The organism is Rossellomorea sp. FM04394, assembly GCF_041889765.1.
Classification (GTDB): domain Bacteria; phylum Bacillota; class Bacilli; order Bacillales; family Bacillaceae_B; genus Rossellomorea; species Rossellomorea aquimaris_B.
In genome coordinates, this window is sequence record NZ_CP168654.1 from 407,843 (window position 1) to 465,513 (window position 57,671).

A 57,671-nucleotide genomic window follows, 5' to 3' on the forward strand; every position below is an offset into this window, starting at 1 on the left:
CATGGAAAAACTGGAGGGTCCGGTCAATCATCATCCCCTTTAATAACAATCCAAAGAATGCATACAAACCGATCTGCAGTCCGAAGAACCAGGCAGACGAAATGACGATCAGAATATCAGAAGCGAGGACTGCCCGTCCCAGCTCAAGACCAGTGAACTTGTGAATGATCTTGGCAAGAACCCCCGTTCCACCGGCAGAAGCTTCTTGATTAAAGATCATTGCGACTCCAATCGCCCCAATGAGCGTACCAATCACAATTTGAATGAGAACGTCATGACCGATGGGACCATGGAGGGGGTGATACACCTCTAAGGCCCATACCATACCACTTAGTGAGAGGCTTGCAAAGACCGACTTCAGACCGAAGCTTGGACCAATGAGAAGTAAGCCGAGAATAAATAGAATCATATCGAGTGCAAACATAATCACTCCAACAGGTAAGTCCATGAATTGCGATAGAACGATGCCCGCCCCGCTGGTCCCCCCTGTGCCGACCATATTCGGTGATAAGAAAAAATGAATATTCAACGCAATCAATAAAGCGCCCAACGTTATATTTAGTAAGGATTGAACTTGTTTCATCATGGAGCAAGCTCCTTTCAGTAACGGTAGTTTAAAAAACAATCAACCCGATTATAAAGAGTGAATACTGGGATGTAAATGGTAAATCCCTATGAAAGCATTTACTTATAAAAGTTTTTATTATGGATTTTTTCTGACATTTTTTGAGTGGGATTGAGGAGAAAAATAGATTGACTTTTTTATATAACCTCATTAATATTTAAATAGGTTAAATATTAATGAAGTGAAAAGAGGGACGAAGTGGACTTAGAACATATTAAACACTCCTATATAGATCGTTTATTTACAGCTTTTCAAATTTCAAATCGGCATATTCAACAAGATCTGACTACTTCATTAAAAGAAATGAACTTAACAGGTCCCCAGTTTTATATTCTTTATCTTCTTTCCACATCGGAAGGAACAAAATCGACGGAACTGGCGGATAAGCTCGATGTAAAACCTAGTGCGATCACGGTGATGATCGACCGTTTACTTAAAAACAATTTTGTCATCCGGGAAAGAGATGAGAAGGATCGCAGAATTGTGAAGTTAGAACTAACCTCTGAAGGACGCGAGGTTTTTGAAAGAGGAAAAGCTAAAAGAAGAGAAATTTTTTCAAAGTATCTTGCTTATCTAGATGAAGAAGATGTAGATCAACTGGTAACGATTTACGAGAAGCTGGCCGCAGCTGTTGAGAACAATACAGAAGAATAAGGAGAGAACGCATATGTCAGTACAACCAGGGATTAATAAACGCTTAGTGCTTACCGGTTTAATCATCGGGATGTTCTTTAGTGCCCTTGAACAAACCGTAGTAGGAACAGCGATGCCGACTATTATCGCTGAGCTTAACGGTTTTTCTATTTTTGCGTGGGTGACCACGGCTTATTTAATTACTTCCACCACTGTTACACCGATCGTGGGGAAACTATCGGATTTATATGGTAGGCGTTTATTGTATTTAATCGGGGTCATCATTTTCATTATCGGATCAGGCTTGTGTGCAACGGCCACTTCCATGGAGCAGCTCGTTCTATATCGCGGTCTTCAAGGGATTGGCGGAGGGATGATCATGCCCCTGTCCCAAACGATTATTGGTGATATCTTCACAGCTGAACAGCGTGCAAAGTGGCAAGGGGTATTTGGGGCATTATTCGGATTAAGCTCAGTGATCGGCCCATTTATCGGCGGTTTCATTGTAGATACCATCAGCTGGCACTGGATTTTCTTAATTAACGTACCATTTGGTTTATTATCGGCACTCCTATTGTTCATCGGTTTGAAGTATGAAAATGTAGGACGCCCGACAGATAAGGTAAGCATTGATTACTTAGGGATCATCACGCTGATTCCGGCGTTAGTGCTTTTACTGATAGGATTGAATTTTGGAGGAGACAAATTCGAGTGGGCGTCAGGTACAAGCTTTCTGATTTTTGGTGGTTCCATCGTGTTACTGCTTCTGTTTGGTTTCATCGAAAACAAAGCAAAGGAACCAATCCTGGATCTAAGCCTGTTTAAGAATAGAGTGTTTGCGACAACGAATGCGTTAGGTTTCCTGCTTGGTCTTGGAATGTTCGGAGCGATTATGTTTGTACCGATGTTCATGCAGGGGATTCTTGGGGTTACACCAACCCAGGCAGGTTCTACGATGACCCCAATGATGATCGCGATGATTACGGCAAGTATCATCGGAGGTAGATTATTACTGAAACTGAAATACCGCACCGTCCTTACGGCAGGTATGCTCACTACTGTAGTCGGCTTTTTCTTGATGAGTACGATGGGGCCGGATTCTCAAGAATATACAGCATACTTTTTTATGGTGGTCATGGGATTTGGAATGGGACTGGTGATGCCAACACTTATGATTGCTGTCCAAAATGAATTCCCTAAGTCACGATTGGGGGCTGTCACATCATCGGCCACCTTCTTCCGTTCGATCGGTGGAACGATTGGGATTACAGTATTGAACGCCGTAATGAATCAATCACTTCAAGAGAATATGAAGGAAGTGACGGCACAGCAGGATAATCCAGCTGCAAGTCAAATCCTTGCAGGGTTAAGCGATAAAACAGATGCCCTGTTCGGACTGCTTGTCACACCAGGTTTACTGGATGTCCCGAAAGAGGTAGGCAGTATCGTGATTGCTTCCATTGAAACAGCATGGTCTGATGCCTTCACAACTGTATTTTTAACAGGTTTAATCTTTATCTCGATTGGTGTTGGAGTAGCCCTTTCAGTCGGAAATGGAAGAATCAAACGAGATAAAGAGTTGCAGGAAGAAGCGATCAAAGAGGAATCAACGCTTAAACCGGCTACTGAATAATAATATAAGCCTGCTTTGAAAAGTGATTTCAAAGCAGGCTTTTTGTTGTTTTTTCCGGCCTCGGTTGGCATAAGTAAGAATCCTATGCGAGAAAATCGTTATTTTTATAGAAAATGACATAATCTTTTTACTCACTTATCAAATAAAAGCTATATTTTACTTGGTTCATAGAAACCTCCGATAGGATAACGGCGAAATTTTCATTTTAACGGCGAAATTCTAATTTTAACGGCGAAATCTCACTTTTAACGGCGAAATTCCAAATATAACGGCGAAACGGATTCTCACGCCCCTCTATGCCTCGCATCAGAAAGATACCTTTCCCCAAGATCTCTTCTCACTCAGCAGCCTGTAAATTCACTTTGATGAAATTTTCTGAAAATATATTGACAATTTCCAACAGACACGTTATCTTTTGAGTAGATAAATATAACACATAATTATATAAACGAATTAATAACGTTATATAAATATATTTTTATATAGTGACAGGAGGCCGATGCTTTGATTTTGCATGAGATTGAAACTGCCAGTCGATCGCAAATGGAACGCCTTCAACTAGAGAGATTACAACATATTGCTGCTTATGTGTATGAAAGAGTCCCTTTTTATCGTGAGCAATTTGACGTGAGAGGTCTGAAGCCACAGGATATAAAGTCTTTGTCAAACCTTAAAATGTTACCGCTTACAATAAAGAAGGATTTACGTGAACATTACCCTTTTGGCCTGTTCGCGGTCAAGCGTGAAGAAATGGTAAGGGTCCATGCATCTTCCGGAACAAGTGGAAAGCCAACGGTTGTAGGGTATACACAGAATGACATCAACATGTGGGGAGAAATTGTGGCCAGGGCCATTGCCATGTCAGGCGGGAAACCGGGGGACGTCCTGCATAATGCATATGGGTACGGACTATTCACAGGTGGTTTGGGCCTGCATTATGGAAGTGAGAAGCTTGGGATGATCACGGTGCCGGTATCAGGTGGAAACATGTCCAGACAAATTACATTATTAGAAGATTTTCAGCCAACGGTCATATGCGGCACGCCATCTTACGTTCTCAATTTAGCAGAAGCGATGGAGGCCCAGGGGAAGGATCCGGCTTCATTATCTTTGCGCTATGGGATATTCGGCGCTGAGCCTTGGTCTAACGCGATGAGAGAAACGTTGGAGAGAAAGATGGATATTAAAGCGTGCGACATTTATGGCTTAAGTGAAGTCATTGGACCAGGGGTTGCCATGGAATGTCACGAAGCCCAGGATGGTCTACATATTGCAGAGGATCATTTCCTTGTGGAAGTCATAGACCCTGATACGTTAGAGCCTCTACCAGAAGGGGAAATCGGGGAGCTTGTCTTTACGAGTTTAACGAAAGAAGCCTTTCCGATCATCCGCTATAGAACCGGTGATATTGCTTCGATTCAGCACGGAACTTGCTCGTGTGGACGAACAACAGTGAAGATGTCCAGAGTGAAAGGTAGAGTGGATGACATGCTCATCATTAGAGGGGTAAACGTGTTTCCATCTGAAATGGAACACTTCCTGCTTCAAATAAGTGAGCTTGCACCACATTATCAGGTTCACTTAAAGAAAAAAGGGGCACTCGATTTGGTGGAGCTTCAGGTTGAAGTCACAGATGAATGCTTTCAAGGAGTGTCTAACGATTTAAATCATGAACACTTGAATCAGTTGGAAGCAAAAGTGAAAAGCCTCATGAAAGACCGTTGCTACGTTTCCATGGATGTGAAAATCAGGGGACCGAAAGAAATCCCCCGTTCAGAAGGGAAAGCCATCCGGATTGTGGATCTTAGAGGAGAAGCAATGCTTCAGTGAAATTTTTTTGAGGAAAATAGTTATCACACAATATGGTTATCACGTAGGAACTGTGTGATAAAGGAGGGTTATAATGAGTGATTTATTGTCTAATCAACAGATGACGGAAGAAGAGCATATGGCTCATTTTATGAGAAAGATCGAAAACGATGAAAAGATTGAAGCAGATGATTGGATGCCGGATGAATACAGGAATGCTTTGATCAAGCTGATTTCCATGCATGGGATCAGTGAAATCATGGGGGCACTCCCTGAAAAGGAATGGGTTCCGAAAGCACCTACACTAAGAAGGAAGCTTGGAATCATGGCGAAGGTTCAGGACGAGATGGGCCATGGACAGCTTTTGCTTCGTGTAGCGGAAGACTTAATGAAGCCTTACGGGAAAACACGTGAGCATATTATGAGAGATTTGTTTTCAGGGGATTTGAAGTTTCATAACGTCTTTCACATGGAAGCACCTACCTGGGGAGACGCTGGGTTGATCGGCTGGCTTGTTGATGGGGCAGCGATCATCACACAGACGAATATGCTCCATGCCTCATACGGGCCATATGCCCGGGCGCTTAAACGAATTTGTGCGGAAGAAGTGTTCCACGCACAGCATGGTGAAGCTATCATCATGGCTCTGGCAGAAGGAACTCCCGATCAAAGGGCATTAGTTCAGGATGCAGTGGACCGCTGGTGGGAATCGCTTCTTATGTTCTTTGGACCGGGTGATGCGAAAACGACAGGTTCCTCTAAACAGGACATCACTATTAAATACAACATCCGGACGAAAACAAATGAACAGCTGAGACAGGACTTTTTCACGAAATATGTTCCAAGGATGCTGTCGTTAGGACTGACACTTCCCGATGAGACAATGTATTTCGATGAAGAGCAGGATTTATGGATCTATAAGCAGCCCGATTGGGACCGCTTCAAGGAAATCATTCGGAACAAGGGTCCGAAATCAAAGGATCGCCTTCGTTTAAGAGAACTATCCTACGACAATAATGCGTGGGTTCGGGAAGCATTAAGCCCTAGTGACCAAGTAAGCTAGAAGGGAATGAGAAGGATGTCTGACAAGGGGCAGAATTTTTATCAGGAATTTGAAGTATTTAGTAAAAGGTCGGACGGGGCACAGATGCAGCATCAATTCAGCTTGTTAGCCCCGAATCATGAGCTGGCCATGGTGATGGCCCAAGAGAATTTCATGAGAAGAGAGCCGGTCTCGGATATATGGGTTGTGAAGCGGTCGGACGTCCGGATGATGACACCCGAGGAAAGAGAGAGTGTCGGTCGTCTTGATAATAAAGATTACCGGAACGCCAAAGGCTACGGTTATCTCAAGAAAAAGTGGAGACAGTACGAACAGGAAATGCTCGATGAGAAAGAAATCATGTCATGGGGAGAGTTGGTGAAGAAGAAATGATGAAAGTGAAAAGTCCTAATGACATCCCGAACGCAGATTATAAAGAAGCGCTTCTGAGCCTGCTCTATCAACTGGCCGACGATGATTTCATCCTTGCTTACCGTGGGTCTGAATGGCTGGGGCTCGCTCCTCATATTGAAGAGGACGTCGCGTTTTCATCCATTAATCAAGACACGATGGGGCATGCCACCATGTTCTACCAGCTCCTTGAAGAGTTAGGGGAAGGGGATCAGGACCATCTGGCACATGGAAGGAAGGCTTCTGAACGAAGGAATGCCATCTTATTGGAAGAAGTGAATGGACCCGGACACTACTTACAAGAACCCCGCTACGACTGGGCCTTTGCTGTTGTAAGACATTATTTCTACAGCGTCGCCAAAAAGGTGCGAATTGACTCATTAAAGAACTCCTCCTACGAACCACTTGCCGAAATGGCGATCAAAATCAACACAGAATTATATTATCACCTGCTGCACTGGAAAACCTGGTTCATTCAATTAATGAGTGCCGGCGGCGAAGCAAGGGAGCGAATGAATAAGGCGATTGAAAGAGTGCTGGATGAATTCCAGGGAGTTCTGACCTTAGGGCCTAAAGGAAAAGAAATGGCACTTATGGCGCTGATCGAAGGAGAAGAGAATCTATCGAAGCGATGGGAGCTTGCCCTTCAGCCGGTCTTCCAATCGACTCAACTATCCTTCCCTCCGAATGTACGCATGAAAAAAGGGAATGGACGCTTAGGTGAACACACTCCTGAACTTGATACGGCACTTTCCACATTAAGCGAAGTCTATAACACAAATCCCGCAGCTAGCTGGTAAAGGATGAAGGAAAAATGACTACAACCGTTTTAGATGTTCTTCAAACTGTGAAAGATCCTGAAATTGATTCCATCAGCATTGTGGATCTAGGTATGGTCAATCGTATAAACCATCACGAAGATTCTCTCATGATTGAACTTCTCCCAACCTTTGTAGGCTGTCCTGCCTTGGACATTATTAAAGGGAATGTGGAGAAGGCGTGTCGGGAGCAGCTGGGAATTCAATCCGTACAGGTTCATTTCGTGTATTCTCCTCCCTGGACATCCGACAGGTTAACCGAAAATGGCCGGGAAAGACTGAAGGAATTCGGCATCGCACCCCCGCCGGAACAGTTCACAGGGGAAGAAGATTGGGAGATTCACTGCCCGTATTGCGATTCCCCCTATACTTCAATGGAGAATCTGTTCGGTCCAACCGCCTGCAGAAGCATCCTCTACTGCAAGCAATGCCGCAACCCGTTTGAGGCCATGAAGCCGATATCCACCATGATGTGAAAAATCTATTAAACTATTGAAAATCAAAGGAGAGATTCCACTATGGTAAAACTGATCGCATTGTATAAACACCCTGAAAACAAAGAGAAATTTGATGAGCATTACTTCAATACCCACGCTCCGATCACAGCAAAAATTCCAGGACTTAAGAAGATGGATGTTACGAAAATCGTTGGCTCACCTATGGGTGGAGAAGGCAAATACTACTTAATGTGCGAAATGTATTATGACAATCATGAAGCGCTGAAAGCAGCCATGAAATCCGATGAAGGCAAAGCCTCCGGAAAGGACCTTATGGGCTTCGCCGCAGAGTTAGTCACTCTCATGATCGGTGAAGAAGTGAATGAATAAAGAGTACGAATATATCGTAGTGAGCGAAAGGGACGGACTTGGTTTCATTGAATTGAATAGACCCAAAGTTCTGAACGCCATCAATCGTCCTATGGTATCGGAGTTAGTTCATGCATTCGAGGCATTCGACCGGAACGACAGTGTGAAAGCAATTGTCTTATCCGGCAGGGGGAGAGCGTTTGCTGCAGGAGCAGACATCGACGAAATGGCGGAAGACGGGGCCATTGATTTAGAGCTCTTGAATCAATTCACCGAATGGGACCGCCTTGCCTTGATCAAGAAACCGATCATCGGGGCGGTCCAGGGATTTGCATTAGGAGGCGGGTTTGAGTTAGCCCTTTGCTGCGACATTCTATTCGCTTCTGAGGATGCAAGCTTCGGGTTTCCTGAGGTGAATCTTGGGGTCATGCCTGGAGCGGGTGGAACCCAGAGGCTCACCAAGCTGATAGGGAAATCAAGAGCGATGGAATGGTTGTTGTCGGGAGACATGTTTACAGCCACGCAGGCTCTTGAATGGGGAGTCATCAACCGCGCCATTCCGAAAGAGCTATTAATAGAAGAAACCGAGAAATTCGCCAAGAAATTAGCTGCAAAGCCACCGCTTTCTCTTCGTTTGATCAAAGAATCAGTTCATAAAGCCGTTGATTCCTCGATTTATGAAGGGATGCAATATGAGCGGAAGAACTTCTATCTCCTCTTTGCCTCTGAAGATCAGAAAGAAGGCATGAAGGCTTTTGTGGAAAAACGGAAACCGAATTTCAAAGGGAAATAAGGAGGCTGCCGCATGTTTGAAACGATTAAGTACGAAGTGAAGAATAATGTAGCCTGGATTACCTTGAATCGCCCGGATAAACTGAATGCTTTCATTCGTCAACTCAATCTGGAAATCCAAAAGGCCGTGAAGGACTCCTCTCGAAATGAAGAAGTGAGAGCCATCGTTATCACAGGTGAAGGTCGGGCTTTTTGCTCGGGGCAGGATTTGAGTGAAGTAGATGAATCCATGGATCATGGAGAGGTGCTTCGAAATAATTACGGACCTATGGTGAAAGAAATCGAGCAGTGTGAAAAGCCGGTGATTGCAGCCGTCAATGGAGTGGCTGCAGGAGCGGGATTCAGCCTGGCCCTTGCCTGTGATTTCAGGCTCGTATCAGAGAAAGCGAGCTTTGTGCAGGCATTTGTTCATGTTGGATTGATCCCGGATTCAGGTAATCTCTATTACTTATCGAAGATTGTTGGCTATGCCAAAGCACTGGAACTGGCTGTTTTTGGAGAAAAATTAAAAGCAGAAGAGGCTGAAAAGCTTGGCCTGGTCACAAAAATCATCTCTCTCGACCAGTGGCAAGAAGAAACAGCTGCATTTGCCGAAAGAATCGCCTCCATGCCAACGAAGGCAATCGGTTTGATGAAGCGTTTATTAAAGGGAAGCGCAGATCTATCCTTCAACGAATACTTAGAAAAAGAAGCCTGTGCCCAGCGGATCGCAGGAATGACACAAGATCATCGCGAAGGTGTAACGGCTTTTATGGAAAAAAGAAGGCCAGCCTTTCACGGAAAATAATTCAATCAAAAAGGAGATGGAGTTATGTCTACAGTAAAAGAGCAAAGCTTTGAAGTCCTTGAAATGAAAAGAGAACATTATTCATTGGTGATTAACGGTCAACGTATGGAAAGTGGTTCAGGTGAAACCTTTACGACGTACAATCCAGCGACAGGTGAAGCGATTGCCACTGTCTCACTGGCATCTGTAGAAGATGCTGAAAAAGCGGTTGAAGCAGCACGAAATGCTTTTGATTACGGCAAGTGGAAGAAGTTCCCGATCAATAAACGATCCCGCGTGCTTAATAAAATTGCAGGCATTATGAGATCACGCTTTAATGAGCTTGTCACTCTTGAAATCATGGATAGCGGGAAATCACTATCAGCTGCACAAGGTCAAGTGATGCAAGCGATCGAAGACTTTGAATTCTATGCAGGAGCGATTGTGGGCCATCGTGGCACGGTCAATAATGTACCAGGTCAATTCATGAATGTTGCGGAGAAAGAGCCGGTCGGTGTATGTGCTCAGATCATTCCGTGGAATTATCCATTGATGATGGCAGCGTGGAAAATTGCGCCGGCGATTGCGGTAGGCTGCTCGGTTGTCGTAAAACCTGCAACTCTTACACCGCTGACAGCCATCGTACTTGGTGAAATCTGTATTGAAGCCGGAGTTCCTGAAGGTGTTGTAAACGTCATTCCTGGTGCAGGTTCTTCTGTCGGCAATTACTTAGTCGAGCATGAAAAGGTTGATAAGGTTGCCTTCACAGGTTCAACACCTATCGGTAAAAACATTATGGAAAAAGCGTCCCAAACGTTAAAGAGAGTGACTCTCGAATTAGGAGGGAAATCACCTAATATCGTTTTTGAAGACGCAGATGTTGATGCAGCAGTGGATGGATCCCTGTTCGGAATCTTCTATAACACAGGTCAATCCTGTGAAGCGCGCTCAAGATTATACGTACACGAAGATATTTACGATGAGTTCATGGAAAAGTTCGTTGAAAAGACGAAGAAGCTGAAACTGGCTGACCCACATGATAAAGGCACTCACATCGGGGCGATCATCAACCAGGATCAGCTTGATACGATCGATGGATATGTTCAGTCTGCCAAAGAAGAGGGAGCAACGATCCTGGTCGGGGGAAACCCTGCGAAGGTAGAAGGGTTCGAAAAAGGCTACTGGTATGAGCCAACCATCATTACGGATGTAAATCACGACATGAAGGTAGTAAGAGAAGAAATCTTCGGCCCTGTTGTGGTGGTAATGAAATTCAAGGATGAAAAAGAAGCGATAAAAATGGCCAACGATAGCGAATATGGTCTCGGTTCAGCTGTTTGGACTCAAAACCATGGGCGTGCGACAAGAGTATCGAAAGCGATCCAAGCCGGAATCGTGATGGTGAATTGCCCGTTCTCTGCATTCCCGGGTACTCCATTCGGAGGCTACAAGCAGTCGGGATTCGGACGTGAGCTTTGCGTTGAAACGCTTGATCTTTACACAGAAACAAAGAGTATCATTTCTTACTTCGGAAATCGACCGTTAAACCCATTTGGTGTGTAAGAAGACATAAACAAGCAGGGGGGGGTGTCCTATCAGGGTCAACCCCTTATTGCAAGAAAGGGGAAGACAGACATGACACAGCATATCGTAGTTGTAGGTTCCGGCGTAATGGGAAGAGGGATCGCCTATGTAAGTGCAGTAGGAGGCTTCCGGACCACACTGGTGGATATAAATCAAAAACAGTTGGATCACGCCAGGAATGAGGTTCAACATATTTTTCAAAAAGGAATCGAAAGAAACAAGCTCACTCAACAGCAGTACGTAGAAGCAAAAGAGCTTATGAGCTATTCAACGAATCTTTCGATTGCCGTACGGGATGCCGATGTGGTCATCGAAGCCGTTCCGGAAAAGACAGATATCAAGCGTGGCGTATTCGAAGTACTTGATGCCCATGCCCCGGAGTATTGTTATCTGGCGACGAATACCTCCACCATGAGCCCGACTGAAATCGGCTCCTTTACGAAACGGCCAGACAAAGTGATTGCCATGCACTTTTTCAATCCTGTACATAAAATGCCTCTCGTGGAAATCGTAAAGGGATTGGAAACAAGTGATGAAACGACAGAAGTCATTCAGCAGGTTGCCCGCCTGATGGGGAAGGAAACGGTGGTCATCAATGAGTTCCCCGGTTTTGTCACAAGCCGAATCTCTGCCCTTGTCGGCAATGAAGCCTTTTACATGCTGCAGGAAGGACTGGGGTCACCTGAGGAAATTGATAAGGCGATCAAGCTTGGACTCAATTATCCAATGGGTCCGTTTGAACTCGGCGATTTAGTCGGGTTGGATACAAGATTAAATAACCTTAAATACCTTCATGAAAAGCTTGGTGAAAAATATCGTCCTGCTCCTCTTTTAGAAAAATATGTGAAGGCCGGGCGCCTTGGCCGAAAAACGGGTAAAGGCGTTTATGATTATTCTGAGGCAATGGAAAAGGAGCATCAATCATGAGAGAGGTTGTCATTGTCGATGCCGTCCGGACTCCGATTGGAAAATACAAAGGCTCCTTAAAAGAGGTGCGTCCCGATGACTTAGGAGCTCATGTCATAAAAGCCCTGGTGGAACGAAATCCTCTAGTCCCGGTTCATACCATTGAAGAGGTAGTTCTTGGAAATGCTAACGGTGCCGGGGAAGATAACCGGAATGTAGCCCGGATGTCGACACTTCTCGCTGGCCTCCCAGTTGAAGTCGGTGCAACCACCATCAATCGCTTGTGCGGATCAGGACTGGATGCCGTGAACTATGCAGCGAGAGCCATATTGGCGAATGAAGGGGATGTTTTCATTGCAGGCGGGACTGAAAGTATGACGCGTGCTCCTTACGTCATGGCAAAGCCTTCAAAGGATTTCCCAAGAGGCAATATGGAGATGTTCGATACGACAATCGGATGGCGCTTCGTTAATTCCCGTCTGGAAGAAAAGTACGGAACTCATTCAATGCCGGAAACAGCCGAGAATGTGGCGAAGCAGTTCGGCATTTCAAGGGAAGAGCAGGACCACTTTGCTTACTGGAGCCAAATGAAAGCGAAGCGTGCCATGGATGAAGAACGGTTCAAAGAGGAAATCGTGCCCCTCGAGTTACGTGACCGTAAAGGGAACCTATCTACGTTCCATCTCGATGAGCACCCAAGGCCCGATACCAATAGTGAGAAACTGCAGAAGCTTAAGCCGTTATTCCAAGGAGGAACGGTGACGGCCGGGAATGCATCAGGAGTCAATGATGGTGCATCTGCCCTATTATTAATGAGCAGGGAGAAGGCAGAAGAATTAGGCGTTACACCGCTGGCACGCTACATGACATCGGCCACTTCAGGACTTGAACCTTCAGTGATGGGGCTGGGACCGATCTATGCCACACAGAAGGTACTGAAGAGGTCAGGGCTTGCCCTTGACCAAATCGGCTTAGTGGAGCTGAATGAAGCATTCGCTGCACAATCCATTGCCTGCATCCGTGAGCTTGGATTGAATGAAGAGATCGTCAATGTCAATGGGGGAGCCATCGCATTCGGACATCCATTGGGAGCCAGTGGAGCACGTATCCTCACCACCCTTTTATATGAAATGAAAAAGAGAAAGGTACGTTACGGCTTGTCCACCATGTGCATCGGTGTAGGCCAGGGAATTGCGACTTTAGTAGAGAACATCGAAACTTAATAGCTCGAGTCCTGTATGTGCAGGGCTCTTTTTGTGATTAGAATGGCCACTTTTTAGAAAAGATAGAAGTGAGGTGAGTAAGATGGAATTTGAAATCATGACAAAAGAAAGCGAGATTCCTTGTCTGGTAGTTGCGGATGAGGACAACGGAAGGTATTTGATAAGAAATGCCGATACCAGCGGGGAAGTGTTCAATAGTCAGGAAGAGCTCGTGAGATGGATCGAGGCGAATTGGTCGAAGGAGCAGGTTGTCAATACGTATGATTATGTTAAAATGCTTGAGATGTTGAGGGTATATCATTGAGGGTCAGGCTCTGTAGATGAGCCTTTTTTTTGTGAGAAATTCCCTGTAGAAGTTGAAAAATCAAGAATATTCATTTATTTTAATCGATTGTTTATGATAATATATAAACTAAACGTAAATTAAACGTCATAAACAAACGGAATATATCTAAAGGAGAGGCACCGATGAATACACGATCAATGATCTTTACACTATATGGGGATTATATACGGCACTATGGCAATAAGATATGGATTGGCAGTTTGATTCGCTTGCTCAATGAATTTGGTCACAACGATCAAGCTGTTCGTGCAGCGATTTCAAGAATGAATAAGCAGGGGTGGGTCCAGGCGGAAAAACAGGGAAACAAAAGCTACTATTCCCTGACTGAACGCGGTGTGACCCGCATGGAAGAAGCGGCAAATAGGATTTTTAAGCTAAAGCCCGAGCAATGGGATGGTAAATGGAGAATCCTTATGTACTCGATTCCTGAAGAGATTAGGAGTATTCGGGATGAGTTGAGAAAAGAGCTGGTATGGAGCGGATTCGGAACCCTCTCGACAAGCACGTGGATTTCTCCAAACAATCTCGAAAAACAGGTACAGTCCCTAATTGGAAAGTACGACATTAAAGAGTACGTCGATTTCTTCATTGCTGAATATGAAGGGCCCAATGAGAATAAACGACTGATCGGGAAAAGTTGGGACCTGAACGAAATCAACGACCGCTATCAGGAATTCATTTCTCACTATAGTCAACAATACATGATCGACAAAAGTAAGATAGGAAAAGGGCAAATGAGCGATGCAGAATGCTTCGTCGAACGAACCAAACTTGTGCATGAATACCGCAAATTCCTGTTCGTCGATCCCGGCTTACCGGAAGAGCTTCTGCCTGGGAAATGGCTGGGGTCACACGCTGCCACACTGTTCGGTGAATACTACAAAGAACTTGCAGAACCAGCATCACGCTTCTTTGAAAGTGTCTTCGAAGACGGCAACGAACTTAAAAACAAAGACCAAAGCTACAACGTCATGACCCATCCATTATTACTGGATTAAAAAAAACCACTTGCCCGTTCCATCCGGCAAGTGGTTTTTTTTGAGGGACGGACCTCGAGAATCTTGAGTGGGTACTTGTCTAACAATTCTAAAAAGTATAACATTAATTTAACGAAGGAGGATTTTTATGAATAACCTAACCGAACTATTACATATAAAATATCCAATTATTCAAGGTGGAATGGGGAATATCAGCAATGCCCCGTTGACCGCGGCCATCTCGGAAGCCGGGGCGCTCGGTACGATCGGTGTAGGTACCATGGGTGTGGAGGAAGTGGAAGCAATCATTGTTGAAACGAAAAAAAGAACCAGTAAACCATTCGCTCTAAATATCCCAATTTCCATCACCCCTCACTTGAAGGAAATGATTCGCTTAGTGGTGACACACGGGATACCGGTCGTTTCCTTATCAGCAGGAAATCCAACCCCACTGATTCCCTATTTCCACGAGCACAACGTAAAAGTGATCTGTGTCGTCGCTTCTAAGAAGCAGGGAAAGAAAGCGGAAGATGCCGGGGCAGATGTCATCGTTGCAGAAGGCTATGAGGCTGCCGGGATCAACTCCAATCTTGAAACGACAACGCTTGCCCTTATTCCACAACTCGTCGATGCAGTGGACATTCCTGTCGTCGCGGCAGGAGGAATCGGTGATGGAAGGGGCCTCGCTTCCATGCTCGCTCTGGGTGCCAGTGGTGTGCAAATGGGAACGCGGTTCATTGCTACAAAAGAAGCACCTTTTCATGAGAACTATAAATCTACATTAGTGGAAGCAAATGATGATAGCACGATCATCGTCGGGCGTTCTGTCGGAAGAGTGAGAAGGGTCATGAAAACGCCTTATGCTGCACAACTGATTCAAAAAGAACAAGAGGGGGTCGCCCTTGAAGAGTTCAGTCAAATGACCTCGGAGGATTATCACCGTGTCGGGGCACTGGAAGGGAAGCTGGATCAGGGATTCATCAACGGAGGGCAGGTGTCCGGCCTTGTGTCGGATGTTCCGGCTGTGAAGGAAATGGTAGAGAGAATGATGAATGATGCCCAGGGGATTTTCAGGAAGCTTTCGGGCAGCGGTGTGGAATCTTAATGGATTATTGTGGAAAGACGCTTTTCCTTGAACGGGGAAGTGTCTTTTTTATGATGTTGTTCACAATTTGGCACAAATGTAGTCAAAAGTAGCACAACAAATCGTTAAAGTGACAAGTTTAGTAGATTCCGGCACAACAGCAAGAAAAGAAGAATGAGAAGTAGAAAAACTATAGTACGAAACTATTGAATATCCAGGATCATTGGAGTGATTCAGCTCCTCATCCACACAACCACAGAAAATTTTTCTCCAAATCCCTCTAGAAATCACCGCCAATACCGACTATACTAGTAATAATTTTTAAATTTTCCGAATATTATTGACTATTTTGTGACAGGAGTGATAATATAACGTTGTATTTACGCTGATGATCATTTTTATCATACTTGGGTTTGCTAGTCTAATAGACTACTGATCATAAATTAGGAAGAGAAAAAGGGGGATTTCTGTGAAGAAGAAGAGTTTATTACTTGTTGTCATCTCAATGATGCTGGGAATGCTGGTTTTAGCGGGTTGTGGTAGTGATACAAGCTCAGGTGGAGGCGATGGTGAGAAACAATATGTTATCGGGGTAACCCAAATTGTGGAACATCCGTCTTTAGATGCAGCCTTTGATGGTTTTAAAAAGGCTTTAGCTGAAAATGGCCTTGAAGAAGGTAAGAATGTAAAGTTTGATGTTCAAATTGCTCAAGGGGATCCTACGAATTCACAAACGATCGCCAAGAACTTCGTTGGTGATGGCGTCGACCTCATCTTTGCAAACTCAACCCCAAGTGCTCAGCACGCATTAAATGCTACAAAGGAAATTCCAATCGTGTTCACGTCAGTGACTGATCCCGTTGGTGCTGAATTAGTGAAGTCCTTCGAGGAGCCTGGTGAGAATATCACAGGAACCACAGATACTCATCCTGAAGCAATCTCTAAGACGATTTCATTTATTACGGATGAAATGAAAGCGAAAAATATTGGTGTTATTTATAACTCTGGTGAACAAAACTCTGTTGTACAGGCAGAAGAAGTGAAAAAGCTTGCTGAAGAAAAGGGAGCAAAAGTCGTTGAAGCTTCAGTATCTACGTCAGCAGATGTAAAGCAAGCGGCAGAATCACTGGTAGGTCGTGTGGATGCGATTTACGTTCCAACTGATAATACAGTTGTATCTGCATTGGAATCAGTCATCAGTGTCTCCAATGATAAAGATATTCCTTTATTTGTGGGTGAACTGGATTCAATGAAAAAAGGTGCGATTGCAGCTAGTGGATTCAGCTACGAAGATCTTGGTTACGAAACGGGCCTGATGGCTGCAAAAATTTTAAAAGGTGAAAAGAAACCTTCTGAAATCAATGTTGAGTATCCAAAGAACTTCAAGTTAATGATCAATAAGCAGGCCGCTGAAGAGCAAGGTGTAGAAGTCCAGGATGCATGGTCTGATTTAGGAGAATTTTACGAAGAGAAATAAGAGAGGATGATGATTCGTGCCAACAGCAATATTCGCATCCTTTGAATCTGGAATCATTTACGCTATTATGGCCCTCGGAGTCTACCTGTCCTTTCGGATATTGGATTTTCCTGATTTAACCGTCGATGGCAGCTTCGTTACAGGAGCCGCTGTCGCAGCAACCATGATTGTCAGTGGCGTAAATCCAGTCATCGCAACCATTACAGCGATTGTCATCGGATTTGTTGCAGGATGTATAACAGGATTGCTTCACACATTTGGAAAAATCAATGCCTTATTATCAGGGATTTTAATGATGATCGCCCTTTATTCCATCAACCTCAGGATAATGGGGCGTTCGAATGTACCTTTACTTAGTCAGGATACTGCTTTTACAGGAGTGGAAGGGTTTTGGTCACCGCTGGGGATCGATGCCGCTCTCAATAAAATGTGGATGGCTGTGGGACTTGGGGAGCCTGTCCCGGGAACCTGGAGCATTTTATTTATCATGACGATCATTACCCTTGTGATCAAATTTTTGACGGATGGATTTTTGAAAACAGAAATCGGGTTGGCTTTAAGGGCGACAGGGGATAATCAGCGGATGATTCGCAGTTTCTCCGCTAATACCAATCTGATGATCATTCTTGGTTTAGGGATTTCGAATGGGATGGTCGCTCTATCCGGTGCCTTGATTGCCCAGTACAGCCGATTTGCAGATGTGGGAATGGGGATCGGGATGATCATCATCGGACTGGCTTCGGTTATCATCGGTGAGGCATTATTCGGAACCAAGACGATTGCCCGTACGACCTTAGCCGTTATCGGTGGGGCAATCATCTACCGTTTGGTCGTTTCCATGGCCCTTCGCGTCGATTTCCTGGAAACAGGGGATATGAAGCTGATCACGGCGACAATCGTAATTCTTGCACTTGTGATGCCTAAAGTGATGGATCGCTACAAGGATAAGAAACGAAAAGCTCAACGAATGGCAGAACGAATAAACAAGGCTCCAATCACAGATGGAAAGGGTGAGAGCGGTGTTACAATTAAATAGAATTCACAAAGTATTTAATGAGGGGACACCCGACGAAAAAATCGCCCTTGATGACATCCAGCTGACTCTGAAACCAGGGGATTTCGTCACTGTGATCGGAAGTAACGGAGCCGGTAAATCGACATTGATGAACATCGTTTCAGGTGTGCTTCTGCCCGATATCGGTAATGTTCTCATTGATGATCATGACGTCTCAAAGGTTTCCGAGTATAAACGATCAAAGCTCATCGGTCGCGTGTTCCAGGATCCAATGGCAGGAACGGCACCTTCCATGACGATAGAAGAAAATCTGGCCATGGCGTATTCACGAAATCGTACACGTACCTTTAAAATGGGGGTAACCAAAAAACGGAGAGTGTTTTTTAAAGAAGTACTGGAAACTCTTCACTTAGGGTTAGAAAACCGATTGAACGCAAAGGTAGGATTATTATCGGGCGGGGAACGGCAAGCGCTCTCTCTATTGATGGCGACATTTACCGAGCCTTCGATCCTCCTGCTGGATGAGCATACGGCAGCATTGGATCCAGCCCGTGCAGATCTCATAACGAACCTGACAAAAGAGATTGTCGAGAAGTATAAGCTCACGACATTAATGGTGACACATAACATGCAGCAGGCACTGGATCTTGGGAACCGCTTGATCATGATGGATAAAGGCCAAATCATCTTAGAGGTAAATGAAGAAGAGAAGAAGCATCTCACGGTCGAGGGACTTCTCCACGAATTTCAACGGATCCGTGGAAGCAAACTGGCCAGTGACCGGGCACTTCTTTCATAAGATAACAACCTTCTACAAAAAGCAACGGGACTTTGTTCCGTTGCTTTTTTGTGTTAAGAATATTTTAATTGTCTATCTGGAAAAGGAAGTCGTCAAAGCTCCGGCGTCTAGCCCCTCGAGGTCATAAGTCAAACTTACCAAGAAGGCAAAAAACGCCTTCCCGGTAAGTTCGCCTTATGCTTGTCGCCTCTGATCAAGCCGCCTCCGCTTTTGATGTCGTCCAGCTCCGGCGTCTAGAGGCTCGAGGTCATAAGTCAAACTTACCAAGAAGGCAAAAAACGCCTTTCTGGCCTGTTCGCCTTATGCTTGTCGCCTCTGGGCAAGCCGCCTCCGCTTTTGAGTGAGGGACGGACCTTCAGCATGGCTGAAGGTCCGTCCCTCTGCATAACTTATATTAATATAATATTTTAAATATTTTAACAATTTATTGACTATTTATAAAACAAAATGTTATTATATCGTTGAATTAACGTTATATAAAAATATATAATTTGTTGGTTTAAAGGGGGAAAGCAATGAAGTCTGGATTAGCAGAAGGACATACGGCAGTCGTCACAACAGAAGTAACCCCCAGCATGTACGCCCAGTTCGAAGGAAACGTGGTTCACCCCGTGTATTCAACGGTTTCAATGGTGTATCACATGGAATGGGCTTCGAGAAAAATCATTCTACCCTATTTGGAAGATCACGAAGAAGGGATGGGGGCAAAGGTGAACGTCGAGCATATGGCTCCGGCGAAAACCGGTTCTTTTCTTGAAATTAAAGCGAACGTTATTAAATATGAACGAAATATCATCGTAACCGAAGTGACGGTCAGAGATAGAGAGAATGACAGACTCATTGGAAAAGGTGAAGTAAAACAAGTCGTCCTGCCTAAAGAAAAAATAAAAGAAAGAATAAAAGAAAACTAGTTTTGAGTACTTCTTGAATAAGAATGTAAAAGGAGGAAGCTTTAGTGTCCAACATAACGACAAAAGTGAAAGCGGTTACAAATAGAGAGCCGGCGGGGGGAATAGAAATGGATATGTTTCAAAAAATACAAAATCATGAGCAGGTTGTATTCTGCAACGATGAAGAAACAGGACTCAAAGCCATCATCGCCATACATAATACCACTCTCGGACCTGCACTGGGCGGATGTCGAATGAGACCTTATGCATCAGTGGATGAAGCACTGGAAGATGTTTTACGTTTATCAAAAGGGATGACCTACAAATGTGCCGCGGCCGATGTGGACTTTGGAGGAGGAAAAGCGGTAATTATCGGTGATCCCGAAAAAGACAAACATCCGGAGCTGTTCCGTGCTTTCGGTCAATTCGTTGAATCCCTTAACGGACGATTCTATACAGGGACAGACATGGGGACCACGCCTGATGACTTTGTTTATGCCTTGAAAGAAACGAACTGTATCGTGGGCGTCAATGAAGAGTATGGAGGCAGCGGGGATTCATCCGTCCCGACTGCCATGGGAGTCATCTATGGTTTGCAGGCAACCAACCAAAATGTGTGGGGCTCAAAGGAGCTTCATGGAAAGAGCTACGCCATTCAAGGGTTGGGGAAAGTGGGATATAAGGTAGCCGAGCGCTTACTGGAAGAGGGAGCGGACCTCTATGTAACGGATATTAGCCAGAAATCCATCGATCAGTTGGTTTCCAAGGCGAAAAGTATGGGAGCGGCGATCAAGGTCGTAGCCGGGGATGAGATCTACTCTGTTGATGCGGATGTATTCATACCGTGTGCCATCGGCGGGATCATCAACGATCATACAGTAGATCAACTAAAAGTAAAAGCGGTTGTAGGATCTGCCAACAACCAATTATTAGACATGACCCATGGAATGAAGCTGCATGAAAAAGGAATTCTTTACGCACCTGATTACATCGTCAATGCAGGCGGATTGATTCAAGTGGCTGACGAATTATACGAACCGAACAAAGAACGCGTACTCCAAAAAACAAGTGCCATCTATAACAGCCTTCAGAATATTTATCTGCAATCAGAAAACCAGCACATGACTACAGTCGAAGCAGCCAATCGTTTCTGTGAAGACCGCATTCATTCACGCACAAGAAGAAACAGCTTCTTCTCCCACGCGAAACGTCCAAAATGGTCGGTCAGGACATGAAATAGTAAATCAATTGTTTACCGTAACAACAAAAAAGCACCACAAGAGGTGATGAAATGATCGAGGAATTTCAATTGGTCCAGGTGATGGATCAAAAAGGACAAATGGTTCAAGACGGGTATGAAAAGGACATTTCAGAAGACTTGGTCCGTACATTTTATCGGCATTTAATCAGGATCCGTACCTTTGATAAGAAGGCGGTGAGCCTGCAGCGACAAGGTCGGATCGGGACCTATGCTCCTTATGAAGGACAGGAGGCATCCCAGGTGGGGAGCGCACTTGCCCTAAAGGATAAGGACTGGTTATTCCCGTCCTATCGCGATCATGGCGCAACCATGACATTCGGACATTCCCTGCTTCATATTCTCCTATTCTGGAAAGGTCGGAATGAAGGGTGTGTGCCACCGGAAGGAAAGAATATTTTCACTCCTGGTATTCCGATAGCGACTCAGCTTCCACATGCGGTGGGTGCGGCTTTCGCGGAGAAGAGAAAAGGAACACGGAATGCAGCGATTGTATATTTTGGTGATGGTGCCACTTCAGAGGGTGACTTTCATGAAGGATTGAACCTGGCAAGCGTCTGGGAGGCCCCGGTTGTATTTTTTAATCAAAACAATCACTACGCCATCTCTGTTCCCATGCACAAGCAAATGAAAACGAAAACCATTGCCCAGAAGGCAATCGCGTATGATATTCCAAGCGTACGCATCGACGGCAATGATATTTTTGCTGTTTATTTTGAAACGTTAAAAGCATTGGAGCGAGCAAGGAACGGGGACGGACCTACCTTGATCGAGTCCGTGACCTGGAGATACGGTGCCCACACGACCGCCGATGATCCGACCAAGTACCGTGATCAGCAGGAGAGTGAGGTCCGTCGCAAGGAGAACGATCCTGTCGATCGCTTAACGAGATTCATGAAGCAAAGAGGCTGGTTCGATGAGGAGTGGATGAATTCAGTTCAAAAGGAATGTACGAAGGAAGTAGACCTCGCTGTCGAGGAGTTGGAAGCCTACCCGGCCGCAGATCCGAGTCTGATCTTCGATTATGTGTTTGCCACTCCGACGTGGACAATCCAGGAACAAAAAGAAAAGCTCCTTGAGCTATGGAGAGGTGAGTAGAATGAGCACCTTAACAAAAATGAAGACATTGACGATGGTTCAAGCCATCACAGACGCCATGAGGGTGATGCTTGAAGAAAACGAGGATGTCCTGTTAATGGGCGAAGACATCGGAACGAATGGTGGGGTATTTCGGGCAACGGACGGTCTTCAACAGGAATTTGGGGAAGACAGGGTTCTCGATACACCATTAAGTGAAGCGGGGTTTATTGGAGCGGCTATTGGAATGGGGTTAAACGGTTTTCGACCTGTAGCTGAGGTCCAGTTTTTAGGATTCATCTATCCAGCATACGAACAGATCATGACCCATGCTTCCCGTTTGCGTTCCCGTACTCTTGGTCATTTTACCTGCCCGTTGGTGATACGTGCTCCTTATGGGGCTGGAGTCAGAGCACCTGAAATTCACTCCGATAGTACAGAAGCGCTTTTTACACATATGCCGGGAATTAAAGTTGTTTGTCCAGCAACACCGTATGATGCGAAGGGACTGTTGATTGCTGCCATTGAAGATCCAGATCCCATTCTTTTCTTGGAGCCTATGAGATGCTACCGATCTTCCCGTGAAGAAGTGCCGGAGGAAAAGTATACGGTGGAAATCGGGAAAGGAAAAGTAGTCAAAGAGGGTGAAGATGTCACGATCATCGCTTGGGGAGCCATGGTGAAGGTTGCCGAGGATGCTGCTAAGGAAGCGGCAGGTAAAGACATTTCCTGCGAAGTCCTTGATTTAAGGACACTCTATCCCCTGGATAAGGACCTCATTTCAAGTTCTGTCCAGAAAACGGGAAGAACCGTGATTGTACATGAAGCCCATGCCACTGGTGGAGTCGGAAATGATGTGCTGGCGATTATCAATGATACATCCTTTTTATATCAAAAAGCTCCGACTGAGCGGGTGACTGGATTCGATACGCCTGTTCCTTATTTCGGTTTTGAAGATTTCTATCTGCCTGACAGCAAACGTGTAGTAGCGGCAGTGGAAAAAGTAGCACGCTATTAGATAAGGAGGGAGTCCATGGAAGTTAAGCTTCATGATATTGGGGAAGGCATGACCGAAGCCAATATCAATCACTTTCTTGTAAAAGTGGGAGATGTCGTAAAAGCCGATCAACCATTAGTAGAGGTTCAAACAGATAAAATGACTGCGGAAATTCCGGCACCTTTTTCAGGTGTGATCAAGGAGTTTACGGTAAGTGAAGGGGAAACGATTCCAGTGGGATCCACGGTTCTGTTGATGGATCAAGAACACGTGAAGCAGTCTTTAGGCAAGCGTTCCATTTCACAAACAACGCAAGTGATGAAGAAAAGAAGGATCCTTGCATCCCCGTATACGAGGAAAATAGCAAGGGAGAATGGTATCAACCTAGAAGAAGTGGTTGGTTCCGGAGCGGGAGGAAGAATCCTTGATGAAGATATTTTCCTCTATTTGAAAGGAGAAAGTCAGACATCTCCACAGCGAGTAGAAGAATCTAAACCCGTTTCTCCTGTAGCTTTAAAAGAACCCGACACGATGACGATTCCTTTCCGGGGAAGACGCAAACAAATTGCTTCTAAAATGTCACAGTCACTCAGAACGATCCCGCACTGTACCCATTTTGAAGAAATCGATGTTACGAACCTGCTATCCTGGAAAGATAACATGAAAGCGGGGCGCGGGTCCATTTCCATGGGAGCTTATTTTATCAAAGCCATTTCTATCTGTTTAAAGGAGTTCCCTATCTTCAACGCCCGTCTCAATGAACAGGAGGAATGTGTCGAGCTCCAACCCCATCACAATATTGGAATCGCTGTAGATACGGACGAAGGGCTGATTGTTCCTGTCATTAAACAGGTCGAGCTGAAAACAATGAGGGACATCCATAGGGAAATGAAGAAACTGACCGTTAACGCACAGGAAGGCAAGTTAACAATGAAAGATATCAAAGGCGGAACCTTCACGGTCAGTAACGTAGGACCCCTGAACGGGTCGATCGGAGCCACTCCGATCATTAACGAACCGGAAGTTGCCCTCCTTGCTTTCCATAAAACGAAGAAGCGCCCGATGGTGAATGATAAAGATGAAATTGTCGTCCGCTCAATGATGAATGTGTCTATGTCATTTGATCATAGAGTGGTAGATGGCGGAACGGCCGTTAAGTTTACGAATCGATTACGGGATTTGATTGAACAGCCCGAGTCCATGCTTTTGGAGTTGATGTAAATGGTAGTGGGAGAGATCACGGAAGATAAAGAGATTGTCGTCATCGGGGGAGGTCCGGGCGGCTATCATGCAGCCATTCGAGCTGCGGGTTTAGGACTGAATGTGACGCTGATCGAAAGAGAAGAGCTGGGAGGGACCTGCTTGAATAAAGGGTGCATCCCATCAAAAGTCTTTACCCATTTTGCCCAAGAATTTAAAAAGACGAAGCACCGGAAGGAGATGGGGATGGAGTTTGGGGAAGTAGAAGCAAATCTCTCTACTCTTCAACACTATAAAAATAAAAAGATCACCCAGCTTCGTACAGGGATAGAATCCCTGTGCAAAGCGAATAAGGTTGAAATCGTCAAGGGTTCTGCATCCTTCCTGTCAGAATCCCGTATTGGAGTTGAAAACGGTCATGAGTTTTCCCTTTTCAATTTCAAGCAAGCCATTGTCGCGACCGGTGGTGAATTTCATTACCCTGAAGGAATAGAATTTGATTCGACTCATGTACTAAAGGAGAGAGAAATCTTTCAGCTGGAGGAAATACCAGAGGAACTCATTGTATATGGGACCGATTATATTTCCCTAGAGATCGCGTCTGTTTTCTCTATATTGGGAAGTCATGTCACCCTTATTTTGAACGGGGAATTTCCATTTGACTCTGCCATATCCAAAGAGCTGTTCAGACAGTTAAAAAAGCAGAAGGTCAATGTAATCAAGAATTCTACGCTGCAAGCTGCCAGTCAAGCTGAAGCAAAAGTCACAGTGAACCTTGACAGGGGGAACGGAGAAGTCGTTTCAATCGAAGGCTCACATTTTGTCGCAAGCGGAAAAGTTAAGCCGAACCTATCAGACCTCGGCCTTGACCGTCTCCGTGTTGAATTAACCGATGAGGATTATATCCGGACAGATCGGGAGGGACGGACCTCCATACCGAATATTTGGGCGATCGGCGATGTCACGGAAGGTCCGTCCCTCGCAGTCAAGGCGATCAAACAGGGGAAGGCGGCAGCCGAGGCAATGGCTGGGCTTCAAGTGGAAGTAGATCTTCAGTTTGTGCCGACGGTGGTGCAGATGAGTCCTCCTATTGCATGTGCAGGAATGACGGAGGAAGAAGCCGGACGGGCAGGTTATTCGGTTAAAGTAAGTGAAAACCCTGTCAGAGGAAACGGGTACGCTCAGCTGACAGAGGAGAAGGATGGATTCGTGAAAGTCGTGTCAGACAGTGAAACGGATTTGATCCTGGGTATTCATATAATGGGGATGGGAGCAGCCGAGTTGATCACCTCAGGGGTACTTGGTCTTGAAATGGCAGCGAGAGATGAGGACTTTCGTTTTCCACTTTATCCCCACCCAAACATGAATGAAAGTCTTCTGGAAGCGGTCGAAGGATTAAAGGGGGACGCTGTGCATATGCCTCCCAGAAAAAAGGAGCCCGCGAGATAAAAAGCGGTCGTGACTTCATCGCAGAGAAGCGTTTAAGCTTTACTAGCCGCTCTTGAGAAGTTCTATAAAACTATTTAATATAATATTCAGAATATACTAACGTTCAATGGAGGGATTGAGATGCAAGAGAATGTAGCAAAAAAGCAGGTTAAAGTAGAAGAAGTCTTCCCTGTAAGAGATGTTGATTATTTAGAGTATTATACGGGGAATGCAAAGCAGGCCGCCCATTTCTTCTGTACAGCATTCGGATTTAAGACCGTTGCCTATTCAGGACTGGAAACAGGAAATCGCGACACAGTATCCTATGTACTGCAACAAAATAAAGTACGATTGGTTATTACAGGAAGCCTGCACGAAGGAAGCCGTGTGTCCCAATTCGTGAAACATCATGGAGACGGCATTAAAGATATCGCCCTTGTGGTGGATGATGTTGAAAAGGCTTACACTGGAGCGGTGTCCCGCGGTGCGATTGAAATCATGCCACCTTCGACGCTCGAAGATGATAACGGAAAACTAAAAAAAGCCATCATTGGTACATACGGGGATACAATCCATACCCTTGTGGAGCGTAAAGATTATAAGGGAATCTTCATGCCAGGCTTTGAAAAGTATGATTCCGCTCTTAAAAATGAAGATGCCGGTATCATTGCTGTCGACCATGTAGTAGGAAACGTGGAGCGCATGGAAGAGTGGGTGGAATATTACGAAAAAGTGATGGGCTTCAAGGAAATGCGCCATTTCACAAATGAAGACATTACAACGGAATACTCCGCCCTTATGTCCAAGGTCATGCATAACGGCGGTCGCATCAAATTCCCGATCAATGAGCCGGCCGAAGGAAAACGTAAATCACAAATCCAGGAATACCTTGAGTTCTACGGTGGTCCAGGAGTTCAGCACATTGCCATCTTAACAGAAGATATCGTGAAAACAGTCGGTATTTTAAAAGAAAACGGGGTAGAATTCCTTAACACGCCGGATTCATATTACGACATGCTTTCAGAGCGTGTAGGGGAAATCGACGAAGAGATTTCTAAAATCAAAGAGTTGAATATTTTAGTAGACCGTGATGACGAAGGCTACCTGCTTCAAATTTTCACAAAGCCAATCGTTGACCGTCCGACCCTATTCATTGAAGTGATTCAACGAAAGGGTGCAAGAGGATTCGGAGAAGGAAACTTCAAAGCATTATTCGAATCCATCGAGCGGGAGCAGGAACGCAGAGGAAACCTATAAAAATAAAAAATAGATAGATAGAACATATATAACGGGGGTCAAAGGACCGGTCAGGGGGTTAACTCATGAAGAGATTAGCTGCTTCTACTTATAATATTGTACGCACTGTGGGTACTATATTTGAACGAGAAGATAAGCTAACACTTGAGTCAACCCCCTTCATCCATGAGAAAGGCGGGGATTCATGTATGACACTGAAGTTCAAAACAAGAGAAGCGGTCACACATATCGCTCCATATGTGCTGGGGAAAACGCTCTCAGACTTACAGAAAGAGCATGGTCTGAGCTCTATCAGAAAGCTATCAGAAAATGAAAACATATATGGCTGCTCTCCAAAAGTGAAGCAGTGGTTTAAAGAAAACGGAAGCGACTTGTTTTTGTATCCGGACGGAGCTGCCGTCGAGCTTAGTCATAAGGTAGCGACATTTTTAGGCGTGCCTAAGGAACAGCTCGTGTTTGGGAATGGCTCGGATGAAGTGATCCGATTATTGACGAGAGCCTATTTGAGCAGCGGGGATGAAGCCATCATGGCCGACGTTACATTTCCCAGGTATCAAACCAATGTGTCCTTAGAAGGGGGTACCCCGGTTATCGTTCCTTTAGTCAACGGTACCCATGACCTGCAAGCGATGCACGACCAGATCACTCCGAACACCAAGCTGATCTTTGTTTGTAATCCTAATAATCCAACCGGAACCATCGTCGGTAAAAAAGAACTACTGCAGTTTATCGAGAGCGTGCCGTCACACATCCTGGTAGTAGTGGATGAAGCGTATATGGAATACGTCACAACCGATGATTATTTAGAAACCCTGCCGCTGCTGTCGGCATTCGAAAATCTGATTGTTCTCAGAACATTCTCCAAGATATATGGCCTTGCGGGTTTAAGAGTCGGCTTCGGGGTCATGAACGAAGAAGTTGCCGAACAGCTCCGAAAAGTGAAAGATGTTTTCAATGTTAATACGGTTGCTCAGAAGTCAGCGATCATCGCCCTTGAGGATCAGGCATTTATAAGAGAGTGCACCCATAAGAACGAGCGGGGTCGCCTCTTTTTAGAAGGGGAGTTTGACCGTCTGGGTGTATCCTATTTCCCCTCTCAATCGAACTTTATCATGGTGGATACCGGATTGAATGGTGACACGGTCTCCTATGAGCTTGTAAAAAGGGGACTGGTCGTCCGTTCAGGAACTCTTCTTGGGTACCCGACGACCGTACGGGTCACGATTGGAACAGAAGAGGACAACAAGAGGTTCATACAAGCATTGGAAGATATATTACAAAGTGAAGGGGTGAAATAAATGGATATCAAACCTCGTACCCTTCAGTGGCAGGACGCTTATAAATTAATGGTTGGTTCGATTTTACCTCGTCCGATTGCATTCGTTTCATCTCTTGATGAAGGAGGGAATGCGAATCTTGCGCCATACAGCTTTTTTACGGCCATTTGTGCCGACCCGATGCTCGTTTGCTTCTCTCCGATGAGAAAAGGAAAGGATGGCAGCAAAAAGGATACCCTTACTAATATCGAGAACACGAAGGAATTCGTCATCAATATCGTGAGTGAAGAGTTCGTGGACAAAATGAATAATTGTGCCATTGAATATGAATCTGGCGTTGATGAATTCGAACAAGTCGGTCTGACGAAGAAAGAGTCCGTCACGGTAAAGCCTCCAGGAGTGTCTGAAAGCAAGGTTCAATTGGAATGCGTTCTTCATGAGGTCCTTCACTTCGGCGATCATCCCGGTGCAGGGAGTCTCGTGATCGGAAAGGTAGAATGCGTAAGAATCGATAACGAACTCTATTACGACGGCAAAATAGATTCAGAGAAATTAAAGCCGGTAGGTAGACTGGCTGGACAAATGTATACCAAACCATTATCCGATTCATTTGAATTGATTCGAAAAAGGTGATGACAAGTGAAGCTTGTTAGCTTTGTAAAAGAAGGAAAATTAAGAGCAGGTATCGTTCAAGGTGAACTTGCAGCGGACCTGCATGCCATTAGCGAAGGAACTCTCCCTAAGGATATATTGTCCATTATTGATCTTGGGGAAGAAGGATTGAAAAAGATAAAAGAGATCGGTACGTTTTCTGCTGGAGATAAGGGAGTGTATCATTTGCGTGATATCACGCTAAAGGCGCCGATTCCGAGGCCTGTCAGCATACGGGATTTCTATGCTTTTGAAGAGCATGTGAAAACGGCACGGAAGCGGAGGGGACTTGAAGTGATTCCGGAATGGTATGACGTCCCTGTATTTTATTTCACCAATCATTTAGCAGTGAAGGGTCCGAACGAGCACATTGAAAAGCCTGTTGACTGTGAGTGGCTGGATTATGAACTGGAAATCGCCTGCGTCATTGGAAAAGAAGGCAGGAACATTTCAAAAGAAAAAGCAGAAGATCATATTTACGGTTATTTTATCATGAACGACTGGAGTGCAAGGGACATTCAGAAGCATGAAATGAAAGTCGGTCTCGGGCCTGCGAAAGGGAAGGATTTTGCCACTTCATTCGGTCCTTATTTGGTGACGGGGGATGAACTGGAGTCTAATCGGAGAGGAAACCGTTTTGATCTTTCCATGACGGCCAAAGTGAATGGGAAGCTCTTGTCCCAAGGGAATTATCTCGATATTCATTATACGTTCGCTGATATGATCGAACGTGCCTCAAAAGACGTCACCCTTTATCCGGGAGAGGTCATTGGATCAGGAACCGTCGGAACAGGCTGCATATTAGAACTTGGTCCTGAGACACATCCCTGGTTAAAACCAGGGGATGTGGTGGAATTAGAGATTGCCGGACTGGGAATTTTGCGTAATACAGTTGCAAGCAGAAGAGAGGGGGAAGACCATGTATTATCGACAAATGGGGAAAATACCTCACAAACGTCACACCATGTTTAAAAAGGACGATGGCACGCTCTACAGGGAGCAGGTCATGGGAACAAAGGGGTTCTCGGGAACACAGTCGATTTTGTATCATCATCATTTGCCGACGGCTGTGGCGAAAACGGACTATTTAGTGAGTTATATGCCGGAGTTTGAGGAAGAAGGTGCACTTCGTCATCGACATTTCTTTACGGACAGAGTGGAGAAAAAAGGCTGTGCTTTAAAAAGTCGTGAATATTTACTCGGTAACACTGATCTGTTGATCGGAACCGCCTATGTCACGGAAGAAATGAAGAGCTTTTATCGCAATGGGGATGGAGATGAAATGCTATATATTCATTTCGGTAAAGGAAAAGTGGAGACGATGTTTGGAACGATCTCCTATGGAAAAGGGGATTATGTGGTGATTCCGATTGGAACGATCTATCGCGTCGTTCCTGAAGAAGAGACCAAAATGCTGATTGTTGAATCCTTTAGCCAGATTACAACACCTCGCCGCTATCGTAATGAATATGGTCAGCTTTTGGAGCACAGCCCGTTTTGTGAACGGGATTTACGGGGGCCAGAAGAATTGCAAACCGTAAATGAAGAAGGCGAATTTGAGGTGATCACGAAATCAAGAGGGGCTCTTCATTCACATATATTAAATCATCACCCACTGGACGTAGTCGGTTGGGATGGCTATTTGTATCCATGGGTATTTAACATTGAGGATTTCGAGCCGATCACAGGACGTGTCCATCAGCCGCCTCCTGTACATCAAACATTTGAAGGGCATAATTTCGTTGTGTGTTCATTCGTGCCGAGATTATACGACTACCATCCGGAATCGATTCCTGCTCCTTATAATCACAGCAACGTGAATAGTGATGAGCTGCTTTATTACGTAGAAGGAAACTTCATGAGCAGAAAAGGAATTAAGGAAGGTTCGATCACCCTTCATCCGAGCGGCATTCCACATGGTCCACATCCAGGAACGACAGAAGCCAGTATCGGGAAAAAAGAAACCCTGGAGCTTGCCGTTATGATCGATACCTTCAAACCATTGAAAATAGTCAAGAAAGCCAGAAATGTCGAAGATCCAAATTATATGTTTACATGGGTGTAGAAAATGAATCAGTCCAAGACCTTGTGGGTTACTTGGATTGGTTCTTTTATTTATATACAGTTTAATATAGGTGAACGACATACTAAGGGTATTATTTGTTTCTGCGAAAAAATATTCAAGATAATAGAAGGAAGTTGAAGGAGCGAAGTTGAAATTTGGAGTCCGAAAAACAAAATAAATAGTAAGGATTGACGTCTGTGAGTTGAACCAATCCTTTTTGCTGATCGTCTTTCTGCTGAATAAAAATTCATTCTCATAATTAATAGTAGAAAGATATTCTCAATTATATAAAGTTAATGAGAATAAACCACCCCCTCACAGCGTAGGACAAAACTCCCCAAACCTCCATTCTCATGGGATTTTGTCGAAATATTTCATATAGCGACCGAGTCGAAAACTGAACCACTATTCACCCACTGAAATAAAAAAATCCAAAAAAAATTTTATTCCCAACAAACTCTATAAGGACAAAGATGTAAGCGTTTACTTAAAATCAGATAAATCTAAATAGTCAAAAAATTTACAAAAAGCCTGTTGACCTTCCCGGGAAACGGGAGTAATATTGTCCTCAATAAAAAAATATGAGCCAGCAGGAAGCAACAACCTCAACTTATTCCAACCTGCTGTCAAATAGGTTCCACAGCAACTGGAGAAATAGTCCTTCAGTGCAAAAATAAAATTCGAAAAAATCAAATAAATTCTCACCAGGAAAGGAATGATTAACATGAACGAACAATGGATCTACTTAGACGGGCAATACGTAAAAAAGGAAGACGCAGTTGTATCTGTGTACGACCATGGTTTTCTATATGGAGATGGAGTGTTCGAAGGTATTCGAATGTACGATGGGAATGTGTTCCGTCTAGAAGAACATGTTGATCGCCTTTATGACTCTGCAAAATCAATCATGTTGCATATCGAAGTAACGAAAGAAGAGATGTGTGACATTATCGTTGATACATTGAAAAAGAATCAACTAGAGAATGCCTACATACGTGTGGTCATTTCTAGAGGTGTTGGAAACTTAGGGTTGGATCCATTTACTTGTAGAAAACCACAAATCATTGTCATTGCAGAACAATTAGCCCTGTTCCCTAAAAGCTTATACGAAACGGGCATCGATATCGTTACAGTAGCAAGTCGCCGTAACCGTGCAGATGTTCTTTCACCAAAGGTTAAATCGTTGAACTACTTAAATAATATCCTGGTAAAAATCGAAGCCAACCTCGCTGGTGTAAGTGAAGCGTTAATGCTTAACGACCAAGGGTATGTAGCGGAAGGATCAGCGGACAATATCTTCATTGTAAAAAAAGGGAAGATCCTGACCCCTCCTGGATATGTAGGGGCCCTAGAAGGGATCACCCGGAACGCAATCATCGAGATCGCCGAAAAGCTTGGATTTGAGATGAAGGAAGAAGTTTTCACCCGTCATGATGTGTATACGGCAGATGAAGTGTTCTTAACAGGAACAGCCGCAGAAGTCATTGCCGTTGTAAAGGTTGATGGCCGCGTGATCGGTGAAGGAAAACCTGGAAAGTATACAAATCAATTATTACAGGAGTTCAGAAATACTGTCACGCAGGATGGAAGAAAAGTTTACAAACAAAATGCTCAAGTTGGCTAAGTTGGAGGTGATGACGTGCGAAGTGACATGATCAAAAAAGGAATAGATCGAGCTCCTCACCGCAGTTTACTGTACGCTACGGGAGTGAAGCTTGAAGACTTGGAAAAACCATTCATCGGGGTGTGTAACTCCTACATTGATATCATTCCAGGCCATATGCATTTAAACGGATTTGCCCAAGTGGTAAAAGAAGCGATCCGGGAAGCCGGCGGCATTCCATTCGAATTCAATACAATCGGTGTTGACGATGGGATCGCCATGGGACATATCGGGATGAGGTACTCATTACCAAGCCGGGAACTGATCGCGGACTCAGCAGAAACCGTCATTAATGCTCACTGGTTCGATGGAGTATTCTACATTCCAAACTGTGACAAGATCACACCGGGAATGCTCATGTCAGCGGTCAGAACAAATGTCCCATCCGTTTTTGTATCGGGAGGCCCGATGGAAGCAGGTGTTTCGAGCGAAGGGAAGCCATTATCACTCGTATCGGTTTTCGAGGGAGTAGGTGCCCATCAGTCAGGAAGAATGACGGCTGAACAGCTTCTCGACATAGAAGCCAATGCGTGTCCGACTTGCGGATCATGCTCTGGGATGTTCACAGCGAACTCCATGAATTCCCTGATGGAAATGCTCGGGATGGCTCCTCCGGGGAATGGAACAATCGTTGCCACCTCTGAAGAGCGGCATCAGCTAATCAAGGATGCGGCCAAATATCTAGTGGAAATGGTCAAGAAAGATATTAAACCAAGAGATATCATCACAGAGGATACAATCGACGATGCATTCGCTTTGGATATGGCTATGGGAGGCTCCACCAATACCGTCCTTCATACACTGGCCATTGCGAATGAGGCGGAGATTGATTACGACATCAACCGGATCAATAAAGTCGCAGAACGAGTACCTTATTTATCCAAGATAAGCCCAGCCTCTGACTACTCCATGCAGGACGTTCACAATGCTGGAGGGGTCAGCGCCATTATTAAAGAATTATGTGAAATGGGGGCTGTTCACAACGATCGAATCACGGTAACAGGAAAGTCTCTTTATGAAAACGTACAAGATGCTCATATTCAAAATGACGATGTCATCCGTCGCAAGGAAAACGCCCACAGTCCAGTCGGAGGATTATCCGTCCTCTTCGGAAATATCGCTCCAAATGGTGGAGTCATCAAGGTGGGTGCAGTCGACCCGTCCATTAAAACGTTCATGGGTGAAGCGATTGTATATGAATCTCAGGATGACGCACTTCGAGGCATTGAAAGTGGAGAAGTGAAAGAAGGGCATGTAGTGGTGATCAGGTACGAAGGGCCAAAGGGTGGTCCGGGAATGCCGGAGATGCTGGCACCAACGGCAGCCATTGCAGGACGGGGCCTGGAAAAGAAAGTGGCACTCATGACAGACGGCAGGTTTTCCGGAGCATCGCGAGGCATTTCAATCGGTCATGTCTCACCGGAAGCTGCTGAAGGAGGACCAATCGGTGTTGTTGAAAATGGAGATCCCATCTTCATTGATCTGACGAATCGAACGATTTCCCTCATGGTGTCAGAAACGGAACTTCAGTTCAGACAAAAGGAGTGGGTACAACCCCCTCCGAAGATTAGAAAAGGTTACTTAGCACGATATGCCAAGCTTGTAACGTCAGCCAGTACAGGTGGAATATTGAAAACGGAATAGTAAAAAGCGTTGAAGAGGTAAAAGGGTTGGAAATCGTATTTTCAGAGAGCTGGTGGTGCTGCAAACCAGTAATACATCCAATACCGACATCCCCTCTGAGTATCGTTCTGAACCTCTAAAAGTAGGAACGATCGAGTAGATGCTACTCGTTACAAAAACAAAGGCTGGTGAAACCGATCAGCCTGCAAAGGGAGATGATATCAAATTATCTCTGAATTAGGGTGGTACCGTGGAAAGGATGAAGACCTTTTCGCCCCTGCGAAAGATGAACTCTGTCGTAGTGGGTGGAAAGGTCTTTTTTGTTTGGGAAAGTGGATGAAAAAAGCTCAGGTGATTCACTGCCTGCGCATTTAATATATCCAGCTCCGGCGGCTAGAGGCTCGAGGTCATAAATCAAACATACCAAAAAGGCAAAGAACGCCTTTCCGGCATGTTCGCTTTATGCTTGTCGCCTCTGACCAAGCCGCCCGCGCATTTAATATATCCAGCTCCGGCGGCTAGTCCCTCGAGGTCATAAGTCAATCTCGCCAAAAAGGCAAAAAACGCCTTTTCAGCGACCTTGCCTTATGCTTGTCGGGCCTGACCAAGCCGCCTGCGCTTTTAATAAAAGGGAGGAGATAGGCAATGAGAGCGAAGGTAGAGGCAGAACCGGCTTCACAGACACTAACAGAAAACGTCAACGGTGCTGATATGCTCATGAAAGCTTTAAAGGAGGAAAAGGTTGAGATTCTGTTTGGATATCCTGGGGGAGCGGTCTTGCCGATTTACGATGCTCTTTACAAAGCCCCGATCAAGCACGTACTTGCCCGTCATGAGCAGGGGGCCATCCACGCGGCAGAAGGATATGCCCGGGTATCAGGGAAACCGGGTGTGGTGATTGCCACATCAGGACCGGGAGCTACGAATCTCGTAACCGGGATTGCAGATGCCATGATGGATTCATTGCCTTTGGTGGTTTTTACAGGGCAGGTGGCTTCAGGGGTGATCGGAACCGATGCATTTCAGGAAGCGGACGTGGTCGGCATCACGATGCCGATTACAAAGCATAATTATCAGGTTCGTGATATCAAGGATCTTCCGAGAATCGTGAAGGAAGCTTTTCACATTGCTTCGACCGGAAGGCCCGGACCGGTACTCGTCGACATTCCGAAAGACTTGACACTGCAGCAAGCTTATCCGGTACACGAAGTAGAAATGGACTTACCCGGGTATCAGCCTAACTTATATCCAAATCCCCTTCAAATCAAGAAATTGGTAGATGCCATTAAGGTTTCCAGGCAGCCGGTCATCTTGGCCGGGGCAGGGGTGCTTCATGGAAAGGCAACAGAGGAACTGAAGAGATTCGCAGAGCAATATGACCTTCCTGTCATTCATACCCTTTTAGGTTTAGGTGGATTTCCTGCTGATCACCCGCTGTTTCTAGGGATGGCAGGGATGCACGGTTGCTATGCAAGTAATATGGCCATCCATGAATGTGACTTGCTCATCAATATCGGAGCCAGATTTGATGACCGGTTAACAGGAAATCTTGCCACCTTTGCACCACGGGCCAAAGTGGTTCATATCGACATCGATCCAGCTGAGATCGGGAAGAATGTTGAAACGCAGATTCCGATCGTTGCAGACGCGAAGCAGGCACTCGCTAAACTTCTTCAACATGAGGCGGAAAAACCTGATTTCGATGCCTGGCATCATCATCTTAAGTCATATAAAAGGGAATATCCTTTCTGGTATAACCAGGCTCACGATGTGCTCTCCCCTCAGCGATTGATTGAACAGGTGTACGAAATGACGAACGGGGAAGCGGTTGTCACAACGGACGTGGGACAGCATCAAATGTGGGCGGCACAATACTACTCCTTTAAAAAACCTAATAATTGGGTCACATCCGGAGGGCTTGGCACGATGGGATTCGGATTCCCGGCAGCAATCGGAGCCCAGTTGGCAAACCCATCAAGTACGGTGGTCGCCTTTGTAGGAGATGGCGGATTCCAAATGACACTACAGGAGCTGGTTCTCCTGAAAGAGCTGAACCTTCCTGTGAAAGTGGTCCTTCTTAATAACGCTACCCTCGGGATGGTGAGACAATGGCAGGAAACATTCTTTGAAGAGAGATACTCACAATCGGTGTTCTCCACACAGCCTGATTTTGTAAAACTGGCTGAATCGTACGGAATCAAAGGATATCGCGTGAAAACACAGGAAGAAGTCGATTCAGTTTTACGGGAAGCCTTAACGAGTGATGAACCCGTACTCATTGATTGCTGGGTGAATCCAAAGGAAAATGTCTACCCGATGGTGGCTCCAGGGAAGGGATTACACGAAATGTTAGGAGTGAAACCATGAGGAAACGGATTGTAACGGCCCTCGTTCATAATCGGAGCGGTGTCTTGAACCGGGTAACCGGATTGTTTACAAAGCGTCAGTTTAACATTGAAAGCATATCAGTCGGCTATACAGAAGTCGAAGGGATTTCAAGAATGACGTTTGTCGTCAATGTAGAAGACGATCGCAAAATTGAACAACTTTTAAAACAGCTGCATAAACAAATTGATGTCCTCAAGGTTTCAGACATCACCGATCAAGGAGTCGTCGCAAGAGAATTGGCACTCATCAAAGTGTTAAGTACAGGGCAGACGAGATCCGAAATCAATGGAATCGTAGAACCCTTCAGGGCCGCCATCATTGATGTGGCAAGAGACAGCGTAACCGTCCAGGTCACAGGGGAAACATCCAAGATAGAGGCCATCATCGATTTGTTAAGACCTTATGGGATCAAAGAAATCGCCCGAACCGGTATCACGGCGTTTGCCAGGGGAAATGGTAAATCAGTCACAGATTTGAAACAGTATTCAATTGTGAACTAGAAGCTGCTGGATTCACGTTTTGAAAAAACTTATTATTCAAAAAATGGAGAGGATGAGGGAAATGGTAAAGGTATATTATAACGGAGATGTGAATGAAGAGGTTTTAAAAGGGAAGAAAGTAGCGGTTGTCGGATATGGTTCACAAGGTCACGCACATGCTCAGAACCTCAAGGAAAGCGGCTTTGATGTTGTAGTGGGATTGAGAAAAGGAAAGTCGTGGGACCAGGCAGTAAAGGATGGCTTTGATGTCTACTCCGTCCGCGAAGCGAGTGAACAGGCAGATGTCATCATGGTTCTCCTGCCGGATGAGCATCAGCCGAAAGTGTATGAAGCAGAAATCAAGCCGGCACTTTCAGCAGGCAAAGCACTGGCATTTGCACACGGATTCAATATCCATTTCCATCAAGTCGTCCCCCCGGAAAATGTAGATGTATTCCTGGTAGCCCCGAAAGGACCGGGACATTTGGTAAGAAGGACATTTGAAGAAGGAGCCGGGGTACCTGCACTCTTTGGGGTTTACCAAGACGCTTCAGGTCAAGCCGCAGAACTCGCGCTTGCGTATGCGAAAGGTGTAGGTGCCGGACGTGCCGGAATCCTTGAAACATCCTTCCAGGAAGAAACGGAAACTGATCTATTCGGGGAACAGGCGGTCCTGTGTGGTGGAGTGACATCCCTTGTAAAGGCAGGATTCGAAACGCTGGTCGAGGCCGGCTATCAAAAAGAGGTCGCCTATTTCGAGTGTTTACACGAATTGAAGCTGATCGTTGACCTGATGTATGAGCAAGGACTGGAAGGAATGCGTTACTCGATCTCCGACACAGCTCAATGGGGGGACTTCGTTTCAGGACCGCGAGTGGTGAACGAAGAAACGAAAGCACGCATGAAGGAAGTATTAACGGATATTCAAACAGGAAAATTTGCGAAGGGATGGATCTTGGAGAATCAGGCGAACCGTCCGGAGTTTAACGCAATCAACCAGCGTGAAAGTCAGCACCCGATTGAAGTGGTTGGAAAAGAGCTTCGTAGAATGATGCCATTTGTACAGAAACCTTCTACTAAAGAAAAGGAAGTGGTTGCGAGTGCGAACCATTGAGATTTTTGACACAACCTTACGGGATGGTGAACAGTCAGCGGGCGTAAATCTTAACACGATTGAAAAGATCGAGGTAGCGAAGCAGTTGGAGAGACTCGGAGTGGACATCATTGAAGCCGGTTTTCCTGCAGCTTCAAAAGGAGACTTCGATGCCGTGCAGAGGATCGGTTCCACGATCAAAAACAGCTCTGTTACAGGGCTGGCGCGAGCTCAACAGCGTGATATCGATGCGGTATGGGAATCCCTTAAAGGAACCGCAGAACCAAGGTTGCATGTCTTTCTTGCAACCTCTCCCATTCACATGACACATAAGCTGAAGATGACACCGGATCAGGTCATCGATACAGCCGTCCAGGCCGTTCAATACGCGAAGAAATTTTTCCCGGTTGTTCAGTGGTCAGCAGAAGATGCGTGCCGGACAGACTTGAATTTCCTGGTAAAGATCATGGAGAGAGTCATTGCAGCAGGGGCTTCCGTCATTAACCTTCCTGATACGGTAGGATATATCACCCCTCATAAATACGGAGAACTCTTTCGGTACGTAAGGGAAAATGTTCCGAATATCGATGGGGTAAAGTTGTCGGCTCATTGTCACGATGATCTGGGAATGGCCACAGCCAATTCACTGGCTGCCATTGAAAACGGAGCCGATCAAATTGAAGGAACAATCAATGGAATCGGGGAAAGAGCCGGGAATGCCGCTCTGGAAGAGATCGCAGTCGCTCTGAGGATCAGGGAAGATTTTTACGGTGCGACAACCCGCCTGAAGCTGGATGAAATCAAGAAAACAAGCTCTCTTGTCAGTAAGCTGACGGGGATGAGAGTACCGGCTAACAAAGCGGTCGTAGGTGATAATGCTTTCGCTCATGAATCAGGCATTCATCAGGACGGAATGCTGAAGGAAAAAACAACGTACGAAATCATCACCCCTGAACTGATTGGAGTGAATGCAACCCGCCTGGTTCTGGGAAAACACTCCGGACGTCACGCCTTTAAGAATAAGGTGATTGAATTAGGCTTTGAGCTTTCGGATGAGAAGCTTAATGAAGCATTTCATGCATTCAAAGATCTGGCTGATAAGAAGAAGGAAATCGTCGATGAAGATCTCTTCAGTATCCTGACGAATAAGCAAACGGAAATGACCGATGGAGTCGGGTTTACATTAGAAAGAATGCAGGTCCAGTATGGTATGGACAATATCCCGACCGCTACGATCGAATTGAAGTTTGAGGACGGCAGCGTAACCCAGCTCGCTTCAACGGGGTCAGGAAGTGTAGAAGCCATCTACAATACAATCGAAAAGATCCTGCCGAGTCCTTCCAGATTATTAGATTACAAGATCAACTCAGTCGGAGGGGGCCGGGATGCCCTTGCAGAAGTATATGTCCGACTTGAATATAACGGAGAAAACACTAGTGGACGAGGAACCGCCCAGGATGTATTAGAAGCATCGGCACGGGCTTATTTAAACGCCGTGAATCGCTCAGCTCAACGGAAATCACACTCCAGGGAGCCCGAAACGGTGGAAGCGAGCTTATAAACGATGGGAGCCTTGTCATTCAAGGCTCCTCATACAAACCAAAAACAGGAGGTAATTCTAATGAAGAAAAAAATCGCTGTACTACCAGGAGACGGTATCGGTCAAGAGATTATGGACGGGGCATTAGAAGTACTGAAGGCAGTGGGTGATTGGTTCGGCCATGAATTCCAAGTGGAAAAAGGATACATCGGTGGATCTGCCGTTGATCGCTTCGGTACACCATTACCTCCTGAAACGATCAAGCTTTGTAAAAATAGTGATGCCGTTCTATTAGGGGCCGTAGGAGGACCAAAATGGGAGCATCTTCCGAAGGAGCTGCGTCCTGAAAAAGGTCTCCTGGCCATCCGCAAAGAGTTTGACTTATTCGCGAACCTGCGCCCGGTTAAAGCATTTGAAAGTTTACTTGGTGCTTCCCCGTTAAAGCGTGACATCGTTGAAGAAGTAGACTTAGTGATTGTCCGGGAACTGACAGGGGGATTGTACTTCGGTCAGCCATCGGGTCGTCAAGGAAAAAGGGATGAAGTAGCCGTCGATACACTGGTCTATGAAAAAAGTGAAATCGAACGGATTGTTCATAAAGCCTTCAAGCTGGCTCAAAAACGCAAGAAAAAATTAACGTCCGTTGACAAGGCAAATGTTTTGGAAACAAGTCGAATGTGGCGCGAAGTCGTGAATGAGGTAGCTCCTGAATACCCGGATGTGGAAGTGGAGCACATGCTGGTCGATGTCGCTGCCATGAAGCTGATGTATCAGCCGAAGCAATTCGATGTACTGGTGACGGAGAATATGTTCGGGGATATCCTGAGTGACGAAGCATCCATGATCACAGGGTCCCTGGGGATGCTGCCTTCCGCTAGTTTAAGAGGAGACTCCTTCGGTCTTTACGAACCGGTACACGGGTCTGCACCTGATATTGCCGGAAAAGGAAAAGCCAATCCACTGGCTATGATTCTATCGGTTGCCATGATGCTTAGACACTCCTTCGGCTTAAAAGAAGAGGCTGAAATGATTGAAATGGCTGTTCAGGAAGTATTGAATGCAGGCTACCGAACAGGAGACCTTTGGACGATGGGCCGCGGAACCGTTGTCGGGACAGGTGCCATGAGTCAGCTGGTTGTCGAGCGCTTGGAAGCGGATCACGCTCTGTCTTCGATCTTGGCGGCTTACTTGTAAGATGGAATTTACCGGGGTTTGTGAAATCAAGCGCTACTCACTCAGCAACCATTCTACCAAACCAGTCTTAACTGAATAAAAATTTTACCAAACCAGGAGGGAGTTCATGGCAGGGAAAAATATCATCGAAAAGATATGGGAAAAACACATTGTACACAGAGAAAAAGGAAAGCCGGATTTATTGTATATTGATCTGCACCTTGTACATGAAGTAACGTCTCCCCAAGCATTTGAAGGTCTTCGCTTAAAGAATCGCAAGGTGAGAAGACCCGATTTAACCTACGCCACGATGGATCATAACGTACCGACGAGAGAGCGACACATCATAAGAGATGAAATTGCACGACTGCAGATGGATACGTTGAAGAAAAATTGTGATGAGTTCGGCGTCACTCTTGCCGATATTCATCACCCTGATCAAGGGATTGTCCACGTCATCGGACCTGAGCTCGGTTTGACACAGCCAGGGAAAACGATCGTTTGCGGAGACAGCCATACTTCCACCCACGGAGCTTTCGGCGCATTAGCCTTTGGGATTGGGACGAGTGAAGTGGAACATGTACTGGCAACCCAGACACTTTGGCAATCGAAGCCAAAAACACTTCAAGTAGAGGTGTCCGGAGAGCTGGGGTTTGGTGTTACGGCCAAAGACGTGATCCTGAACATTATATCCACCTACGGGGTGGGATTTGGAACCGGATATGTCATCGAATTCACTGGAGACGTGATCCGAAATCTATCCATGGAAGAAAGAATGACCGTCTGTAATATGAGCATTGAAGCAGGTGCCAAGGCAGGATTGATCAGTCCCGATGAAACGACCTTTGAATATTTAAACGGAAGAGAATATCTTCCTAAGGATAAATCGTACGAACAATGTAAAGAAGAATGGCGATCGCTTACGAGCGACAGTGACGCAGCCTATGATCATAAGATTGAGGTGAAGGGTGAAGAAATCGAACCTCATGTGACATGGGGAACGAATCCTGGAATGGGCGCGGGCATTTCAAGGTCCGTCCCTCACCCAGAGGAGTACCGGGATCCTTCTGATAGAGAAGGAGTAGAACGGGCGCTTCATTACATGGGGCTCGAGGCGGGAATGAGGATCGAGGACATTGAGGTTGATTATGTGTTCATTGGTTCGTGTACGAATTCACGCTTGAGTGACTTGAGAGCGGCGGCTGAAGTTGTGAAAGGTCACAGTGTAAAACAGGGCGTCACCGCATTGGTTGTTCCTGGATCGTTCAAGGTGAAGAAAGAGGCTGAAGAACAAGGTTTGGATACCATTTTCAAAGAAGCTGGATTCCAGTGGAGGGAAGCTGGCTGCAGCATGTGCCTGGCGATGAATGATGATATCGTTCCACCTGGCAAGCGCTGTGCATCGACTTCCAACCGGAACTTTGAAGGCCGGCAAGGAAATGGCTCTCGAACGCATCTACTCAGCCCATCCATGGCCGCTGCGGCTGCCGTTACCGGAAAGCTGACAGATGTACGAAAGCTTGAAAAAATGCCGATTTCCTAGGAGGTGAGAAAGTGGCAATCAATCATGTGGAAGGAAAAGTGTTTCCTCTAAGAAGAGACAATGTGGACACGGATCAAATCATACCCAAACAGTTTTTAAAAAGGATCGAGCGTAAAGGGTTTGGTCAGTACTTGTTCTATCATTGGCGGTTTGAAGACGACGGTAAAGCCCTAAGAGACGACTTCTTATTAGATACACCTAAGTATCAAAACGCCGAGGTTCTCCTTGGAGGAAAGAATTTTGGGTGCGGATCTTCGAGGGAGCACGCTCCGTGGGCCCTTCAAGACTATGGGTTCAAAGTAATCATCGCCAAAAGCTTTGCAGATATTTTTTATAACAACTGTTTGAAGAATGGGATCCTGCCCATTCAACTGGATGAACAAACAGTCGATGCACTTCTGAGCAATGAGAGTCATGTAGATTTATATAAAATCGAAGTGTCCCTTGAGCATCAGACCATTTGTGACTCGGAAGGTCAACGCGTCTCCTTTGACATCGATCCTTACTGGAAAACGATGCTTCTAAAGGGACTGGATGAGATCGATTTAACTCTGCATTACGGAAAAGATATTGAAGAATACGAAAAAAATTATGAGGTGAGTGGCTTGGGAATTTAATGGATAACACTGAAGTTGTAGAAGCAATGGAAAGAATCAGTCATCAGGTGCATCGAACACCGTTAAAGCAATCATCGACGCTGAATACGTTCACTGGTGGAGAAATCTATTTGAAAATGGAGAATCTGCAGCGAACAGGTTCCTTCAAAGTAAGAGGCGCAATGAATAAAATCATGTCATTGTCTGAAGAAGAATCGGGTAGAGGCATCATTGCCGCATCTGCAGGAAATCATGCCCAGGGTGTGGCACTGGCTTCATCCCTGCGCGGAGTTCCGTCGAAAATCTTCATGCCGAAACGGACACCTTCCACAAAGATAGCGGCAACGAAACATTACGGAGCTGAAATCGTCCTGACAGGAGATACCTATCAGGAAGCCTACGGGGCAGCACTGGAAGAGAAAATCAGAAACGGCTCAACGTATGTTCATGCATTTGATGATCATAAAGTGATGGCTGGGCAAGGGACAGTCGCACTGGAAATGCTTCAGCAACTCAGTGATTTAGACATGATCCTAGTACCTGTTGGCGGAGGCGGTCTGTTGGCCGGAATGGCACTGGCCGTAAAAGCCTTTAACCCACGAGTGAAAATCGTCGGCGTACAGGCACTGGGAGCACCGGCTACGTATAACTTTTTCACAGGCAGAAACAAAGGATCCCTGGAGCATGTGCACACCATTGCCGATGGCATCCTGGTCAAGAAGCCTGGAGAGCTCACGTTTCCGATCATCCGGAAATATGTAGATGACATGGTCACCGTTACGGATGAAGAAATCTCCTATAGCATCATGTTCATGCTTCAACGGGAAAAAACGCTGGTTGAAGGAGCAGGAGCAGCATCCTTGGCGGCAGCCATGTGCCAAAAGGTCAAGGTGCATGGAAAGAAAGTCGGCTGTGTCATCAGTGGCGGAAATGCCGATCCTAGCAAGATACCTGTGTATCGGGATCTATCGAAAATGGCCAGACAGCTGCATCATATTGTGTAAAGATGGGACGGCTCTTAACTGCGTTTTAGTTAGGGGCGGTCCTCTGTTATTAATAGGTGTTTTTACTTTGTTCATAATTTGGCGCAACAAAGTCGGCAAGTGGCACAACAAACGAGGGATAGTACTCTAAGATGTGCAAAATCAGCTCAAATTTTGCCTGAAGCTCCCTTCGAAACACTGTTAACGTCACAAAAGAGTGAAAATTAAGCAAAACAAGCTAATAGTTTACCAGAATTGAAAGCTCTTACATTCTAAAAATACGTAAATACCTATTGTAATAGGTAATTTTTTCTACTATAATGTCCACTATACAAAAACAAATGTACATCAGAAATAAACAAATGGAGGTTTTCGGCTTATGGAATCAATTTCAATCGGACTTTTAGGACTAGGAACGGTGGGAGCCGGAGTGGTGAAGATTGTAGAGAATCATCAGGATAAACTGTCCCATCAAATCGGCTGCCCTGTGAAGGTAAAGAAAGCCCTTGTTCAGGATTTAGAGAAAGATAGGGGACTGGAAATGGAAAACAGCATACTGACCTTAAATCCTGAGGAAGTCCTGTTTGATCCTGAAATTGATATTGTGGTCGAGGTAATGGGAGGAATTGAAGCAACGAAGGAACATCTCCTCCATGCACTGCACCAGAAGAAGCATGTCGTAACGGCAAACAAGGATCTTATGGCGCTGCACGGACCGGAATTGTTGAGGGCTGCCTCAGAAAACGGCTGCGACCTATTCTACGAAGCAAGCGTCGCAGGTGGTATCCCGATTTTAAGAAGTTTAGTAGATGGCCTCGCATCGGATCGGATCACGAAAATGATGGGAATCGTCAACGGAACAACCAACTTTATTTTGACGAAGATGACGAAAGAGGGACGGACCTTCGAGGATGTCCTCCAGGAAGCCCAGGATCTTGGGTATGCAGAAGCGGATCCGACGGCAGATGTCGGCGGTTTGGATGCGGCGAGAAAGATGGCCATCCTTTCAACGTTGGGGTTCTCCATGAACGTTGATTTAGCGGATGTGAAAGTGAAAGGCATTACGGAAGTGACGGGTGATGATATCCAATATGCCGAGCAATTCGGCTACACAATGAAGCTCATCGGATATGCTCACCGTGAAGGGGAGAGTGTCGAGGTGAGTGTGGAGCCTACTTTGCTGCAAAACGAGCATCCACTGGCATCGGTCCATGATGAATATAACGCAGTTTACGTATACGGGGAAGCGGTTGGTGAAACGATGTTTTACGGCCCGGGTGCAGGAAGTCTTCCGACTGCCACAGCCGTCGTATCCGATATGGTAGGAATCATGAAGAATATGAGATTGGGAGTCACGGGTAAGAGTGCGGTGAACCCGCAATTCCCTAAAAAATTAAAAGAGCGTAATGAAATTCATTCAAAATATTTCTTGCGTCTGCACGTACAGGATGAAGTAGGCGTTTTGGCAAAACTCACTTCCATCTTCTCTAATCATGGCGTCAGCTTCGAGAAGATCCTGCAGAATCCGTTAGACAGTGACGAATTTGCTGAAATTGTCCTTGTGACTCATAAAGCATCTCTTGATCATTACGAAGATATTCTTATGGAGCTTAAGGATTATGAAGCCATTCATTCGATTGAAAGTTCATATCGTGTAGAAGGGGGAGAAAAAGGATGAGGTGGAAAGGATTATTGGAGCAGTATGGTGAGCGTCTTCCATTAAATGATGACACTCCTCTTTTAACGTTAAATGAAGGGAACACTCCCTTGGTTGAATTAAAGACGTTGTCCCGGGAATGGGGGATCGAGCTTTATGCAAAGGTAGAGGGAGCAAACCCTACCGGCTCCTTTAAAGATCGCGGAATGGTTCTCGCCGTTGCCAAAGCGGTAGAGTCAGGCAGTTCGACGGTCATTTGCGCCTCTACCGGAAATACCTCTGCTTCAGCCGCAGCATATGCAGCAAGGGCAGGAATCAAATGTATCGTGGTCATTCCAGAGGGGAAAATTGCTCAAGGGAAATTAGCTCAAGCTGTCATGTACGGTGCCGAAATCATTTCCATAGAAGGGAATTTTGATGAAGCACTCGAAATCGTCCGTGAGCTGAGTAAAACCGAATCTGTCACTCTTGTGAATTCAGTGAATCCATATCGATTGGAAGGACAGAAAACAGCAGCTTTTGAAGTCATTGATGGATTGGGGGAAGCCCCTGATGTGCTTGCGATCCCTGTCGGTAATGCAGGGAATATTTCGGCATACTGGAAAGGCTTCAAGGAATATCACAATCTTAAAGCTTCAACTTTACCACGAATGTTTGGCTTTGAAGCGTCGGGGGCTGCAGCCCTGGTCCATGACAGGGTGTTTCCACAGCCTGAAACGATTGCCACTGCGATCCGCATCGGGAACCCGGCAAGCTGGACTTTAGCTGTGGATGCTCTGAAGGAATCAAACGGACATATTGACGAAGTAACCGATGAAGAAATTCTTGAGGCCTATCAGCTGCTTGCAAGTAAAGAAGGGATATTTGCCGAGCCGGCGTCATGTGCCTCGATTGCGGGAATAAAGAAATCATTAGATAAAGGTTTGATCGAAAAAGATTCAAAGGTAGTGGCGGTGCTGACAGGCAATGGCTTAAAGGATCCGGTTACGGCAATGGAATGCAGCCCGGTCACTCCGGTGAAGTTGCCAAACGTTCGTGAAATGGTGAAGGACTACATCAAAGGGACGATTGGCGTATGAAAAGACGTGATCCCCGCTCCTGGAAGATCATTGTCCCAGGAAGCACAGCCAATTTAGGAGCTGGATTCGATTCACTGGGCTTGGCGTTAAATGTGTTTTTAACCGTTGAGGTACATGAAGCAGAAGATTGGCAAGTGATTCCCCTTTCTCCTGCACTTGAGATCTTTCCGGAGGATGAGACACATTTTATTGTAGAGATCGTGAAAGAGGTGGCAGATGACTATGGTAAGAAGCCGTCTCCTTGCCATCTCTACGTGTCGAGTGATATCCCTTTAACGAGGGGGTTAGGCTCCAGTGCAGCAGCGGTTGTGGCGGGCATTGAACTTGCCAATGCCCTGTGTGAGCTGAATCTGACCCAGGAAAAGAAACTGTCACTAGCGAATCGATTTGAAGGTCATCCTGATAACGTCGGGGCTTCCCTCTATGGTGGGTTTGTGGTCAGTTGTCAGCATGAAAAGGGTGTGAGTCTTTTATCGGTACCTGATCTTCCGATTGATGTGATATGCGTAATCCCTAAAGCTGAGCTGAAAACATCGGAATCAAGAAATGTACTTCCGACCAGTTTATCTTTTGAAGAATCCGTGGAGGCGGGCGCGATTTCAAACGTATTGGTGGCTGCGTTTTTAACCGGGGACTGGGAAATGGTTGGGAAAATGATGAAGCGGGACAGGTATCACCAGCCCCATCGTAGAAAGCTGCTTCCTCACTACGATGCAGTGGAAGAGGTAGCTGGCCGTTTCGGTGCATTCGGTGTCGCCTTAAGCGGTGCCGGGCCGACGATTGCCTGTTTTGTGGAACGGGAAGCGAGTGAATGGCTCGCACGGCAGCTGGACCAGTCCTTCCCAAGCATGGACGTCCGCAAACTATCCATCTCCTCATCGGGAAGCAGCATCACCATTCAACAACCGAAGGTCCGTCCCTCATCGCTTTAAACGAGTGAGGGACGGACCTTGTTTTAGTTGTTTTGTGCACTGTTTTTCCTGTCATGAGGCTTGAGCCTCTGAGTGGTAAGAAGGACCTGAAGTGAAGGCAAAGAAAGCCTTCTCCTCAGGTTCTTCTTATGCATGCCTGCTCTTATCGAGGGGCCTTGGGCTTTATTTGTTTTATTTCTCCATGGTAATCATAAAACAATTCTCTTTCTCATTTACTTTCATGTAGTAGGGTGATTGATGGGTCATACCCATTTCTTCCCGGATTTCCTTTGGGATGTGTACGGTACCTTTTTCTGAGATGTAGCGCTTATTATGTGTGGAGTCTTTATTCGCTCTCTTAATATAGATGCAGTTGTTTTGGTAGACGAGTTCCGCAAGTTTTCCGGGTACCAGTCCAAATTGTTGTCTCCATTTATATGGGAGGGTGATCGATCCGCTCTTACTGAATGTTTTGCTTCCATACATCATGCTCAACATGTCGCATCACCTGCCTTCACTATCATTGCTTGCTTCTCTATTTTCCTTCTCTACGAAAAATAAACACAATTTTGAAAAAACAGGAAGATAGTTGGGTACGTTTAACTCGTGGATGACAGAGGAATAAAAAAGTATAAACCCATTGTTTGGAGGTGGGAACCATCGAACCAATCCACATCCTGTTCTTGCTAGTAATCGGCTACAGTGTGTATACCATTGATAAAAAGAAAAAGAATTTCCCTGTTCCCGTTGTTTTACTCCTGCTTGGAATGGGTCTGTCGTTCATACCTGCCTTTTCTGACGTCACCTTAACGAAAGACATTATCTTTGAATGGTTTTTACCCTCACTTTTATTTAATTCGGCGTATCAATTTTCACCAAAAGCCTTGAAAAAGCATGCGGGAATCATCTCTCTTTTAAGTACAGTCGGCATCGTCATCACGATCCTCCTAATGAGTGTGCTTTTCTATTACGGTTTACATCCGTGGCTCTCAATTTCGTATGTAGAGGCTCTCTTGATCGCAACAATCTTAACGCCTACTGATCCGGTTTCCGTTGTGTCGGTATTGAAGGAGGCTTCGAGTCGCAGAGACATAGCGGATATAGTAGAAGGGGAGTCAATGATCAATGATGGTACAAGCATCGTTCTCTTTACGGTCGTCGCAGGTATCTACTTTGGGGAAGAATCCTTTTCTGTTTCTTTTTTCCTTTGGGAATTTCTTTTGGTTTCCTTTGGAGGAGTCGTGATCGGTGTTTCACTCGGCTGGCTGGCGAGTAAGGCCATCCATTTCACAACGGACTCCAGGTACCAGATCATGCTTAGCATCATTCTTGCTTACGGTACCTTTTACATAGGGGAAGAACTTGGTGTTTCAGGCGTACTGGCTACTGTCTCTTCAGGGATCATGCTTTCTTATGAATACGGAAGAACGATTAAAGAGAATCATTTCAGGAGGGATCTGGATGGTTTCTGGACCGTCATTGAACCGACCATCCTGACCTTTCTGTTCCTGTTAATCGGGATCCAGGCGACGCAGTATTTGTCTTTCTCATTAATCGGGTGGATCATCCTCCTATTTATTCTCTCCTTGCTGGTTCGCTATGTTATTATTATTGGAGTTGTCAAAATGAAAAAAACGTGGAGAAAAACGTACGGATGGAAGGAAGTATCTATATTAACGTGGTCCGGCATCAAAGGCACCATGTCTGTTGCTTTGCTGCTTGGTATGGATGGGCAAGGACCTCAGCTTCTCCACTCCTTAACATTTGGGGTTATCCTGCTATCTCTCATCATTCAAAGCGTAGGAATATACCCGTTGTCCACTTTCTTTCTGAAACGAAAATAAGTCCTTAAAGAATTTTATGATAAATTGGTAAGAACTGAGAAACCATATGAGAAAGACTATTTTGAATTTAGGTGAAACCTCTACGATGAAACAAGCAAAAGACATTGCCTTAAGAATTTCCATCACCTATGTGTTGTTAGGCGTTGTGTGGATTATATTGTCGGATTATTTTTCCATGATACTCGCTCATGAGAAGCTTAGCATGTATATATATTTTCAACGCTACAAAGGCTGGTTATTTACACTTGTAACAGGTATCATTATTTTTCTATTGGTATACCGGAGGACACATGAATTAATCCTCTCAAATGAAAAGTTAAAAAAGAAAGAGAAGCAGCTCCAAATAAGGAATCAGCATTATCATTCCTTATTTGAACAAAATCCGGACGCGGTATTAGAGCTGACCCTGGACGGGAATGTGGTGTCTGTGAACTCTGAAGCAGAGGGACTGCTTGAATCCACCCATGAAGAGTTGAAAGAAGTGAAATTCAGCAAATTTTTGGATGAAGGTGAGATGAAACGAGTAAGGGAGTACTTCTTCGAAACATTCAATGGCTGGTCATCAACGTTTGAAACGACCATTCATTTAGCTAATAACAAACAGAAGATCCTGCGATGTTCACTCGTCCCGATTATTATTAATCGAAAAGTGACAGGAATGTTTGCCATTGCAAGGGATATTACTCTTCATCGTGAAAATGAAGAAATGGTGGTCGCTTCCGAAAAGCTTTCTGTCATCGGACAGCTTGCGGCTGCCGTAGCACATGAAATCCGCAATCCCCTAACATCTTTGAAAGGGTTCATTCAGCTTATGCAAACAAGCAATAGAATCAACCATGATCATTTGGACATTATGCTTTCTGAAGTGGATCGGATTGACCTGATTTCAGGTGAGATGCTGATACTTGGTAAACAGCAGGAAGTCCATTTCCGTCACGAAAAGCTGGATGACATCCTTAGACAAGTGCTGGTACTAATGGAAGCCCAGGCCCATCTTGATAATGTATCCATTTATTATGAAAACAAGGCGGAAAATCCTTTATATGTGTTAGGTGAAGGAAATCAGCTTAAACAGGTGTTCATAAATATTATTAAAAATGCAGTTGAATCCATACCTGACTATAAGGATGGGATCGTTTCGATTACATTGGAAGATCGAGTCTCGGCTGCCCGTGTAATCGTGACGGATAATGGGGTCGGCATGGATCCGGAAAGAATCGGACACCTTGGAGAACCATTCTATTCAACGAAAGAAAAAGGAACGGGTCTGGGACTGGCCGTCTGTCAAAAAATCATTGAACGACATAAAGGACATATTCACTTTCAAAGTGAAATAGAAAAAGGAACTGCAGTGGAAATCAGCCTGCCAATCGTAGAAGAAGAGATACCGGCTGCCACTGCGGATTAAGAAAGGACTAAAAGCATGAACTCAATTTCAACCATTATCAAGACACCGTCAATTCAGAAGAACTGGGAAGAATCCGGCTTCACTTCATTAACCCCTGTACAGGAGCGTGTAGTACCCCTCATCATGGAAGGGAAAGATGTTGTTTGTGAATCACCGACGGGTACAGGGAAGACGCTTGCGTATCTTCTTCCGATCATCCAAGCCGTTGATTCATCAAGAAAACAGGCTCAAGCTGTGATTCTTGCTCCATCAAGAGAGCTTGTTATGCAAATCCACCAGGAAATCCAGAAATGGGCGAAGGGTACCGACGTCACGAGTGCGGCGTTCATTGGGGGAGCGAATATCAAGAAGCAAGTAGAGAAACTGAAAAAAAAGCCGCATATCGTAGTGGGTACAACGGGTCGCTTGATCGAACTGATGAAACTGAAGAAGCTGAAGATGCATGAAGTGAAAACCATCGTCGTCGATGAGTTCGACTTAATGATTTCATCAGAACATATCCGTGAAGTGAAGGATATCATTAAAGCAACGTTAAAAGAACGTCAGGTTCTATTCTTCTCTGCGACGTTGTCAGACGAAACCGAGCACGTAGCGGAATCCCTATTGCAAAACCATGAAATCGTGAAAATGGAAGCGAACCTTGATAATCCAAAAGTAAATCATGTGTATGTATACAGTGAGCTGAGAGACAAAATGGAAGCTCTAAGAAGCATCGCCTACTTCAAAGGAATCAAGGCCCTTGTATTTTTTAATCAACTTGAAAAGCTCTCTGAAATAGAAGAAAAGCTGAAGTATAAAGGAGTCGAGCTGGAAGTATTGGCAGGGGAATCAAACAAGATGGAGCGTAAGCAATCTTTGGATCGCTTCCGGTCAGGAAAAGTGTCCATGCTTCTGACAACAGATGTCGCAGCACGTGGACTTGATATCACAGACGTCACACATGTTGTCCATTACGACTTCCCAAGCGATACAAAACAATATATCCACCGCTCAGGGAGAACCGGACGCATGGGAGCGGAAGGAACCGTCATCTGCCTCGTCTCGAAACGCGAACTGAGCTTCCTTGAAAAACTAAGCAAAGAACTCAATCTTCCATTCCAAGAAAAAACCATCCGGGGCGGGGGACTGCAAGCACCGGAACAAAAATAATACGAATCTGTAGAGGTCCGTTCCTCAGGTATGAGGGACGGACCTCTGTTTTTTTGAGACGATTTCACGATTTATGATCCTGAATTCAAATATATGAAGCTTTTGTCGAATATAATAGATTTCTATCTCTCCATCCATCAATCCAACCCTACTTTTCAAACACAACCTCCCCGTCCATCACTGTCATCCATACATCGGTCTCCAGGATTTCCTCGGCTTCCACTTCAAATAGATTGCGGTCCAAAACGACTAAATCCGCTTTCTTTCCAATTTCGATCGTCCCTAAATCATGCTCTCTGAAGTTTCCATAGGCAGGGGATTTCGTATAATGAATCAATGCATGTGCTAATGATATTTTTTCATGAGGATTCCAGCCGCTTGGTGGAGTTCCGTCCTCATGCTTTCTGGTAACCGCCCGGTAAAGACCAAGCATGGGATTCAAATCCACAATCGGGAAGTCCGTGCCAAAGGCCACAAGCGCTTTATGATTATGCAAGGATCCGATCGGCCATGTGAATCGTGACCGGTCACTACCCAATCTATCTAAGTAAGCATGGGTATCCATGGACCCTGATGTCAGGTGTTCAGGCTGGATGGATGCAATGACCCCTAAGTTCGCAAACCGATGGAAGTCACTTGGATCGCATACTTCAATATGCTCGATGGTATGACGTGAATCCCGCACCCCGTTAACACGCCGGGCATGCTCATACAAATCCAGTCCCAACCTGACCGCAGCGTCTCCACATGCGTGAAGGCGAATCCGGAATCCTTCCCGGTCAGCATCTTCAATCCATTTTTGGTATACATGAGGTTCATAAATAGTGCCGCCCAAATTAGAAGGACGATCCGAGTATGGTTGAAGTAAAAAGCCGGTATAGGTGAGGGGAACACCATCCAGAAACTGCTTCAAACCCGAGAATTGAAGCTTATCGGATTGAAACTTTTCCCTGAATCGGATACCACGCTCAAGATCCCCATCCAACACATCCAAAAAATGAATCCTGGTCGTCAGCTTTCCTTTTTCCTCAAAGCCTCTGTAAAAAGCAGGATCCCCTAAAGTATATCCGGGAAGAGGAAGCATATCAGAAACAGAGGTTATACCGCAGGATGCAGTCTTTGCCAGCATCCCGTCCATCAGCCTGGTTTTCACTTTCTCATCAAAGGAAAAGGCTTCAATGACATATTGAACAGCCGTTTCGTACAAGAAACCGGTCGGCTCCCCATGCTCGTCTTTTTCAATCTTTCCAAAAGGGGGTTCAGGAGTATCCCGTTGAATCCCCAATTTCTTAAGGGCAGCTGTATTCAGCCATGCACTATGAGCTTCTTCATTCAGAAGCACAACGGGTCGGTGGGGAAAGTACTGATCCAAAGAGTGACGGGAAGGAAGAATCTGCCCTGGCCAGCGTACGTGATGCCAGCCGAACCCAAGAATCCATTCTTCATCTGGATGATCCTTTGCATACTCCGCAACCATTTTTGCCGTCGCTTCTTCTGAATGGCCGAATGTCAGCTGACAGAACCCCTCGAACATCGCCCCTAAAAACAAATGAAGATGAAAGTCATGAAAACCTGCCATCACCAGGCGGTTTCCGACATCCCATGTATCTGTCGACGGTCCAGTAAAACTTACCATCTCGGAACGGGGACCGACTCCAACAATCGTATCATCCCGAACAGCCACGAACCCGTCAAAGGGAGACATAGCCGTTCCGGTAAATATGGCTTCACTAACTATGATTTTGTGAGCTTTATGTTGCATCTTCGCCTCTCCAATCCTTTTCAACATGTTAAATCGATTGTAACCAGAATAAGGAAAGAATACAAACCAACGCTTCTCATTACGAATATAAGATTTTATCAAAAATTCTATTTTCAAGAAGGCATTAAAAAATACAATGTTGAATAGTTAAGGAGAACAAGAAGAAAAGGAGAATGATTATGCTGACAAGAACCTTCCCGGTACTTGAAACAGAAAGATTCCGATTAAGACAGATGGAAGAAGGGGATGCCCCCCAGATATTTGATTACTTTTCAAAAGATGAAGTCACACGATATTATGACTTGGAATCCTTTCAAGAAGAAAAACAAGCCGTTGAGATCATCGATAGATGGAGCGAGAGGTTTCAGGTGAATGAAGGGATCAGATGGGGGATTGCTTTAAAAGAAACAAACGAAATCATCGGAAGCTGCGGTTTTCATCAGTGGGAAAAAGAACACTTTAAAGCCGAGATCGGATTTGAAATCCATCCAACGTATTGGAAAAAAGGGGTTATGAGCGAGGTGTTGAAACCGATCCTGCAGTACGGGTTTGAAGAAATGTCTCTGAATAGAATAGAAGCTTATTATGATCCGTCAAACACGGCTTCAAAGAAATGTCTTGAAAAAGCAGGATTTACGTTTGAAGGAGTCTTAAGAAGAGCGGCATTTGAAAAAGGCGTCTTTTGTGATGCAGCCGTTTGTTCACTGTTAAGAGAAGAGTTTTAAACAAATTTAAGACGCTGCTTATGCCTATATCACATAAACAGCGCCTTAACTTAAGTAAACCTTATTCAATTAACTTTACTATCCTTTCTTACTAATACACATACTTAACATTCATTTAAATTAATGGTCTTGCATGTATTATTTAGTTTATTTTCTCTTGCCGCTGATTTTCCCACACGCCCACATGTTACGAAGATAGTTTTCACGGGCTATCTTCTTGCGTACCATGATGTTAGCATGCTTCGCTTACACTCTTCATTGGAATCATCTCCTGAAATAAGATTGCGCATTCCCACATATCCACACATCTTGAAATCAGTTTTCACGGGCCGATCTCAAAAGCGAGATGTGATGCTGACATGCTTTGCTAGCTTACTTCATTGGAATCACGCCTTCCTTTAAAGTTTGTGTTTGTTAATCATTTATTAATTATATATTAACAAATTCTAAAATTAATGCAAATGTTCAGAATAATCAATATAATGAGATTTGGGCTGTTTTTTACGATGAAATAGTGGGTTATCTTACTTTATCTCAATTTTTCTTATTTTTTCAAAATGTTATGTTCCCCCTTGGTTATGTATAGCTTATGAAAAAGAAAATATCTCAAAAAGTTGACCGTTCCTTTCCGCTCCAGGCACTTTCTTTCCGCGGGGAGGAAGTCGAGCCTCCTCGGGCTACGCCCTGTGGGGTCTCGACTTTTCCTCTATTTCCCGCAGGAGTAAAGTGCCTTCCGCTCCAATCCACTCTGTGCGTAAACAGAGCTTGAAAAGGAAATAGTTTGAAACAAGGTCAAGTAAAAGCGAATTGTTCATTTTTACATTAAGATAATTGCAGAAATCCGCCATCACTTTCTCTTAAACAAAAATTTTTCTGACATGAAAAATAGAGTCATTAATATAATCTTCTATTAAGATAATTCCTCTCGAGATCCATTTCCCTATTCACAAGCAGTTCCATTTCTTCTAGATGGTGTGTTTCCACGACGGGGTCAAGGTGGGACCAGTGAACTTTATTGACGAAGTAATAGTTTCTGATCTTTCTGAGGATGACAAGGGAGTGGGGGAAGTGATCAAATTCTGCTTTTATGCTGTTGAAACGGGTAAAGCCCCATTTTGTTAGATTCATGTTTTATCACCTAATGTTCTATTACCTTTTCTTTCAATATGTTAATCCCTTGGGAGCATATCCGATTTAAACAAACGTTTGATTAGTTCTTCAAAACATTTATTCTACTAGGGTTCAAGGGATTAAACAATCGTTTAACAGTATTTTCATATCTATTAGTCTATCCCTATCATCCTGAGATTGTCATTGCTATTTTTGAAGGGCTCTTGTTATGATGAGAAGGTTATGAATCGTAAAGGAAAGCTAGGAGAATGAGCTTTGAATAAAGTATTGAAGAACTATTCTATTTACCCATATGAAGCGGAAAAGAAGGAAATCCCGGTAGCGCCACTCCATAAAGGGGAAACGACGAAACAGCTGATATCCTCTCATGAAGAGGATTCTTTTTTCTTTCGGACAATGGAGGAAGCCGGCATTCATTTGAATGCTTCTCAGATAGATGCTGTGCGCCATGTGAAGGGACCGTGCTTAACCTTGGCCGGTGCCGGGACTGGAAAGACGACGGTTCTCGTATGCCGGGCAGGCTACCTGATGTCAGTGAAAAATATTCAGCCGAGGAATATTTTACTTGTGACATTTACAAAGAAAGCAGCGGAAGAAATGAAGCAGAGGATTTCAAGTCTGCCGGGGACAGAAGCCTTCGGACAGGTGCATGCCAGTACGTTCCACGCTCTGTTTCTTTATTTATTGAGATCCCGTCATTATACACAAGAAGTGATCGGGAACGAACGCTATAAACAAATTATCTTGAAGCAAATTCAGAGAGAAATGAATATATATGACCCTTATGATGCGGAGACTCTCCTTGCAAAACTCTCTCATTATAAGCTGAATCAAAAGGATATCAGGGATCTTCCGCAGAAATCCAAGTCAGAAAAAGAAGTGCGTGACATTCTCTTAAAATATGAAGAGTGGAAGCGGATGAATCATAAAATGGATTTCGATGATATTTTGACAGAGGCATATCAATTATTACTTTCGAACCCTAACCTCCTGACCTCCCTTCAGCATCGTTTTCAGTACGTGATGGTAGATGAATTCCAGGATACGAATCTTGTACAATATGAGCTTATCAAGTTGATTGCGGCTCATCGGAATTTGTTCGTAGTAGGGGATGATGACCAGACGATTTACACCTTTAACGGCGCAAGAAACGAATTCATTTTGGATTTTGATGAAGAGTTCCCCGACGCAAAGGTTGTAACATTGAAGGAGAACTACCGATCTGATGCCTATATTATAGGACTCGGGAATGAAGTGATTGGACGAAATGATCACCGCAGGAAAAAAGAGCTGATTGCCACGAAAATAGAAGGACAAAAACCGCTTTATTCAAGACCGGCAACTGCTGATGAAGAGGCTGTCTGGATCACAGAAGAAATTCACAGGTTAGTAGAAGAAGGCTATACATATGGGGATATGACGATTCTTCACCGCACGATGAGCAGCGGGCGGGCAGTCTTTGAGCAGCTGCTATTAAAGGAGATTCCGTTCACGCCTTATAATCAGAAAGATTCCCTCTTCTATGAAAACTGGACGGTGAAACCTGTGGTGGATTACTTGCGTTTATCGATTGTTCCAAGGAATTTTTCAGCCATGGAATCCCTGCTGCCGACTTTATTTATAAGAAGGGACCGGGGGATGGCTCATATTCTGGAGGAAGATCGTAAAGAGAGAAAGAAATATCCTCTCATCCATTTAACGACATTATCAGGATTAAAGCCGTTCCAGGTAAAGAATATTAAAGAACGGATGAAGTTTCTAAAGTCGATCGGAGACCAGTCACCTGAAACTGCGATCAAACGGATCAGGAAAGAGTTCTATCATCAATACATCGATGCCCAGGAATCACATGTGGTAACAGAACAGAAGGAACTCATTAAAGAAATGCTGGACGAGCTTGAAGGGTCGGCGAAGCGTTTTGATTCGATTTCGAGTTTTATTACTTTTATTGATGATATGAAAGCAAAGTATGAGGAAATTTATACAAATCAAAGTCAAAAGAAGAATACGAACAGCGTTTCTCTCATGACGATCCATCGTTCTAAAGGTTTGGAATTTCCCGTCGTGTTTTTAATCGG

Annotated in this window: 52 protein-coding genes and 1 other annotated feature (2 of these 53 running past the window's edge); of the genes, 48 read left to right on the top strand and 4 right to left on the bottom strand. The window is 45.0% G+C overall.

Going from position 1 to position 57,671, the window contains the following annotated elements; genetic code table 11:
• A protein-coding gene (locus tag ACCB35_RS02150) for a YitT family protein (RefSeq protein WP_374055549.1) crosses the window boundary here: on the bottom strand, positions 1-586 show its 5' portion. Its footprint begins 260 nt before the window's first position; 586 of the gene's 846 nt are visible here — the first part of the coding sequence; its start codon is at positions 584-586; the stop codon falls past the left edge of the window.
• Positions 587-823: 237 nt separating this feature from the next.
• Between ACCB35_RS02150 and ACCB35_RS02155 the strand changes: the two genes are divergently transcribed.
• The 43 genes from ACCB35_RS02155 (at position 824) to thrB (ending at position 47,595) form a co-directional block, all read left to right on the top strand.
• Positions 824-1,279 (top strand): MarR family winged helix-turn-helix transcriptional regulator, encoded by a 456-nt coding sequence (locus ACCB35_RS02155; RefSeq protein WP_374055550.1) that lies wholly within the window; start codon positions 824-826, stop codon positions 1,277-1,279.
• Positions 1,280-1,292: 13 nt separating this feature from the next.
• Positions 1,293-2,891 carry an MDR family MFS transporter gene (locus ACCB35_RS02160; RefSeq protein ID WP_374055551.1) on the top strand — a complete coding sequence of 533 codons (1,599 nt, stop codon included), beginning with the start codon at positions 1,293-1,295 and terminating at the stop codon, positions 2,889-2,891.
• A 504-nt stretch (positions 2,892-3,395) separates the two neighbouring features.
• Positions 3,396-4,721, top strand: coding sequence for a phenylacetate--CoA ligase family protein (locus ACCB35_RS02165; RefSeq protein ID WP_374055552.1), 1,326 nt, complete (start codon positions 3,396-3,398; stop codon positions 4,719-4,721).
• Between the two features lie 73 nt (positions 4,722-4,794).
• A complete protein-coding gene (gene paaA / locus ACCB35_RS02170; protein WP_044339106.1) occupies positions 4,795-5,763 on the top strand; it encodes a 1,2-phenylacetyl-CoA epoxidase subunit PaaA in 969 nt (322 codons plus the stop codon).
• Positions 5,764-5,778: 15 nt separating this feature from the next.
• Positions 5,779-6,135: a 1,2-phenylacetyl-CoA epoxidase subunit PaaB gene (paaB, locus tag ACCB35_RS02175; RefSeq protein WP_044339107.1), complete on the top strand. Its 357-nt coding sequence runs from the start codon at positions 5,779-5,781 to the stop codon at positions 6,133-6,135.
• Positions 6,135-6,953, top strand: coding sequence for a 1,2-phenylacetyl-CoA epoxidase subunit PaaC (gene paaC, locus ACCB35_RS02180; RefSeq protein ID WP_044339234.1), 819 nt, complete (start codon positions 6,135-6,137; stop codon positions 6,951-6,953). The genes paaB and paaC overlap by 1 nt, the downstream gene beginning before the upstream one ends.
• 14 nt (positions 6,954-6,967) lie before the next feature.
• Positions 6,968-7,447, top strand: a complete 480-nt coding sequence (gene paaD, locus ACCB35_RS02185; RefSeq protein ID WP_044339108.1) for a 1,2-phenylacetyl-CoA epoxidase subunit PaaD — start codon at positions 6,968-6,970, stop codon at positions 7,445-7,447.
• 42 nt (positions 7,448-7,489) lie between these two features.
• The gene (locus ACCB35_RS02190; protein ID WP_324746558.1) at positions 7,490-7,798 is read left to right on the top strand and encodes an EthD family reductase; all 309 of its coding nucleotides are present in this window, start codon (positions 7,490-7,492) and stop codon (positions 7,796-7,798) included.
• On the top strand, positions 7,791-8,570 hold the full coding sequence (locus tag ACCB35_RS02195; RefSeq protein WP_374055553.1) for an enoyl-CoA hydratase/isomerase family protein: 780 nt from the start codon (positions 7,791-7,793) through the stop codon (positions 8,568-8,570). Before ACCB35_RS02190 ends, ACCB35_RS02195 begins: the two co-directional genes overlap by 8 nt.
• 12 nt (positions 8,571-8,582) lie before the next feature.
• On the top strand, positions 8,583-9,356 hold the full coding sequence (locus ACCB35_RS02200) for an enoyl-CoA hydratase-related protein (RefSeq protein ID WP_374055554.1): 774 nt from the start codon (positions 8,583-8,585) through the stop codon (positions 9,354-9,356).
• A 24-nt stretch (positions 9,357-9,380) separates the two neighbouring features.
• Positions 9,381-10,898: an aldehyde dehydrogenase gene (locus ACCB35_RS02205; protein ID WP_374055555.1), complete on the top strand. Its 1,518-nt coding sequence runs from the start codon at positions 9,381-9,383 to the stop codon at positions 10,896-10,898.
• A gap of 72 nt (positions 10,899-10,970) precedes the next feature.
• Positions 10,971-11,846: a 3-hydroxyacyl-CoA dehydrogenase gene (locus ACCB35_RS02210; RefSeq protein WP_374055556.1), complete on the top strand. Its 876-nt coding sequence runs from the start codon at positions 10,971-10,973 to the stop codon at positions 11,844-11,846.
• Positions 11,843-13,048 carry an acetyl-CoA C-acyltransferase gene (locus ACCB35_RS02215; protein WP_374055557.1) on the top strand — a complete coding sequence of 402 codons (1,206 nt, stop codon included), beginning with the start codon at positions 11,843-11,845 and terminating at the stop codon, positions 13,046-13,048. Before ACCB35_RS02210 ends, ACCB35_RS02215 begins: the two co-directional genes overlap by 4 nt.
• Before the next feature lie 82 nt (positions 13,049-13,130).
• Positions 13,131-13,352 (top strand): hypothetical protein, encoded by a 222-nt coding sequence (locus ACCB35_RS02220; protein ID WP_044339115.1) that lies wholly within the window; start codon positions 13,131-13,133, stop codon positions 13,350-13,352.
• Between the two features lie 164 nt (positions 13,353-13,516).
• On the top strand, positions 13,517-14,392 hold the full coding sequence (paaX, locus tag ACCB35_RS02225) for a phenylacetic acid degradation operon negative regulatory protein PaaX (protein WP_374055558.1): 876 nt from the start codon (positions 13,517-13,519) through the stop codon (positions 14,390-14,392).
• Positions 14,393-14,519: 127 nt separating this feature from the next.
• Positions 14,520-15,476 carry an NAD(P)H-dependent flavin oxidoreductase gene (locus ACCB35_RS02230; protein ID WP_374055559.1) on the top strand — a complete coding sequence of 319 codons (957 nt, stop codon included), beginning with the start codon at positions 14,520-14,522 and terminating at the stop codon, positions 15,474-15,476.
• A 484-nt stretch (positions 15,477-15,960) separates the two neighbouring features.
• On the top strand, positions 15,961-16,932 hold the full coding sequence (locus ACCB35_RS02235) for an ABC transporter substrate-binding protein (protein WP_374056928.1): 972 nt from the start codon (positions 15,961-15,963) through the stop codon (positions 16,930-16,932).
• 16 nt (positions 16,933-16,948) lie between these two features.
• The gene (locus ACCB35_RS02240; RefSeq protein ID WP_044339118.1) at positions 16,949-17,968 is read left to right on the top strand and encodes an ABC transporter permease; all 1,020 of its coding nucleotides are present in this window, start codon (positions 16,949-16,951) and stop codon (positions 17,966-17,968) included.
• The gene (locus ACCB35_RS02245; protein ID WP_299741409.1) at positions 17,952-18,746 is read left to right on the top strand and encodes an ABC transporter ATP-binding protein; all 795 of its coding nucleotides are present in this window, start codon (positions 17,952-17,954) and stop codon (positions 18,744-18,746) included. Before ACCB35_RS02240 ends, ACCB35_RS02245 begins: the two co-directional genes overlap by 17 nt.
• Before the next feature lie 515 nt (positions 18,747-19,261).
• On the top strand, positions 19,262-19,657 hold the full coding sequence (locus tag ACCB35_RS02250; protein ID WP_374055560.1) for a thioesterase family protein: 396 nt from the start codon (positions 19,262-19,264) through the stop codon (positions 19,655-19,657).
• Between the two features lie 107 nt (positions 19,658-19,764).
• Entirely contained in the window at positions 19,765-20,871 is a 1,107-nt protein-coding gene (locus ACCB35_RS02255) for a Leu/Phe/Val dehydrogenase (RefSeq protein WP_374056929.1), read from the top strand.
• Between the two features lie 56 nt (positions 20,872-20,927).
• Positions 20,928-21,992, top strand: coding sequence for a pyruvate dehydrogenase (acetyl-transferring) E1 component subunit alpha (pdhA, locus tag ACCB35_RS02260; protein ID WP_374055561.1), 1,065 nt, complete (start codon positions 20,928-20,930; stop codon positions 21,990-21,992).
• Between the two features lies 1 nt (position 21,993).
• Positions 21,994-22,989: an alpha-ketoacid dehydrogenase subunit beta gene (locus tag ACCB35_RS02265; RefSeq protein ID WP_044339122.1), complete on the top strand. Its 996-nt coding sequence runs from the start codon at positions 21,994-21,996 to the stop codon at positions 22,987-22,989.
• Positions 22,990-23,004: 15 nt separating this feature from the next.
• Positions 23,005-24,189 carry a dihydrolipoamide acetyltransferase family protein gene (locus ACCB35_RS02270; RefSeq protein WP_374055562.1) on the top strand — a complete coding sequence of 395 codons (1,185 nt, stop codon included), beginning with the start codon at positions 23,005-23,007 and terminating at the stop codon, positions 24,187-24,189.
• A complete protein-coding gene (gene lpdA / locus ACCB35_RS02275) occupies positions 24,190-25,617 on the top strand; it encodes a dihydrolipoyl dehydrogenase (RefSeq protein WP_374055563.1) in 1,428 nt (475 codons plus the stop codon).
• 120 nt (positions 25,618-25,737) lie between these two features.
• A complete protein-coding gene (hppD, locus tag ACCB35_RS02280; protein ID WP_374055564.1) occupies positions 25,738-26,853 on the top strand; it encodes a 4-hydroxyphenylpyruvate dioxygenase in 1,116 nt (371 codons plus the stop codon).
• 65 nt (positions 26,854-26,918) lie between these two features.
• Positions 26,919-28,151 (top strand): histidinol-phosphate transaminase, encoded by a 1,233-nt coding sequence (gene hisC / locus ACCB35_RS02285; RefSeq protein ID WP_374055565.1) that lies wholly within the window; start codon positions 26,919-26,921, stop codon positions 28,149-28,151.
• The gene (locus tag ACCB35_RS02290) at positions 28,152-28,763 is read left to right on the top strand and encodes a flavin reductase family protein (protein WP_374055566.1); all 612 of its coding nucleotides are present in this window, start codon (positions 28,152-28,154) and stop codon (positions 28,761-28,763) included.
• 6 nt (positions 28,764-28,769) lie between these two features.
• Positions 28,770-29,753 carry a fumarylacetoacetate hydrolase family protein gene (locus ACCB35_RS02295; protein ID WP_374055567.1) on the top strand — a complete coding sequence of 328 codons (984 nt, stop codon included), beginning with the start codon at positions 28,770-28,772 and terminating at the stop codon, positions 29,751-29,753.
• Entirely contained in the window at positions 29,701-30,846 is a 1,146-nt protein-coding gene (locus tag ACCB35_RS02300) for a homogentisate 1,2-dioxygenase (protein ID WP_374055568.1), read from the top strand. The genes ACCB35_RS02295 and ACCB35_RS02300 overlap by 53 nt, the downstream gene beginning before the upstream one ends.
• Positions 30,847-31,570: 724 nt before the next feature.
• Positions 31,571-32,470, top strand: coding sequence for a branched-chain-amino-acid transaminase (gene ilvE, locus ACCB35_RS02305; protein WP_374055569.1), 900 nt, complete (start codon positions 31,571-31,573; stop codon positions 32,468-32,470).
• A gap of 15 nt (positions 32,471-32,485) precedes the next feature.
• The gene (gene ilvD, locus ACCB35_RS02310) at positions 32,486-34,153 is read left to right on the top strand and encodes a dihydroxy-acid dehydratase (protein WP_374055570.1); all 1,668 of its coding nucleotides are present in this window, start codon (positions 32,486-32,488) and stop codon (positions 34,151-34,153) included.
• Positions 34,154-34,414 (top strand) — a binding site (T-box leader).
• Between the two features lie 363 nt (positions 34,415-34,777).
• Complete coding sequence (ilvB, locus tag ACCB35_RS02315; RefSeq protein WP_044339130.1) at positions 34,778-36,499, top strand: acetolactate synthase large subunit; 1,722 nt, start codon at positions 34,778-34,780, stop codon at positions 36,497-36,499.
• The gene (ilvN, locus tag ACCB35_RS02320; protein ID WP_044339131.1) at positions 36,496-37,020 is read left to right on the top strand and encodes an acetolactate synthase small subunit; all 525 of its coding nucleotides are present in this window, start codon (positions 36,496-36,498) and stop codon (positions 37,018-37,020) included. The genes ilvB and ilvN overlap by 4 nt, the downstream gene beginning before the upstream one ends.
• A gap of 61 nt (positions 37,021-37,081) precedes the next feature.
• Positions 37,082-38,113, top strand: coding sequence for a ketol-acid reductoisomerase (gene ilvC, locus ACCB35_RS02325; RefSeq protein WP_374055571.1), 1,032 nt, complete (start codon positions 37,082-37,084; stop codon positions 38,111-38,113).
• Positions 38,100-39,653, top strand: a complete 1,554-nt coding sequence (locus ACCB35_RS02330; RefSeq protein ID WP_374055572.1) for a 2-isopropylmalate synthase — start codon at positions 38,100-38,102, stop codon at positions 39,651-39,653. Before ilvC ends, ACCB35_RS02330 begins: the two co-directional genes overlap by 14 nt.
• 60 nt (positions 39,654-39,713) lie before the next feature.
• On the top strand, positions 39,714-40,826 hold the full coding sequence (gene leuB, locus ACCB35_RS02335) for a 3-isopropylmalate dehydrogenase (RefSeq protein ID WP_374055573.1): 1,113 nt from the start codon (positions 39,714-39,716) through the stop codon (positions 40,824-40,826).
• A 106-nt stretch (positions 40,827-40,932) separates the two neighbouring features.
• On the top strand, positions 40,933-42,348 hold the full coding sequence (gene leuC, locus ACCB35_RS02340) for a 3-isopropylmalate dehydratase large subunit (RefSeq protein WP_374055574.1): 1,416 nt from the start codon (positions 40,933-40,935) through the stop codon (positions 42,346-42,348).
• 11 nt (positions 42,349-42,359) lie between these two features.
• Positions 42,360-42,965 (top strand): 3-isopropylmalate dehydratase small subunit, encoded by a 606-nt coding sequence (leuD, locus tag ACCB35_RS02345; protein ID WP_374055575.1) that lies wholly within the window; start codon positions 42,360-42,362, stop codon positions 42,963-42,965.
• Positions 42,965-43,948: a threonine ammonia-lyase gene (ilvA, locus tag ACCB35_RS02350; protein WP_253275527.1), complete on the top strand. Its 984-nt coding sequence runs from the start codon at positions 42,965-42,967 to the stop codon at positions 43,946-43,948. Before leuD ends, ilvA begins: the two co-directional genes overlap by 1 nt.
• Positions 43,949-44,306: 358 nt before the next feature.
• On the top strand, positions 44,307-45,605 hold the full coding sequence (locus tag ACCB35_RS02355; RefSeq protein ID WP_374055576.1) for a homoserine dehydrogenase: 1,299 nt from the start codon (positions 44,307-44,309) through the stop codon (positions 45,603-45,605).
• Positions 45,602-46,663 (top strand): threonine synthase, encoded by a 1,062-nt coding sequence (gene thrC, locus ACCB35_RS02360; protein WP_374055577.1) that lies wholly within the window; start codon positions 45,602-45,604, stop codon positions 46,661-46,663. The genes ACCB35_RS02355 and thrC overlap by 4 nt, the downstream gene beginning before the upstream one ends.
• Positions 46,660-47,595: a homoserine kinase gene (gene thrB, locus ACCB35_RS02365; RefSeq protein ID WP_374055578.1), complete on the top strand. Its 936-nt coding sequence runs from the start codon at positions 46,660-46,662 to the stop codon at positions 47,593-47,595. Before thrC ends, thrB begins: the two co-directional genes overlap by 4 nt.
• A gap of 171 nt (positions 47,596-47,766) precedes the next feature.
• On the opposite strand, the gene ACCB35_RS02370 is transcribed toward thrB, so the two are convergent.
• Complete coding sequence (locus tag ACCB35_RS02370; RefSeq protein WP_374055579.1) at positions 47,767-48,072, bottom strand: AbrB/MazE/SpoVT family DNA-binding domain-containing protein; 306 nt, start codon at positions 48,070-48,072, stop codon at positions 47,767-47,769.
• Positions 48,073-48,224: 152 nt separating this feature from the next.
• On the opposite strand from ACCB35_RS02370, the gene ACCB35_RS02375 reads away from it, so the two are divergent.
• Genes ACCB35_RS02375 through ACCB35_RS02385 form a run of 3 tightly spaced genes read left to right on the top strand, consistent with a single transcriptional unit; the run spans position 48,225 to position 51,975 of the window.
• Positions 48,225-49,418, top strand: coding sequence for a cation:proton antiporter (locus ACCB35_RS02375; RefSeq protein ID WP_374056930.1), 1,194 nt, complete (start codon positions 48,225-48,227; stop codon positions 49,416-49,418).
• Between the two features lie 46 nt (positions 49,419-49,464).
• Positions 49,465-50,826 carry an ATP-binding protein gene (locus ACCB35_RS02380; protein WP_374055580.1) on the top strand — a complete coding sequence of 454 codons (1,362 nt, stop codon included), beginning with the start codon at positions 49,465-49,467 and terminating at the stop codon, positions 50,824-50,826.
• A 15-nt stretch (positions 50,827-50,841) separates the two neighbouring features.
• Positions 50,842-51,975, top strand: a complete 1,134-nt coding sequence (locus ACCB35_RS02385; protein ID WP_374055581.1) for a DEAD/DEAH box helicase — start codon at positions 50,842-50,844, stop codon at positions 51,973-51,975.
• 148 nt (positions 51,976-52,123) lie between these two features.
• Here ACCB35_RS02385 and ACCB35_RS02390 read toward each other — a convergent pair whose 3' ends face one another.
• Complete coding sequence (locus ACCB35_RS02390) at positions 52,124-53,737, bottom strand: amidohydrolase (protein ID WP_374055582.1); 1,614 nt, start codon at positions 53,735-53,737, stop codon at positions 52,124-52,126.
• Between the two features lie 179 nt (positions 53,738-53,916).
• Between ACCB35_RS02390 and ACCB35_RS02395 the strand changes: the two genes are divergently transcribed.
• Positions 53,917-54,462, top strand: a complete 546-nt coding sequence (locus tag ACCB35_RS02395; RefSeq protein ID WP_374055583.1) for a GNAT family N-acetyltransferase — start codon at positions 53,917-53,919, stop codon at positions 54,460-54,462.
• Between the two features lie 894 nt (positions 54,463-55,356).
• Here the strand turns inward: ACCB35_RS02395 and ACCB35_RS02400 are convergent.
• Positions 55,357-55,590, bottom strand: a complete 234-nt coding sequence (locus ACCB35_RS02400) for a hypothetical protein (RefSeq protein ID WP_374055584.1) — start codon at positions 55,588-55,590, stop codon at positions 55,357-55,359.
• Between the two features lie 258 nt (positions 55,591-55,848).
• Between ACCB35_RS02400 and ACCB35_RS02405 the strand changes: the two genes are divergently transcribed.
• Positions 55,849-57,671, top strand: the 5' portion of a protein-coding gene (locus ACCB35_RS02405; RefSeq protein WP_374055585.1) for a UvrD-helicase domain-containing protein. 430 nt of this gene lie beyond the right edge of the window; 1,823 of the gene's 2,253 nt are visible here — the first part of the coding sequence; its start codon is at positions 55,849-55,851; the stop codon falls past the right edge of the window.

Coding starts and splice junctions, on each gene's coding strand:
- ACCB35_RS02355 (WP_374055576.1), top strand. CDS start 44,307: ATGGAATCAATTTCAATCGGACTTTTAGGACTAGGAACGGTGGGAGCC.
- ACCB35_RS02195 (WP_374055553.1), top strand. CDS start 7,791: ATGAATAAAGAGTACGAATATATCGTAGTGAGCGAAAGGGACGGACTT.
- ACCB35_RS02250 (WP_374055560.1), top strand. CDS start 19,262: ATGAAGTCTGGATTAGCAGAAGGACATACGGCAGTCGTCACAACAGAA.
- ACCB35_RS02235 (WP_374056928.1), top strand. CDS start 15,961: ATGATGCTGGGAATGCTGGTTTTAGCGGGTTGTGGTAGTGATACAAGC.
- leuC (WP_374055574.1), top strand. CDS start 40,933: ATGGCAGGGAAAAATATCATCGAAAAGATATGGGAAAAACACATTGTA.
- thrC (WP_374055577.1), top strand. CDS start 45,602: ATGAGGTGGAAAGGATTATTGGAGCAGTATGGTGAGCGTCTTCCATTA.
- ACCB35_RS02200 (WP_374055554.1), top strand. CDS start 8,583: ATGTTTGAAACGATTAAGTACGAAGTGAAGAATAATGTAGCCTGGATT.
- ACCB35_RS02210 (WP_374055556.1), top strand. CDS start 10,971: ATGACACAGCATATCGTAGTTGTAGGTTCCGGCGTAATGGGAAGAGGG.
- ACCB35_RS02385 (WP_374055581.1), top strand. CDS start 50,842: ATGAACTCAATTTCAACCATTATCAAGACACCGTCAATTCAGAAGAAC.
- ACCB35_RS02205 (WP_374055555.1), top strand. CDS start 9,381: ATGTCTACAGTAAAAGAGCAAAGCTTTGAAGTCCTTGAAATGAAAAGA.
- ACCB35_RS02370 (WP_374055579.1), bottom strand. CDS start 48,072: ATGTTGAGCATGATGTATGGAAGCAAAACATTCAGTAAGAGCGGATCG.
- ACCB35_RS02190 (WP_324746558.1), top strand. CDS start 7,490: ATGGTAAAACTGATCGCATTGTATAAACACCCTGAAAACAAAGAGAAA.
- leuB (WP_374055573.1), top strand. CDS start 39,714: ATGAAGAAAAAAATCGCTGTACTACCAGGAGACGGTATCGGTCAAGAG.
- ilvN (WP_044339131.1), top strand. CDS start 36,496: ATGAGGAAACGGATTGTAACGGCCCTCGTTCATAATCGGAGCGGTGTC.
- paaX (WP_374055558.1), top strand. CDS start 13,517: ATGAATACACGATCAATGATCTTTACACTATATGGGGATTATATACGG.
- ACCB35_RS02230 (WP_374055559.1), top strand. CDS start 14,520: ATGAATAACCTAACCGAACTATTACATATAAAATATCCAATTATTCAA.
- ACCB35_RS02300 (WP_374055568.1), top strand. CDS start 29,701: ATGTATTATCGACAAATGGGGAAAATACCTCACAAACGTCACACCATG.
- ACCB35_RS02380 (WP_374055580.1), top strand. CDS start 49,465: ATGAGAAAGACTATTTTGAATTTAGGTGAAACCTCTACGATGAAACAA.
- ACCB35_RS02270 (WP_374055562.1), top strand. CDS start 23,005: ATGGAAGTTAAGCTTCATGATATTGGGGAAGGCATGACCGAAGCCAAT.
- hisC (WP_374055565.1), top strand. CDS start 26,919: ATGAAGAGATTAGCTGCTTCTACTTATAATATTGTACGCACTGTGGGT.
- ACCB35_RS02160 (WP_374055551.1), top strand. CDS start 1,293: ATGTCAGTACAACCAGGGATTAATAAACGCTTAGTGCTTACCGGTTTA.
- ilvB (WP_044339130.1), top strand. CDS start 34,778: ATGAGAGCGAAGGTAGAGGCAGAACCGGCTTCACAGACACTAACAGAA.
- paaC (WP_044339234.1), top strand. CDS start 6,135: ATGAAAGTGAAAAGTCCTAATGACATCCCGAACGCAGATTATAAAGAA.
- paaB (WP_044339107.1), top strand. CDS start 5,779: ATGTCTGACAAGGGGCAGAATTTTTATCAGGAATTTGAAGTATTTAGT.
- ACCB35_RS02255 (WP_374056929.1), top strand. CDS start 19,765: ATGGATATGTTTCAAAAAATACAAAATCATGAGCAGGTTGTATTCTGC.
- ilvE (WP_374055569.1), top strand. CDS start 31,571: ATGAACGAACAATGGATCTACTTAGACGGGCAATACGTAAAAAAGGAA.
- ACCB35_RS02220 (WP_044339115.1), top strand. CDS start 13,131: ATGGAATTTGAAATCATGACAAAAGAAAGCGAGATTCCTTGTCTGGTA.
- lpdA (WP_374055563.1), top strand. CDS start 24,190: ATGGTAGTGGGAGAGATCACGGAAGATAAAGAGATTGTCGTCATCGGG.
- ilvC (WP_374055571.1), top strand. CDS start 37,082: ATGGTAAAGGTATATTATAACGGAGATGTGAATGAAGAGGTTTTAAAA.
- paaD (WP_044339108.1), top strand. CDS start 6,968: ATGACTACAACCGTTTTAGATGTTCTTCAAACTGTGAAAGATCCTGAA.
- ACCB35_RS02265 (WP_044339122.1), top strand. CDS start 21,994: ATGAGCACCTTAACAAAAATGAAGACATTGACGATGGTTCAAGCCATC.
- ilvA (WP_253275527.1), top strand. CDS start 42,965: ATGGATAACACTGAAGTTGTAGAAGCAATGGAAAGAATCAGTCATCAG.
- ACCB35_RS02395 (WP_374055583.1), top strand. CDS start 53,917: ATGCTGACAAGAACCTTCCCGGTACTTGAAACAGAAAGATTCCGATTA.
- paaA (WP_044339106.1), top strand. CDS start 4,795: ATGAGTGATTTATTGTCTAATCAACAGATGACGGAAGAAGAGCATATG.
- pdhA (WP_374055561.1), top strand. CDS start 20,928: ATGATCGAGGAATTTCAATTGGTCCAGGTGATGGATCAAAAAGGACAA.
- ACCB35_RS02290 (WP_374055566.1), top strand. CDS start 28,152: ATGGATATCAAACCTCGTACCCTTCAGTGGCAGGACGCTTATAAATTA.
- ACCB35_RS02215 (WP_374055557.1), top strand. CDS start 11,843: ATGAGAGAGGTTGTCATTGTCGATGCCGTCCGGACTCCGATTGGAAAA.
- hppD (WP_374055564.1), top strand. CDS start 25,738: ATGCAAGAGAATGTAGCAAAAAAGCAGGTTAAAGTAGAAGAAGTCTTC.
- ACCB35_RS02390 (WP_374055582.1), bottom strand. CDS start 53,737: ATGCAACATAAAGCTCACAAAATCATAGTTAGTGAAGCCATATTTACC.
- ACCB35_RS02400 (WP_374055584.1), bottom strand. CDS start 55,590: ATGAATCTAACAAAATGGGGCTTTACCCGTTTCAACAGCATAAAAGCA.
- thrB (WP_374055578.1), top strand. CDS start 46,660: ATGAAAAGACGTGATCCCCGCTCCTGGAAGATCATTGTCCCAGGAAGC.